This window comes from Microbacterium sp. NPDC055903, from assembly GCF_053615555.1.
On sequence record NZ_JBSHCA010000003.1, the window covers coordinates 226,348 to 282,261 of the forward strand.

The following is a 55,914-nucleotide window of genomic DNA, read 5'->3' on the forward strand; positions in this document are numbered from 1 at the left end:
GCGAAGAGGACGGCGTCGCCCACGAGGGCTCCAACGACGCGCTCTACACGACCTTCGCGGATGTCGACCAGGCCGTTCAGGCCCTCGGCCTCGGCGAGCAGGGCCGCTACATCGCCGCCCTGACGTTCGGCAACGTGCACGGCGTCTACAAGCCGGGCGGCGTGAAGCTGCGCCCCGAGCTGCTCGGCGAGATCCAGGAGCAGGTCGCCGCGAAGTACGGCACGGGCCCCAAGCCGCTGGACCTCGTCTTCCACGGCGGCTCGGGATCGAGCGACGAGGAGATCGCCATCGCGGTCGCCAACGGCGTCATCAAGATGAACATCGACACCGACACGCAGTACGCCTACACGCGTGCGATCGCCGACTACATGTTCAAGAACTACGACGGCGTCCTCAAGGTCGACGGCGAGGTCGGCAACAAGAAGCTCTACGACCCCCGCGCATGGGGCAAGGTCGCCGAGACGGCGATGGCGGCCCGCGTCATCGAGTCCACCCGTCAGCTCGGCTCCTTCGGAAAGTCCCAGAGCTGACCGTCTGACGCTCGCACGAGAAACGCCCCGCCTTCCACGCGGGGCGTTTCTCGTCCGTCCTAGCGGCTGAGCCTCAGGCGGCGGATCAGGATGGCGAGATCCAAGACGGCATCCACGACGATCAGGATGCCGAGGACGCGCCTGCCACCGCGCCGCCGCGCGAGGGCGGCGCCGACCACGAGCTCACCCGCAGACAGGGCGGCTCCCAGCATCGGACGCTCGCGCACGGCCTTGATCATCCGGGCAAACGGCCGATCCCTCCTCGTCAACGGCGTGAACCCGCCTGCACCGTCCGTGACGACGTCCTTCACGAGCGCCCACCAGCCCCCGGGAGTCATGCGCTGCGCCGGCAGACCAGTCGCCTCATCGAACGCCGCCTCGATGAGGTCAGAGGGAACGCCGAACGCGGCAAGGAACGCGCGCTGCCGCTCCTGCGCACCGATGATACCGCCCAGCGCTTCAGCGACGAGGGCCGCATGCGCGGCCTCGACGTCCAGCGGGAACATCGCCGCCAGCTCGACCAGCTCGTCGCGGCTCCCGTCGCCTTCCGCATGCAGACGCCGGACCAGCTCCGCGGTCTCCGGGACGGTGATCTCGTCAGGGGCGAGCACGAGCTCGGTGCCGCGCTCGGCGTCCGGCCAGAAGGGCATCACTCCGGCGCGGGTGGTGACGTCGAACCAGCCGCCGTCCGCGGTACGGGTCAGCTCGATGACGGGCAGCTCCGCGCCGGATGCCAGCCCTATCGTCGGCTCGTCCGTCTCGAAGCGCTGCAACGACCACGTACCGCTCTCGATGTATTCCACCTCGATGCGCTGCAGCTGAGCGGTGACCCTGGCCGCACTCGGCCCCCGATGCGAGAACGACGCGACGCGCAGAGCGACGGGCGAGAACAGATCAGCGTCGGACTCCTCGTCACCGGCAGCGTGCATCGCCTCGATGATCGGTTCCTCGCCCGGCAAGCTCTCGACCGCGTCCTCTTCCTCGCCGACGCCCAACCACAGGGTCAGTCCCGCATCCGCGAACGCCGCTCGCAGATCGGCGGCGGTGAGCGCTGCCTCGATCGCATCGGCATCGTTCAGCGCGACCACGTGGTCGTCGTCCGTCATGGGCACGGTCACGACGGCCTCTTCGCGCTCGTGCCAGGGGGCCGACGCATCCCGCAGCGCCGCCGGGATCCTCAGCCTCCTGAGGATCGCACGCGCCTCCTCACGAGGATCCGAGCCGTCACCTCGATCGACGGATGCGGAGACGAGCTGAACGGCGAAACGGGTCGGAAGCACCGTTCGACAGTACCCGGGTCAGGACGTGGTGGCGCCCAGGAAGCTCGCGAAGACCGGATCCCCCATCATCGGCACGATCAGGCACAGCGAAACGGCGAAGGAGGTCACGATCGCCCCGACGACCGGCACCCACCACGTGAGCTTCCGCGCCCGCAGGCGGCGCAGCGATAGCCAGACCGTCAGCGCGTAACCGGCCACGAGGACGGTCGCGGCGATCCCACCCCAGAGGCGCCCCTGAGCCAGGTTCGTGAACTCTCCCTCGATACCGAGAATCGCCATGTACTGATTCATGATCGTGGACAGGTCCAGATACGACCCGGCCGACATCAGGACGTTCACGAGCCCGTAGGCCAGCAGCGCGATGGTCGCGATCCGGTCCGGTCCCCACCTGCGCGCAGGGATGGTCGGCTCCTCGACCGCCGGAACGGCCGCGGGACCGTAGCCCGCCGGAGGCAGATCCGCCGTCGCAGGGTCCAGCGGCGGAAGCCCTGCGCGCCGGCGCTGCTCATCCTCGGATGCGTACTCCCCGTACTGCGGACGCTCGTCGCTCATGCCGCCATGCTAGCCACCCCGCCTCGGCCTCCTTCCCAGGAACGGGCCGGAACGAGCGACGGCCCCTGAGGTGTGGGGACACCTCGGGGGCCGCTAGCGCGAGCGCTGGGGACGCTCTTGCCGAAGGCACCGACGCGCTGGGGACGCGTATGCGGTACCTGTAGCGCCGTAACGACAGACGTCTACGGTTCTGATCATAGGAACAGCGGCAGACGATTTCCACCCGTGTTTTTCAGATGCTGAAGTCGCTCGCCGCGAAGGCGTCGCCGCCGAGCTGCAACGAGAGACGGCGCGCCGTGCGCTGCAGCTCCCTCACCAGCCTGCGATCGACCACGGCATCCTCCGCCGGGAGGGAGACCGCGAGCGACGCGGTGACGCCGGGAGCCATCACGGGGACGGCGACGCACGTGCTGCCGATCGCGTACTCCTCGTCGTCCACGGTCCAGGTCGGCGAGTGCTCCAGCTGTGTGAGCAGGGCGCGCCTGTCGCTGATCGTGTTGGGCGTGAGCTCCTCGAGCGTGTGCCGTCCGAGATAGTCGAGTCGGTCCTGCTCCGACAGGTCGGCGAGGATGCGTTTGCCGAGCGCCGTCGCATGCGCGCTCGAGTGCAGCCCCACCCACAGCTCCACCCGGGGGTTGCGCGTGGCATCGACGATGTCGACGAGGTGCACCTCCCCGTCGTCGTAGCGGGATAGGTACGCCGTGGCACCGAGCTCGTCCGTGACGTCCTTGAGCGCCTGCCTGACGCGCGCCAGGAAGATTCCCCTGCCATCGCTCTCGGCTTTCAGCGCGGGAAACCTGCCGCCCAGGACGAGGCCGTCCGGCTCGATCGCCAGATATCCCTCGTGCACCAGGGTGCGAACGAGATTGTACGTGGTGCCGAGCGTCAGACCCGTGGCCGCCGCGAGCATCTTCGCGGGGAGAGGCCGCGGTGCGTTCGCGACGATGTCGACGAGACGGAGAGCGCGTTGCACCGACCCGATGAGGGTCGGCTCCGGCGCCCTGCCGTTCACCTCGAGGATCCGGGATCGGCCGTGCGTCCGCCGAGGGCGCGGGCGTCGCGCTGCCCGGAGGCATCCTGCCTCAGCTCCTTGGGAAGGGAGAACATCAGATCCTCCTCGGCCGTGCGCACTTCCTGAACGTCGCCGTACCCGGCGCCGCCGAGGACCTCGAGCACCTCCTGCACGAGCACCTCCGGCACGGAGGCCCCGCTGGTGACCCCGACCGTGGCGACGCCGTCGAGCCATTCCTGCTTGACCTCGTCGGCGTAATCCACACGGTACGCCGCCTTCGCGCCGTACTCCAGAGCCACTTCCACGAGGCGCACGCTGTTGGAGGAGTTCGCCGAACCGACCACGATCACCAGATCCGCCTCTGCGGCGACCTTCTTGATCGCCACCTGACGATTCTGCGTGGCGTAGCAGATGTCATCGGACGGCGGGTTCTGCAACTCGGGGAAGCGCGTGCGCAGGCGGTTGACCGTCTCCATCGTCTCGTCGACGGAGAGGGTGGTCTGCGAGAGCCAGACGACCTTCGAGGGGTCGCGCACCTCGACGGTGTCCGCCTCCTCGGGGTTGTTCACGATCGTCACGTGCTCGGGCGCCTCGCCCGCCGTGCCCTCGACCTCCTCATGGCCGGTGTGACCGATGAGAAGGATCTCGTAGTCGTTCTTCGCGAAGCGCACAGCCTCGCGGTGCACCTTCGTCACCAACGGGCAGGTCGCGTCGATCGCGTGCAGGCCCCGTTCGGATGCCGCGTTCACGACCGCCGGGGAGACCCCGTGCGCGCTGAAGACGACGTGCGCGCCCTCCGGCACCTCGTCGACCTCCTCGACGAAGATCGCACCCTTCTGCTCGAGCTCGGTGACGACGTGGATGTTGTGCACGATCTGCTTGCGCACGTAGACGGGGGCGCCATAGCGCTCGAGCGCCTTCTCCACGGCGACGACCGCCCTGTCGACGCCCGCGCAGTACCCGCGCGGCGCGGCGAGAAGCACCCGCTTGTGTCCGGCGACCGGGTTATCCTGAAGCGCGACAGGCCGTGGCCTCGGCACACGAGGAGCGGCTAGATGCACGACTGTCTGACTCACCCCTCGATTCTACCGGCGGGCAGATGCGACGGACCTGGAAGCGAGAGGCAGGGCATGACCGTCTTCGAAGCATCCGAGGGTTCCGGAGCGCCCCCGGCCGATTCCGTCGCTCCCCGCGACTCGGCGGCAGAGGCACCGACCTCGGTGGCGCGACTGAACGCCACGATCCGGGACTTCGTCGCTCGCTGGAACACCGTGTGGGTCGAGGGCGAGATCACCTCGTGGAACGTGCGCGCCGGCAATGTCTTCGCGCGTCTCAAGGACACCCAGTCGGATGCCCAGATCTCACTGCGCATCTGGTCCAGCGTGCGCGCACGCATCCCCGCCGACCTCGGCATCGGCGACCACGTCGTCGCGGCGGTCAAGGCGGACTACTTCGTCAAGTCGGGCGACTTCAGCTTCGCGGTCTCCGCGATGAAGCACGTCGGCCTCGGAGACCAGCTCGAGAAGCTCGAGAAGCTCCGGGTGCAGTTGCGTCAGGAGGGCCTGTTCGATGAGGCCCGCAAGAAGAGGCTGCCGTTCCTGCCCCACGTCATCGGTCTGATCACGGGCGAGCGCTCGGATGCCGAGAAGGACGTGCACCGCAACGCCGAGCTGCGCTGGCCCGCCGTGGTCTTCCGCACCGAGTACGCCGCCGTGCAGGGCGACCGCTGCGTGCCGGAGACGCTCGCGGCGCTGCGGAAGCTGGACGCGGACCCCGAGGTCGACGTCATCATCATCGCCAGAGGCGGCGGCGATCCCCAGACCCTCCTCGGCTTCAGCGACGAGCGGCTGGTGCGCGCGGTCGCGGATGCCTCCACACCGGTCGTCTCGGCCATCGGCCACGAGAACGACCACCCGCTGCTCGACGATGTCGCCGACCTCCGCGCCTCGACGCCGACGGATGCCGCGAAGCGCGTCGTCCCTGACGTCGGTGAACAGCGCGCCGTCATCGCGCAGCTGCGCGCCCGCGCCACCGGTCGCCTGACGCAGCGCGTCTCCCACGACATCGCCCAGCTGCAGCAGCTGCGCTCGCGTCCGATCCTGCGCTCTCCCGACCCGATCATCGACGCGAGGGCGCAGGAACTCCTGCTGCTGACGGCCAGAGGTCGCGACGAGGTCGTCCGCGCGCTCGATCGCGCCACCCGCACGACGAGCGAGCTGCGCGCATCGCTCAGGGCGCTGTCCCCCGCCGCCACGCTGGCTCGCGGCTATGCGATCGCCCACCTCGATGGCGGCGTGATCCTGCGCGATGCATCCGACGCGCCGGCCGGCACGAGGCTCACGCTGACCATCGATCGCGGCTCGATCGCGGCGCGTTCGGAGGGCGAGATCGCCGAGGACGGCTGATCCAGGCGCATCCACGGAAAGACGTAGGATGGAGTACGTGACTTCGCCGACCGACGCCCCCGTGGAATCGCTGTCCTTCGAAGCCGCCCGAGACGAACTGGTGCGCGTCGTCGCCGAACTCGAGCAGGGGGCGCCGACGCTCGAGCAGTCCCTCGCCCTCTGGGAGCGCGGCGAGGCGCTCGCCGCTCGCTGCGAGGAATGGCTGCTGGGCGCCAAGCGCCGCCTCGACGCCGCCCGCATAGCGGCGGACGAGGACGCCTCATGAGCCGCAAGCCCGCACCCGCCCCGATCGTCGCCGAGCTCGGGCGTCCGGAGACGGCGGAGGAGACGGCCGCGCGCAAGGCGGAGTCGAGCCGGATCTACCGCTCCAGCCAGAGCGTGCGCAACCTCATCGCCGCTCTGGTCGTGACCCTCGCCATCGTCGCGGTGATCGTCTTCGCGGTTCCCCGCGGAGAGCCGACCGCGCGTCCGGAGATCGACGTCGCGGCGATCGCGGCCGACGTGGAGTCCACCATGCAGAGCGCTGTCCTCGTCCCAGAGGTCAGCGACTTCTGGCGGGTGAACGCCGCGGAGCTCGAGGGCGGCGCGACCGTGGTGTGGAACATCACGCTGGCCCCTGCCGATGACGACGAGCGCGGCTTCATCAAGGTCGCGCAGGCGTTCGACGCCGATGCATCCTGGGCACCGCAGGTGCTCGACGGCCACGCCGCCGACGACAGCACGACGATCGACGGCATCCGCTGGGACGTGTACGACATCGGCTCCGGCGGCGACGCGAACGTGCGCTACGCCCTCGGAACCACGATCGGCGACGACTACCTCCTGCTCTACGGATCGCGCACCGCCGCGCAGACCGCCGAGCTCGCGGAGGAGCTGAGCCCGCAGATCACCGAGTTGCAGGAGGCCTCATGACTACCCTGACCCCCACCGCCGCCTGGCAGGAGATGGTGGACGGCAACCGCCGGTTCGTGAGCGGCGAGCCCCGGCATCCGAATCAGGACGTCGAGCGCCGCCACGACCTCGCCAGCGCGCAGAACCCGATGGCGACGCTGTTCGGATGCTCGGACTCGCGCCTCGCCGCGGAGATCATCTTCGACAAGGGCCTGGGCGACCTCTTCGTCGTCCGCAATGCAGGCCAGGTCATCGGCGAGTCCATCGTCGCGAGCCTGGAGTACGCCGTCGCCGTTCTCGGCGTGCCGCTCATCGTCGTGCTCGCCCACGACTCGTGCGGCGCCGTGCGCGCGGCGATCGACGGCACCGCCATCGATGCGGCGCCGCTCCCCCCGCACATCTGGAAGCTGATCGCCCCGATCGTTCCCGCGGCGCGCAAGGTGCTCGCCGAGAACGGCGGCGGCACCGTGGCCGACATCGACGCGGAGCTGGTCGGGCAGGAGCACCTGCGCAACACCGTGCGCGACCTGCTGCAGTCCTCGGAGATCATCAGCGAGGCGGTCGCCGATGGCCGGCTCGGGATCGTCGGCGCGAACTACCGGCTCGCCGAGGGCACCGCGGTGCCCGTCATCACGGTGGGAATCGACCAGGGGGCCGACGACGTCCCCGCCAACCTGGAGGAATCGAAGTGACCGAGACTCAGCAGCAGAGCGCCGACGGCGCGGGCTACCGCATCGAGCACGACACGATGGGCGAGGTCCGCGTGCCGCTGCACGCGCTGTACGGCGCGCAGACGCAGCGCGCTGTGGAGAACTTCCCCATCTCGGGCAAGGGGCTCGAGTCGACGCAGATCGCAGCCCTCGCACGCATCAAGAAGGCGGCAGCTCTCGCGAACAAGGACCTCGGCACGCTGGACGGCGCCATCGCGGACGCCATCGCCGCCGCCGCCGACTCCGTCGCCGCGGGCGAGCACGACGATCAGTTCCCCGTCGACACGTACCAGACCGGCTCGGGCACGTCCTCGAACATGAACATGAACGAGGTCCTCGCGACCCTCGCCACCGGCATCCTCGGCGCGGCCGTGCACCCGAACGACCACGTCAACGCCTCGCAGTCGTCGAACGACGTCTTCCCGACCTCCGTGCACATCGCCGTCACGCAGGCGCTCATCGACACGCTCATCCCCTCGCTCGACCACCTTGCCGTGGCTCTGGAGGCCAAGGCCGAGCTGTGGAAGGACGCCGTGAAGTCCGGCCGCACCCACCTCATGGATGCGACGCCCGTGACCCTCGGCCAGGAGTTCGGCGGCTACGCGCGCCAGGTGCGCCTCGGGATCGAGCGCGTGCAGTCGGCGCTCCCCCGCGTCGCAGAGGTGCCCCTCGGCGGCACCGCCACCGGTACCGGCATCAACACGCCGCTCGGCTTCCCGCAGAAGGTCATCGCGCTGCTCGCGGCGGAGACCGAGCTGCCGATCACCGAAGCCAAGGACCACTTCGAGGCGCAGGCGAACCGCGACGGTCTCGTGGAGGCATCCGGGGCGCTGCGCACCATCGCCGTGTCGCTGACGAAGATCAACAACGACCTGCGCTGGATGGGCTCAGGCCCCAACACGGGTCTCGGCGAGCTGCACATCCCCGACCTGCAGCCCGGGTCGTCGATCATGCCGGGCAAGGTCAACCCGGTCATCCCCGAGGCCGTGCTCATGGTGTGCGCGCGTGTCATCGGCAACGACGCGACGGTGGCATGGGCCGGAGCATCCGGAGCCTTCGAGCTCAACGTCGCGATCCCCGTGATGGGCACGGCGCTGCTGGAGTCGATCCGCCTGCTCGCGAACGCCTCCCGCGCACTCGCCGACAAGACCATCGACGGTCTGCAGGCGAACCTGGAGCGCGCCGCGGCCTTCGCCGGCATGAGCCCGTCGATCGTGACGCCGCTGAACAAGCTCATCGGCTACGAAGCAGCCGCGAAGATCGCCAAGCACGCCGTCGCCAAGGGCATCACCGTGCGCGACGCGGTCATCGACCTCGGCTACGTCGAGCGCGGCGAGCTCACCGAGCAGCAGCTCGACGAGAAGCTCGACCTGCTCAGCATGACCCACCCGGGCTGAGCCCCGGCTTACGTTCTGGGGGGCCGACACGCCACTTGTCGGACGGATTCCACGCATCCGTCCTGCATCTGGCGCGTCGGCCCCCATTGCGTCGTCGGACGCGCCGCTGCAGAGTCGTCCTGCACCGATGCGCGGGTGTGACGAGTAGTACACGCAGCAGCGAACGACGAGGGTGGGATGCTGCGCCTTGCGAGCATCCTGGACAACATGCTCGATCCACGGCACGTCCTCGACCGACTCGGCGGCATCGCCCGCGGCGTGACGCTGCAGCAATACGGACTGCCCCGCCAGCATCTCGCGAAGGCTGTCCGCGCGGGCCTCATCCTGCGTCTGCGGCCTGGCCTATACGCATCACCGGACGCCGTGGCTGACACCTGCACCGCATCACTGCACGGTGGAGCCCTCACCTGCTCCCAGGCGCTGCGCGCCCACGGAATCTGGGTGCTCTCCACCGACGAGCGCGAGCATGTCTGGGTTGGCCGGCGAGGGCGCGTTCATGCGCACGGTGGATGCCGGTGCGTCAGCCACTTCTTCCGCGGCCGCGTTCCGATCGGGATCGTCGATGTCGAGACCGCGCTCATCCATCTGTATCGGTGCGAGGGCGACGAAGCCTTCTTCGCGTCATTCGAGTCCGCCCTGCATGAACGCCGTCTTTCGCCAGGAGCCGTCCTCCGCATCCGGGCGGCACTCCCGTCGTCGGCACGCTGGCTGGTCGATCTGGCCGGCCCGACGTCCGAAAGCGGTCTCGAGTCGATCCTGCGCTTGCGGCTGCACCTGATCGGTCTCGCTCTGACGGCCCAGGTGCTGATCACCGGGGTCGGCCGCGTCGACTTCGTGATCGACGGCCGGCTGATCCTCGAAGCCGATGGCCGACTCAATCACGATGGCCCGTCGATGCGGCACAAGGACCTCACCCGGGATGCCGCGGCATCGGCTCTCGGTTACGAGACCCTCCACTTCGACTACGCGCAGATCATCCACGACTGGCCAGTGGTCCAGGCCGCCATCCTCGCCGCTGTCGCACGCCTGCGTGACCGCGCCTGACTCCCCGCGCCCCCATGTCCGGGACCACCCACGATACGTTCCGGGGGCCGACGCGCCACCTGTCGGACGGATTCCACGTATCCGTCCTGCATCTGGCGTGTCGGCCCCCCGAATCGAGAGCAGTTGCAACAGGCTAGCTGAGCTCGCCGCCCTCCAGGAGCTCCGTCACCAGGGCGGCGATCGCGGACCGCTCGGAGCGCATCAGCGTCACGTGTCCGAACAGGTCGTGGCCCTTCAGCGTCTCGATCACGCTGGCGATGCCGTCATGGCGGCCGACGCGCAGATTGTCGCGCTGCCCGACATCATGCGTGAGAACGACGCGGGAGTTCTGCCCCATCCTGCTGAGCACCGTCAACAGGACGTTGCGCTCCAGCGACTGCGCCTCGTCCACGATCACGAAGGCGTCGTGCAGCGAACGCCCACGGATGTGCGTCAGCGGCAGCACCTCGAGGATGCCCCGCTCGACGACCTCGTCCATGACGTTCCCGGAGACGACCGAGCCGAGCGTGTCGAAGACCGCCTGCCCCCAGGGCCCCATCTTCTCGCCCTGGTCGCCGGGGAGGTATCCGAGCTCCTGACCGCCCACCGCGAACAGCGGGCGGAACACAATGATCTTCTTCTGCTGCTGCCGCTCGAGCACCGCCTCGAGACCCGCGCACAGCGCCAGCGCCGACTTGCCGGTGCCGGCCCGTCCGCCGAGGGAGACGATGCCCACCTCCTGGTCCAAGAGCAGGTCGATCGCGATGCGCTGCTCTGCCGAGCGACCGTGCATCCCGAAGACCTCGCGATCGCCGCGGACGAGCTTGTACTCGCCGTCGCCCGTCACCCTGCCGAGTGCCGATCCGCGCTCGGAGTGGATGATGAGCCCGGTGTTCACCGGGAGCCCGATCGCCTCTTCGCTCGTGCCGACCTCGCTCTCGTAGAGGTCGCTCATCTCGTCTCCGGAGAGTGCGAGGGTCGAGATCCCGGTCCAGCCCGAGTCCACGGCCTGCTCGGCGAGGTACTCCTCGGCCCGCAGGCCGAGGGATGCCGCCTTCACCCGCATCGGGAGGTCCTTCGAGACGATCGTGACGTCCTGACCGTCCTGCGCGAGGTGCATCGCCACGGCGAGGATGCGGCTGTCGTTGTCACCCAGGCGGATGCCGCTCGGGAGCACATCGCCGTTCGTGTTGTTGAGCTCGACGCGGAGAGTGCCTCCCTCGCCCACCTGCACGGGGAAGTCGAGGCGGCCGTGCTCCACGCGGAGCTCATCGAGGTGGCGCAGCGCCTGGCGCGCGAAGTATCCGATCTCCGGGTCGTGCCGCTTGCCCTCGAGCTCGCTGATCACGACGACGGGGAGGACGACGGAATGCTCCGCAAAGCGGAAGAACGCCTGCGGATCGCTGAGCAGGACCGAGGTGTCGAGCACATAGGTGCGCAGATCCGTATCCGGCTTCTGTGCGGTGCTCCTGCGGGACTGCTGCTGCGCTGTACGTGTGGTCACGACCCACTCCCGACCCGGGTGGAACCCGGCTATCTCGAGTCGACCGTTGGCCACGAGTCGTGTTCCTTGCGGCCGACTCGACCGGGCACCGTGCCCGATGCCTAGAAGGTACGACCAGGCGACGCGATTGCACCACCCCGACACGCAGGGAGCGGCGTTAACGCTGTGTGAACTCTCGCGGCTCAGCGTCCGAATCGGCGTTCGCGGCTCGCGTAGTCGCGGATGGCGCGCAGGAAATCCACCTCGCGGAGGTCGGGCCCGAGCGCCTCGACGAAGTAGAACTCGCTGTGCGCGCTCTGCCAGAGCAGGAAATCGCTCAGACGCTGCTCGCCGCTCGTGCGGATCACGAGGTCGGGGTCCGGCTGGCCTGTCGTGTACAGGTGCTCACCGATGAGCTCGGGAGTGAGCTCTTCGGCGAGTTCCTCGAGCGAGCCCCCAGAGGCGTTGTGATGGGCCAGGATGCTGCGCACCGCATCCACGATCTCGTTGCGCCCGCCGTAGCCGACCGCCAGGTTCACGTGCAGCCCCGTGTGCGCGCGGGTGCGCTCCTCCGCGTCGGCGAGGACACGAGCCAGCTCACCCGGGAGGATGTCGGAGCGGCCGACGTGCTTGACCCGCCAGTCGCCCTCGTGGGAGAGCCCGTCCGCGAGTTCGGCGATGATCTCGATGAGATCGGCGAGCTCCTGAGGATCGCGCTTGAGGAGGTTGTCGCTGGAAAGCAGATACAGCGACACGACCTTGATCCCGAGGGCGTCGCACCAGCCGAGGAACTCCCGCATCTTGGCGGCACCTGCTCTGTGCCCCTCCGCCGCGGAACCCAGGCCGAGCTGGCGGGCCCACCGACGGTTGCCATCGATCATCATGGCGACGTGATGGGGGACGGCGGCTGTCTCCAGCCTGCGGCGCAGCCGTTTGCCGTACAGCCGGTACAGCGGCCCTCGGCCTTCGCTCGCACGTGCATTCACGTCCCTACGCTACCGCGCCGGGCTGTACGGGCACCGAGGATGCACAGGATATGTGCCGCTGAGGGAATGGTGCCCGTCCTAGAGTGAGCACGTGACCAGACGCGCAGAGAGCAACAGCATCCCCGATGTCCCCCAGTTGCCTCTGCTGGACGCGGCAGCGGTCGACGCGAACGTCGAGATCAAGCCCACCTGGCGCGGCTGGATCCACGCCGGCACCTTCCCTGTCGCGATCGCCGCCGGAATCGTGCTGATCGTGCTCGCCCAGGGAGCACCGGGCAAATGGGCGGCGGCGGTGTTCATGGCGACCTCGCTCCTGCTGTTCGGCAACTCAGCCGTGTACCACCGGTTCAACTGGGGCCCGAAGACGAAAGTCGTCCTCAAGCGGATCGATCACGCGAACATCCTGCTGCTCATCGCGGGCACCTATACGCCGCTGGCCACACTCGCCCTGCCCCCGGAGAAGGGCACTCTGCTGCTGATCCTGGTGTGGAGCGGGGCGCTGCTGGGCATCCTGTTCCGCGTCTTCTGGATCAACGCGCCCCGCTGGCTCTACGTCGCGCTCTACCTCCTGCTGGGCTGGGCGGCAGTGATGTACATCGTCGATCTGCTCAACGCGAACCTCGCGATGATGGTCCTCGTCATCGTCGGAGGCCTCCTCTACACCGGCGGAGCGATCGTCTACGCGCTCAAGAAGCCCAACCCGTGGCCAGGCCACTTCGGCTTCCACGAGATCTTCCACGTGTGCACCGTGCTGGCGTTCCTGTGCCATTGGACGGCGTGCCTGCTCATCGCCCTCGCACCGCTCTCGCCGTCGCTGGGCCTGCCCGGCTGACCGGTGCGCCGCGAATCGTGCAGCAATGATTCGTAACACGATGTGATCCGGCGTCATCTGCGCGGCTAGCGTCTGAAGGATACCCTTCCCCGCCGACCCTCACCGGAGGTCTTCGTGATGCGCCGTTCCACCCGCCTGCTCGCCGCCACCGCCTCGCTCGCCGTCGCCGCCGCCTTCGCCGGCTGCTCGTCGACCCCTGCCGAGGAGGGCTCGGCTCCGGCCGGCGAGAAGACCAACATCACCATCGGCTTCAACCCCGGCCCCTACCTCGAGATGTTCCAGGATGGCATCCAGCCGATCCTCGAGGCCGAGGGCTACACGATCCAGACGCAGGACTTCACCGACGGCGTGATCGTCAACGTCGCGCTGAGCGACGGCGAGATCGACGCGAACATCATGCAGCACTCGGTGTACATGGACTCGATCAACGTCCAGGAGGGCCTCACGAACGTCGCCCTCGTCCAGGTCCCCGGCCCGCCGATGGCACTGTTCGGCGGCAAGAAGACGTCTCTGGACGATCTCGGCACCGGCTCCACGATCGCCGTGCCGAATCAGCCGTCGAACCAGTACCGCGCGCTGAAGGTCCTCGAAGGCCTGGACCTCATCACGCTGTCCGACAGCATCGACCCGGCCACCGCGTCGCTGCAGGACGTCACCGAGAACCCGAACGACATCCAGTTCGTCGAGATGGACAACGCGCAGCAGGTCCCCTCGCTGCAGGACGTCGACTACAGCGTCATTCAGGGCAACTTCGTCGTCTCCGGCGGTCTCAGGCTGACCGACGCCCTCGCCCTCGAAGACCTCACCGATGAGTTCTCCGTCATCGTGGCCGTCGATGAGGCCGCCGTCGACTCCGAGTGGGCCGAAGCACTCAGGGACGCGTACGAGTCTGACGAGTTCGCCGAGTACATCGCCTCGAACGAGCAGTACGACGGCTACAACCTGCCCGCGGCGCTGGAGGACTGATGGATGCCGTCCGCTTCGACGGCGTCAGCCGTCGATTCGGGCGCGGCGAGAGCGCGCTCACGGCGCTGGATGCCGTCGACCTGAGCATTCCTCGCGGTGAGATCTTCGGCGTCATCGGCCACAGCGGTGCGGGCAAGAGCACGCTCATCAGAATGGTCAACGCCCTCGAATCCCCCACCTCCGGCACCGTCCTGGTGGACGGCATCGATCTGACCACCCTGTCCACCGCCGAGCTGCGATCGGCGCGCAAACGGACGGCGATGATCTTCCAGCAGTTCCAGCTGCTGGAGACGGTCACCGTGCTCGACAACGTCGCGATGCCGCTGCGCCTGGACGGCGTGAACCGGCGCGAGGCGCATGCCAAGGCGATCGAATCGCTGGAGTTCGTCGGGCTGGCCGACCGCGTCGACGCCTACCCCGGTCAGCTCTCCGGCGGCCAGAAGCAGCGTGTCGGCATCGCCAGGGCGATGGTGCGCAACCCCGCCGTGCTGCTGTGCGACGAGGCGACCAGCGCGCTCGATCCGAGCACGACTAGGCAGGTCATCGAGCTCCTGCGTCGCGTCAACCGCGAGTACGGAACGACCATCCTGGTCGTCACGCACGAGATGGACGTGATCAAGGACCTCTGCCACTCGGTCGCCGTCATGGAGGGCGGCCGTGTGGTGGAGCAGGGCTCGGTGATGGACGTCTTCGTGCATCCGCAGACGCCGATCGCGCAGGCCTTCGTCGGCACAGTCATCCCGCAAGAGGTGCCGGATCGGGTGCGCCGCAGCATCGGCACGGGGCCGCTCTGGCGCCTGCGCTTCCTCGATGACGAGGTGACCACGCCGATCGTCGGTGCGCTCATCTCAGAGTTCGGCCTCGAGGTGAACATCCTGCACGCCGACATGACCGACCTCCAGGAGCGGACGGTCGGGAACATGGTGATCCAGGTCACCGGTCCGCTGGATCGCCGCGAGGCCGCTTTCGCGCACCTGGCCGCACGCATCGTGAGCATCGAGGAGGTCCCAGCATGATCGACACCCTGCTGACCTCTGAGCTCTTCTTCGAGGCCCTCGGCGAGACGCTCTACATGCTCGGCGTCGCTCTCTTCGCGGGGTCGATCCTCGGGATCCTCCTCGGCATCGCCGTCGTGGTGACGAGGCCGGGCGGCGTGCTTCCGAACGGTGTGGTCTCGTTCGTGCTGAACGCGTTCATCAACGTCGTCCGCTCGCTGCCGTTCATTATCCTGCTCGTCGCCATCCTGCCGTTCACCCGCCTGGTCGTGGGGACCTCGATCGGCGTCAACGGTGCGCTGGTGCCGCTGATCATCATGGTCGCGCCGTACATCGCCCGCCTCGTCGAGAACTCGCTCCTGGAGGTTCCGGAGGGCATCGTCGAAGCGGCGAAGTCCATGGGCGCGACCCCGGTGCAGATCTTCACCCGGTTCCTGCTGCCCGAGGCTAGAGGCTCGCTCGTGCTCGCTCTCACGACGGCCACGATCGGACTGTTGGACGCCACGGCGATGGCCGGTACGGTCGGTGCCGGCGGCATCGGCGACCTCGCGATCAGCTACGGCTACCAGCGCTTCGACGGTGTGATCATGCTGGTGACGGTGATCACCCTCGTCGTGATCGTGCAGCTCATCCAGCTGTTCGGAACGAGGCTGGCACGGAAGCTGCGGCGCCGGTGACAGCGGGCATCCGTGCGGCGGCGCGCGTGCGCGCCCTGCCGGAGAACTTCTTCGGCGCGCTGGATCGTGCGGTCGCGGCGGCGAGGGCCGCGGGGGTCGACGTCATCGACGTCTCCAAGGGCAATCCCGACCTGCCGACGCCGCCGGCCATCGTGGCGGCCATGCAGCGCGCAGTCGCGGAGCCTCGCAACCACGGCTACCCCAGCTACGGCGTCCGACCGGCGCTGGCCGAGGCGATCGTGCGGCGGTATCGCGAAGACCACGGCGTCGAGTTGGACGCGGCAACGCAGATCGCGGCGTTCCACGGTTCTCACGAGGGCCTCATGGCGGCCGTCCTCGGCCTCGTCGATCCTGGAGATCGGCTCATCGTGCCTGACCCCGGCTATCCGGCGTACGCGAGCGCCGCGCAGCTCGCTGGCGCGCGTCTGCATCGGCTCCCCCTGGATCGCGCGCACGGTTTCCAGCCCGATTTCTCCGCGCTGGATGATGTCGACGAGGGGTCCGTTCTCCTGCTGAACTACCCGCACAACCCGACGGGGGCCATCGCGACGACAGCCACGTTCGAACGCGCGGTCGCCGAGAGCGCACGGCTCGGCGCCGTGTTCGTCAACGACTTCGCCTACTCCTCGCTCGGGTTCTCCGGCCGTCCTTCCTCCGCTCTGGAGGTCGACGACAGCCGAACGGTCGAGGTGTCCACGCTGTCCAAGACGTACAACATGGCCGGCTGGCGCATCGGCTTCGCCGTGGGCGCTCCCGATGCGATCTCGGCGATGCGCGGCTACCAGGCGCATGCCTTCAGCACGATCTTCGGCGCCACTCAGGATGCTGCAGCGGCCGCCCTCGGAGGCGACCAGGCTGCCGCGGACGAGCTCGTCGGTGTGTACCGCGCCAGACGCGAGCTCGTGGCGAAGGGGCTGAGCCAGCGCGGATGGGACGTCATCGACGCCGATGGCACGTTCTTCCTGTGGATCAGCGTCGGCGGCGACGACGTCGCCCTCGCGGAGCGGCTGCTCGCCGACCGCGGAGTCGCCGTCGCACCGGGCAGCGGCTTCGGCGAACGCGGCAGGGGCCACATTCGACTCTCGCTCGTGCACTCCTTCGAACGCCTCGGCGAGCTCGTGGAGCGCATCGGATCTGCGCCGGAGGCGCGGCGATGAACGCCGTCCCTGTGCGGCCGGGGCCGTCGATCGTGCACACGGGCGAGGGCTCGCTCGAGCAGCTTCCCACCGTGCTCGCGGCAGACGGCATCCGCGACCTGCTCTTCGTGCACGGATCCCGCTCATTGCGCGCTGCGGAGCCGTTCCTTCCTGATCTCGCCCCCTTGCCGCTCGTCGAGGCCATGTTCGGCGGGGAGTGCAGCCCCTCGGAGATCGCCCGACTGCAGTCGCTGGCCACCGGCGCCGGTGTGCAGGGCGTGCTCGGGCTCGGTGGCGGCAAGGCGTTGGACACGGCGAAGGCCGTGGCTCATCCTCTCGGTCTCCCGATCTACCTGGTGCCGACGCTGGCGAGCACCTGCTCCGGATGGTCCGCCGTATCGGTCTACTACGACGACGCACACCGGCATCTCGGCCATGACACCTGGGACACACCCACCCGCGCCTTGTTCGTGGATCCGCGGGTGCTGTTCGACTCCCCCGTCGACCTCTTCGTCTCGGGTGTGGCCGACACGCTCGCCAAGCACGTCGAGACCAGGGCGGCGTTCGCCCGCCGCTCGCCCGCCGACGTGCTGACGGGGTTCGGCGCGGAGGCCGCCGCCCTCTGTGGCGATCTGGTGCGCACACGCGGAGCGGCCGCCGTGGCGGACATGCGCAACGGTGTGCGCTCGGATGCCTGGACGATGCTCGCCGAAGCGGCGATCATCACGGCAGGCCTGGTGGGATCGATGGGCGCGTCGTCCGGCAGGGCCACCGCCGCGCATCCGATCGGAGACGGTCTGAGCACGCTGGAGAACACCCGTGACCTGCTGCACGGTGTGAAGGTCGCGTACGGCATCCTCGTGCAGCTCGCCATGGAGGAGCGCTGGGACGAGATCGACGCCCTCGCGGATGTCTACGCCGTGCTCGGGCTGCCGAGGAGCCTGGCAGACCTCGGCATCGATCCCGCAGACGAGACAGCGCTCCGCGCGATCGCCGATGCCGCCTGCGAACCCTCTTCCAGCCTGCATCTCCTCGACGAGGCGCCGAGTCACGACCAGCTGGTCCGGCTCCTGCGTAGGCTCGAAGCACATCAGACTCCGCTCGCCCGCGTTCCGCTGGCAGGCGTCGCGACCCACTGACCCCGAGAAACAAGGAGAGAACCATGGCCGAAGTCGAGAGCTTCACGCTCGATCACACCGCCGTCCACGCCCCCTACGTCCGGCTCATCGCCGTCGAGAAGGGACCGAAGGGCGATGCGATCTCGAACTTCGACGTGCGTTTCGTCCAGCCGAACGAGGGCGAGATCCCCACGGCGGGGCTGCACACGATCGAGCACCTCCTCGCGAGCGTGCTGCGGGACCACCTCGACGGTGTCATCGACATCTCGCCGTTCGGCTGCCGCACGGGCTTCCACCTCATCACCTGGGGTGAACCAGCCGTCGCCGATGTGGTCGCCGCGATCAAGGCCGGCCTCGAGTTCATCGCCGGCAAGGCCGAGTGGAGCGACGTGCCCGGCGTGTCCGCCGTCGAGTGCGGAAACTACCGCGATCACAGCCTGCACAGCGCACGCGAGTGGTCGGCGCGCATCCTGGAGCAGGGCATCAGCCTCGACGCCTTCGAGCGCGTGGGCGTCTGAGTGTTCGATGAACTGAGCGGTCGCGTCGTCCTCGTCACGGGCGCCGCGAGCGGGATCGGCGCCGGCATCGCCGCCGCCTTCCTCCGAGAGGGCGCCCTCGTCGTCGGCGCCGATCTCTCGTTCCCCGACGGCCTCCAGGAGGTCGGCGATGCCGCGTGGTCCGTTCGCCTGAACGTGACGGACGAGGATGCCGTCGCCGCCGCCGTCGCGGAGATCGCCGAGCGACTGGGCCTGGTCGACGTCCTCGTGACGGCGGCGGGGACGTCGACCATCGGATTCGCGACGGAGACCACCGAGGCCGACTGGGACCGCAACCTCGACGTGAACGCGAAGGGGTCCTTCCTCGTCGCCAAGCACGTCGCGAAGGGCCTCGTGGATGCCGGACGCGCCGGGCGGATCGTCTTCATCTCCTCGCAGGCCGGCAAGAACGGCTACCGCGGCATGACGGCCTACGTCGCCTCCAAGCACGCCGTCCTCGGCGTGACGAAGACGATGGCGACCGAGCTCGCGCCGCGCGGCATCACGGTCAACGCGATCTGCCCCGGCATCATCGAGACGCCCATGAAGCACAGAGAGCGCATCGAGGGCGGCGCGATCCGCGGGATGACGGCTGAAGAGGTCGCCGCGGAGGACCGCTCACAGGTGCCGCTCGGCCGCACGGGAACGCCCGAGGACGTCGCCGGTGTCGCGCTGTTCCTGGCGAGCGATCTGGCCGGGTACATGACCGGTCAGGGCATCAACGTCACCGGCGGGATGACGATGCACTGAGGAGCTCAGGAGCGGTCGTCGGCGTCCTTCTCGTCGGCCGGCCGCTCCTTGGCAGCGGCCTCCTCCGCGTCGAGCTCCTCGCGGACCTCCTCGCGGTAGCGCACACGGCGGATGCGGCGGTTCATGTCCCAGATCAGCAGCACGACCGCGATCAGGATGACGACGATGACCGCGAAGCCCGCCGGTCCCGGCGTCACCAGGTCGGGGTCGACCGTCATCGAGGGGGTCGGCATCGGGGTCTCGGTCCCGAACAGAACCAGCATGTGGCCGCCTTTCGTGCGCAGGTCGCATAACCTGTAAGTACCAGCCTAACGATCGAGAGACCCCACCCGTGACGACAGCCCAGGAGCTCGATGCCCGCTACGGGCGTACGCGCCGTCGCAGGCTCCCCTGGATCATCGCCCTCGTCGTCGTGGTCCTGCTCGTCGGAGCCTATGGCTGGATGACCGTGGCGCAGTCGATGAACTCCGTCGACGCGGACGACCTCGGCTACGAGGTGGTCGATACGCACACCGTGCAGGTGACGTTCCAGGTCTCCGGCGTGCAGGGCAAGGACGTGGCCTGCGCCGTGGAGGCGCTCGACGAGGAGTTCGGCGTCGTGGGCTGGAAGATCGTCGAGCTCCCCGCGATCGATGCGCACACGCAGTCCTTCACGGAGTTCATCCCCACCGTCGCCGAGGCGACGACGGGATTGGTCAACTCCTGCTGGGTCGCATAGACTCGTCTCAGACATCGACGCCCCGGCACCGCCGGGGCGTCTTGGCATATCCCCACCGCCGCTGACAGAAGGAGCACGCTGTGTCTGCAGACGCTCAGGTACCTTTCCTCACCCAGGACGCTTACGACCGTCTCGTCGCCGAGCTCGAGCACCTGTCGACCACGGGTCGCGAGGAGATCGCGAAGCGCATCGAGGCCGCTCGCGAAGAGGGCGACCTCAAGGAGAACGGCGGCTACCACGCGGCGAAGGACGAGCAGGGCAAGCAGGAGGCCCGCATCCGCACCCTCGAGCAGCTCCTGAAGACCGCGAAGGTCGGCGAGGCCCCGGCCAGCCGCGGCATCGTCGAGCCGGGCACCGTGGTCACCGCGGTCGTCGCGGGCGGCGAAGAGGTCTTCCTGCTCGGCAGCCGTGAGATCGCGGTGGGCACCGACCTCGACGTCTACAGCGAGGCGAGCCCGCTCGGACAGGCCATCCTCGGGCTCAAGGTCGGAGACTCCTCCTCCTACGAGGCCCCGAACGGCCGCTCGATCTCGGTCGAGATCGTGAACGTCGAGACCTACACGGGCTGACGCCCTCCTCGGTCCTCCCGGTCAGTCCGGGACGACGATCGGGTCGTAGCCGGCCGCGCGGAGCGTATCGAGCGTCAGCTCGGTGTGCTCCGCGCCCCGCGTCTCGATGCTGAGCTGCAGGATGACATCGCTGATCTGCAGTCCCTGGCCGTGCCGCGTGTGCAGCACCTCCATGACGTTCGCTCCTGCCTGCGACACGAGCTCCGAGACCCTGGCCAGCTGGCCTGGTCGATCGGGCAGCGGGATGCGGATGGTCAGATAGCGTCCGGAGGCGGCGAGGCCGTGCGCGACGACGCGCTGCAGCAGCAGCGGATCGATGTTCCCACCGGACAGCACGGCCATCGTCACGCCTGTCGGTGAGACCTTGCCCGCCAGGAGCGCGGCGACACCCACCGCGCCGGCGGGTTCCACCACGACCTTCGCCTGCTCGAGGAGCACGAGCAGGGCGCGGGCGATGTCATCGTCCGATACGGTGACGACCTCGTCGACGAGGTCGTGGATGATGTCGAAGGGCACGGCCCCCGGCTCTGCGACGAGGATGCCGTCGGCGATGGTGGGCCTGGTCTCGATCGCGACGGGATGCCCGGCATCGAGCGATGCGACGGTGGACGCCGCGTTCTCCGCCTGGACGCCGATGACGCGGATCGTTCGTCCGGCCTGCGCCGCCTTGGCCTTGGCCGCGGAGGCGACCCCGGCGATGAGACCGCCGCCGCCGATGCCGACGAGGATCGTCTCCACGTCCGGCGCATCGTCCAGGAGCTCGAGCCCGAGGGTGCCCTGGCCGATCACGACGTCGCGGTGGTCGAAGGGGTGGATGAGCACAGCGCCGGTGCGCTCGGCGAACTCCGCCGCCAGGCGCAGGGATGTCGCGACCGTCTCGCCCTCCAGCACCACCTCGGCGCCGTAGCCGCGCGTCGCGAGCAGCTTCGGCACCGGGACCCCGAGCGGCATGAAGATCGTTGCAGAGATCCCCAGCGCCTGCGCCGCCAGCGCCACGCCCTGGGCGTGGTTGCCTGCCGAGGCGGCGACGACGCCGCGTGCCCGCTCTTCGGGGGTGAGCTTGGAGAGCCGGTGGGCGGCGCCGCGGATCTTGAACGATCCGGTGCGCTGCAGGTTCTCCATCTTCAGGAGCACGGGGACGCCGCAGGCATCCGAGAGTGCACGCGAGGGCAGCGCCGGCGTGTGGGAGATCACTCCCGCCAGCCCCCGTGCGGCCTCTTCGAACTCGGCCAGGCTCGGGGCTGCGTTCATGAAATCCTCCGTCTCCGCTCGCGCGGCACTGTACTCCAGATCAGGTCTGCGTCGGGGGGCGTGCCCGCACGCCACGACCCTGTGCTCAGCGTCACCGCCACCACGTTGACGAAGGCGGCCAGCGGGACGGCGAACAACGCGCCGGGGATGCCGGCGATCATCGTGCCGCCCGCGACGACGAGCACGACAGCCAGCGGATGCACCTTCACGGCCGATCCCATCAGGATCGGCTGCAGGACGTGACCCTCCAGCTGCTGGACGCCGAGCACGACGACGAGCATCCACAGCGCGATCCACGGACCGTTGTAGACGAGTGCGAGGAACACCGCGATGGTGCCGGTGACCACGGCTCCGACGATCGGCACGAACGCGCCGAGGAACACCAGGACGGCGACCGGGATGGCCAGCGGGACGCCGAGGAAGAAGGCACCGGCGCCGATGCCGACGGCGTCGATCGTGGCGACGAGGAGCTGGGTCTTCGCGTAGTTGACGACTGTGCTCCAGCCCGTCCGCGCCGAGCGGTCGGCCGCCGTGCGCGCCGCCTTCGGGAAGAGCTTCAGCACCCAGCGCCAGATGCCTGCGCCGTCGGCGAGCAGGCAGATGAGGATGAAGACCGCGAGGACTGCGCCCGTTGCGACATGCCCCAGCGTGGTCCCCACGGCGAGGGCGCCGTTGAACAGCACCTGGGTCTGCTCCTGGATCATCGCCCAGGCGGAGTCGAGGTACTCCTGGATCTGCGTCTCGGAGAGGTGCAGCGGACCGTCGATGAGGTACTGCCGGAACTGCTCTCCCGCGGCGACCGTGCTGTCGCGCACCTCAGGCCATTCCCTGGCCACCTGCCACGACACGAGCCAGAGCAGCCCGCCGACGATCGTGAACGTCCCGATCAGCGCGACGACGATCGCCAACCATCGAGGCACGCGGTGGCGGAGCATCCACTCGAAGGCGGGCCAGAGGAGGGCGGTGACGAGGATGCCCACCAGGAGCGGGATGACGAGGAGCTTCAGCTGGATGACCACCCAGATGATGACACCGGCCGCGGCGGCGATCAACAGCAGCCGCCATGCGTAGCCGGCCGTGACGCGCAGCGCGTACGGGACGGCGTGATCGGTCTCGCCGGCCACGATCCGCTCCGGGGCGGTGAGCCGATCCCAGAACGATTCCCGTCGGCGCGGAGGCTGCGGATCGCTCATCCGCCCAGTCTACGCATCGGCGATGTCGGATGCTGTCGATAGCCTGACGGGATGACGCAGACCCTCAGCGCCGCGCAGGCGAGGCGCATGGCGCTCGCCGCACAGGGCTTCACCCGCCGCCGTCCGCAGGCGGTGACCGCCCGCCACGTCCACCGCGCGATGGAGCGCATGGGCGTGCTGCAGATCGACTCCGTCAACGTCTTCACCCGCTCGCACCATCTCCCCCTCTTCTCACGACTAGGCGCCTACGAACACAGCCTCTTCGAGCGCACGTTCCACGCGCGCACCACTCACTACGTCGAGTACCTCGCCCACGAGGCGACGTTCGTACCGGCCTCCGACTGGGCGCTCTGGCGGTTCAGGATGGACGACTTCCGCCGACGATGGGAACGCGATCCCGATTCCTGGGTCAACGGCAATGCACGCACCCTGTCCTGGGTGCTCGACGAGCTGCGCGCACGCGGCCCTTTACGGCCGGCGGATCTGCGTGATGACGCGCCTCGCGAGCGCGGGACCTGGTGGGATTGGGACGACGTGAAGCTCGCGCTCGAGCACCTCTGGCGGGTCGGAGACGTCGCCATCAGCGGACGCCGCGGATTCGAGCGACGCTACGCGCTGGCAGAGCAGGTCATCTCCCCCGAGGTGCTCGCCCAGGAGATCTCCCGCGACGAGGCGTTCACCGAGCTCGTACGTCGGGCGGCGCAGGCATCCGGGGTCGCGACCGAGGCGGATCTCGCCGACTACTACCGACTGCGGGATCGTCCGGCCATCCGACGCGCGGTCCAGCGGCTCGTCGACGAGGGCGAGCTCGAGCCCGTCGCCGTGCGGGGCTGGGAGCGGGCCGGCGCCCCGCTTCCCGCGTGGCGGCACCGCGGCGCCGTGCTTCCGCGCACGGTCGACGCCGCGGCGCTGCTCACGCCGTTCGATCCCGTGGTGTGGTTCAGGGAAAGGGCTCTGCGGGTGTTCGAGCTCGACTACCGCATCGAGATCTACGTGCCGGCAGCGAAGCGCCGCTACGGCTACTACTCGCTCCCTGTGCTGGTCGGCGACCGCATCGTCGCACGAGTGGATCTCAAGGCGGACCGCGCAGAGTCGACCTTGCGCGTGCAGTCCGCATGGTGGGAGCCTCAGGCGCGCCCCGCCGATGCCGAGGCCGTCGCCGACGAGCTGGCACGGGCTGCGAGCTGGCAGGGGCTCGAGCGGGTCACCGTCTCGCGCTGGGGCGATGCGACGGATGCCGTCTCCTCCGTGCTGCAGGCGGAGCGGCACGATCACCCCTCGGCGACGGCCGTGGTGCCGCGCTGATCAGAACTGGACGCGAGGAGGTTCTGAGATCGTCGAGCTGTCGGCGACCTCGAAGAACTCCCGCTCGCTGAAGCCGAGGCCGCGGGCGAACAGGTTGTTCGGGAACACCTTGATCTTGGTGTTCAGTTCACGCACTCCGCCGTTGTAGAAGCGCCGCGCGGCTTGGATCTTGTCCTCGGTGTCGACGAGGGAGTGCTGCAGCTGCAGGAAGTTCTGGCTGGCCTGGAGCTGCGGGTAGGCCTCGGCGACCGCGAACAGGCTCTTCAGCGCCTGCTGCAGGTGTCCCTCCGCGATGCCCGCGGCACCGGGGCTCGACGCGGAAAGGGTCTCGGCCCGCGCCCTGGTGACGTTCTCGAACACGGCCTTCTCGTGCGCGGCGTATCCCTTGACCGACTCGATGAGGTTCGGGATCAGATCGGCCCGTCGAGCGAGCTGCACGGTGATGCCGCTCCACGCCTCATCCACGCGCACCTTGAGCTGGACGAGGGAGTTGTACGTCGCCCAGAGGTAGATTCCGATGGCGGCGGCGACGCCGACGACGATCAGAACCGGAATGAGCCATTCCATGGAAGGCAACCCCCCTCGAGCCGTGTTTGTCCCATCCTAGCCGCGCAGCCTGCACGTCGACTGGATGGCTCAGGCTCCGAGGACGCGCTCCAGGTAACGGTTCCCGAACACGCGCTCCGGGTCCAGCCGGTCGCGCAGCGCGACGAAGTCGTCGAAGCGCGGATACCTCTGCCGGAACTCGTCCGCGTCCAGGGCGTGCAGCTTTCCCCAGTGCGGGCGTCCGCCGTGTTCGAGCATGATCGCCTCGACCGCGGTGAAATACTCGCGCGGGTCGACACGCCAGTACCGATGCACGGCGATGTAGCCGGTCCGCCTGCCGTGCGCCGTCGACAGCCAGAGGTCATCCGCCGCAGCGAAGCGCACCTCGACGGGGAACTCGATCCGCCAGCCGCGCTGAGCGATGAGCGCACGCAGCGCACGAAAGGCGGGCACGACGTTCTCGGCGGGCAGCGCGTACTCCATCTCGCGGAAGCGGACGGTGCGCCGCTGAGTGAACACGCGGTGGGAGTGGTCGGTGTACGCCCGGTCGCCGGTGACGCGCACGGCGAGTCGGTTGAAGGCGGGGCTGATCGCGGGGATCACGGTGCTCGCGGCGCAGACCGCCCGGTAGACCCCGTTGGACAGCAGCGACTCATCGACCCAGCGCCCGACCGCCGGCAGCGGTTCCCGCCGGGTGGACTCCGGCAGTCTCTCCTGACGCTTGGTCAGCGCCACCTCGGTGTGCGGGAACCAGTAGAACTCGAAATGATCGCTCGCCTCGACCCGATCCGCGAGCGTCGCGAGGACATCCTCCAGCGGCGCCGGCTCATCGATCGCGCGCAGCACGAAGGCGGGCACGCACTGCAGCGTGACCTCCACGAGGACGCCCAAGGCGCCGAGCCCGAGGGCCACGGCCGGCAGGAGCTCGGCGTTCTCCTCCTCGTTCACGCGCAGGAACTCGCCGGCCGCCGTCACGAGCACCGCGCCGACCACCTGCGTCGAGATGCCTCCGAACCGGACTCCGGTGCCGTGGGTGCCGGTGGAGATCGCCCCGGAGATGGACTGCCTGTCGATGTCTCCGAGGTTCTGCATCGCCAGACCGTAGGGGGCGAGCAGACCGGGGATCCGGTGCAGCCTCGTGCCTGCGAGCAGCGTGACCCGCCCCCGGGACGGATCCGCGGAGACGAGGCCCTGCATGTCGTCGAGCTCCAGCAGGACGCCGGGGGCGACCGCGATGCCGGTGAAGCTGTGCCCCGCCCCGATCGCCTTCACCGAGAGGCCCTGCGAGACGGCCGCTGCGACCGCGCGCTGCACGCCCTCCGGGGTCTTCGGGCGCTCCACCCTGATAGGTCGCACCGACGCCGATCGTCCCCAGTTCTGCCAGGTGCCGCCGGGTCGTGTCATAGGAAGGCCTTTCCTTCGCCGCGATAGGTGGGAAGCTCGTCCACGACTCGATCACCGGAGACGAGATGGTAGGAGGCGATCCGCTCCGCCGGCTCCCCGCTCTTGGCGTGCCTGAACCAGACGCGATCGCCCAGCCGCAGCCCGGCCGCGGCCCTGCCCTGCAGCGGCGTCTGCACCTCGCCCGCGGCCTCCCGCGGCAGGGTGCGCAGGCCCCTCGGCCACACGGGCAGCGGCTGCCGGGAGGCCAGAGCAGGGCCGGAGGCGATCCAGCCGCCGCCGAGCACGGTGGCGATATCCGGCGCCGGCCGGCGCACGACGTCGAAGGCGATCGCTGCTGCGGGTGCCGGCGTGAAGGACCGGTAGCCGTCGAAGAGGTGGCCGCCGAGCAATCCGCTGCCCGCGGTCGCCTCGGTGACCGACTCGTCGCTGCCGGTGAACTCGAGCGATCCCGTCCCCCCGCCGTTGAGGAACTCGACCGGCGCGATGCTGCTCAGCGCCGTCGCGATGTCGGCCCGACGGCGAAGGAGGTCCTCCCGCGATCTGGCCTGGGCGAACCGGATGACCGGGGCATCCGGTCCGGCGTTGTCGCCTTGCCCGGCGATCTGGGCCTCGTACATCTGCAGCCCCACGAGACGGAAGCCCTCCCGCCCGACGATGTGCCGCGCGAAGCGCGCGACGTCCGCAGCGCTGAACAGGGGGGATCGACGGACGCCGATGTGGCCGAGGGCGCTCGAGCGCCACGAGGCGTCGGCATCGATGGCGACCCGGATCTCCGCGCGGGCGCCGGGGGCTGCGATGCTGTCGACGAGATCGAGCTGGCTGGGGTCGTCGACCATCAGTGTCACGCGGGTCGCCGCCCGGTCATCGTGCACCAGGCGTTCGAGCGCGATGCGGTCGGCCGTCGGGTAGCCCACCACGACGTCATCGTGGTCCTCGGCGAGCCAGAGCGCCTCGGCGAGGGTGAAGGCCAGGATGCCGCGATAACCGGGAATCCTCAGCACGGCATCCAGAACCGCGCGCACGCGCACGGACTTCGAGGCCACGCGGATCGGGATCCCCCCGGCGCGCACCAGGAGGTCCATGGCGTTGTGCCGAAGCGCGTCGAGATCGATGACGGCGACCGGGGCCGGCAGGTGCGCCGTCGCCTCGCTCAGACGCGGCCACCACCGCGCAGCATCCTCCCAGCCGCGAGCGGGGGGATTCGACGGGTCCGCGATCAGATCGAGCACTCCCCCACCCTACGACCTCGCCGACCGCATCCGTGCGGATAGGCTACGACTGCGCGCCCCCGTAGCCCAACGGCAGAGGCAGGCGACTTAAACTCGCTTCAGTGTCGGTTCGAATCCGACCGGGGGTACCAGCCATCGGGCTCCACCGCCGCAGACGACGAATGCCCCGTCGCGCAGGCGGACGGGGCATTCGCACGAAGGATTACTTGGCTGCGACCTCTGCGGTCTCGGAGGCCTTCTCGGCCGCCTTCTTCGCCGCGGGCTTGCGCACCGGAGCCTTCTTGACCGGAGCCTTCTCCTCCGCCTTCGCGGGGGCGGCCGCCGGGGCGTCCGCTGCCGGACGCGGACGCGAGGCGAACTCCTCGAAGAACGCGCGCGGCTGCTGGACCTTCTCGAGGTTCACGATGTCGCGGTCGAGCCACAGGTTGTTCCACCAGCCCCACAGCACGCGGAACTTGCGCTCCCACGAAGGCATCGCGAGACCGTGGTAGCCGCGGTGCGCGACCCAGGCGAAGAAGCCCTTGATCGCGAGGTTGCCCGACTGGAACACGCCGGTGCCGAGGCCGAGGCCGGCGACGGCTCCGAGGTTCTTGTGGATGTAGTCCACCGGCGCCTCCCCGCGGAGCGAGGCGACGAGGTTCTTGGCGAGGCGCTTGGCCTGGCGGACCGCGTGCTGCGCGTTGGGCACGCAGAAGCCGCCGACGCCGCCTCCGGTGAGGTCGGGCACGGCCGAGACGTCACCGGCGGTCCACGCGTCAGGCACGACGACGCCGTCGGCGTCCACGACCTGCAGGGTCGCCTTCGCACGGATGCGTCCGCGCTCCTCGACGGGCAGGTCACCCGCACGGACGACGCCCGGGTTCGCCATGACGCCGGCGGTCCAGACGATGATGTCGGTCGGGATGACCTCGCCGGTGGACAGCTCGACGTTGCCGTCGACGGCACCGGTCACCTGGGTGTCCAGGTGCACGCTGGCTCCGCGCTTGGCGAGGTCCTTGAGCACCCACTCGCTCGTCTTCAGCGAGACCTCGGGCATGATGCGGCCCATCGCCTCGATGAGGTGGAAGTGCGTCTCGTCGAAGGAGAGCTGCGGGTAGCGCTTGAGCAGGGCGGAGGCGAACGAGCGCAGCTCCGCGAAGGTCTCGATGCCGGCGAATCCGCCACCGACGACGACGACCGTGAGCAGGCGCTCGCGCTCGGGGCCGGCCGGAAGGGCTGCGGCCTTGTCGAAGTTCGACAGGAGCTTGTCGCGCACCCAGACGGCCTCTTCGATCGACTTCATGCCGATCGCGTTGTCCGCGATGCCGGGGATCGGGAACGTGCGCGAGACCGAACCGGCGGTGACGACGATCTGGTCGTAGGCGAACTCATAGGGCTCGCCCTGCGCGGGGGTGATCGTGGCGACCTTGTTCGCGTGGTCGATGTTCGTGACCTTCGCGGCGATGACGTTCGTGCGCTTCAGGTGGCGACGGGTCGCGACGACCGCGTGGCGCGGCTCGATGGATCCGGCGGCGACCTCGGGCAGGAACGGCAGGTAGGTCATGTAGGGAAGCGGGTCGACCATGGTGACCTCGGCTTCGCCCTTGCGGAGGTGCTTCTCGAGCTTCCACGCCGTGTAGAAACCCGCGTAGCCACCACCGACGATCAGAATCTTGGGCACAGTGCTGTTCTCAGGCACAGAGGGACAACTCCTTGTCAGGGTGCAGGCGTGCGTTGCGCGCGCGCTGAACGGATGCGCCGGGCAGCTGCGGTGACGCCTAGCACCACCAGAATACCAGGGACGGTGAGCACGATGAGCGGGAGGGTACCGTAGCGCAGTGAATCGGCGCTGGGAAGCAGGGGCGAACCCGCCTCGCTCGGCGGATCGGCCGCCGGCAGCGGAGACACTTCGACCGGGCCGACCGTGGGCACCGGCGCCGGTTCGGAATCGGCGCGGCGGTACACCCTGATCCACTCCGCGAGGTCCTTCGCGGGGTCGTCGTCGACGGCGGCGACGTCGGCGGTGACCGCCGCGTTCGCGTCGACGAGCCCGTACCCGTAGATCGCGTCTGGCACCCGCGCCGCTCCCGGAGCGGGCATGGCGGTCGCGAGGATGCGGTTGATGACGTTGCCCGCATCGAGATCCGGATGCGCCGACCGGACCAGCGCCGCGACACCGGCCACGATCGGCGCGGCGCCGCTCGTGCCGCTCCAGTCGGCGAGGGTGCCGTCCGCCGAGACGCCGCGGAGCCCCTCGCTCGGCGCCGAGACGCCGATCGTGATGCCCTGCGTGGATGCCTCGATGCTCGCCTCGCCGTGCTGGTCCACTCCCCCGACGGTGAGCACGCCGGGGATCGTCGCCGGCGCGCCGACGATGCTCGTGCCGCTGCCGCGGTTGCCCGCCGCGACGACCACGACGACGTCGTGCTCGAAGGCGTACAGGAAGGCCTCGTCCCAGCTCTGATCCCAGTCGAGGGTGTTCGTCGTGAAGGACAGGTTGATGATGTCGGCGCCGTTGTCGACCGCCCAGCGCATGGCATCCGCGATCTGCTCCGTGAACGGTACGGATGCTGCGGCGCCGAAGTTCACGGAGATGGAGAGCAGATCGGCCTCCGGAGCGACGCCGATCATGCCGGTGCCGTCGGCGGCCCCCCTGGCCGCGGCGAGGGACGCGACCCAGGTGCCGTGATCGATGTCGATCGTGCCGACCGGCGTCCGCCCGTCCGAGGCGCCCGTGCCGGAGACGTCCGTGCCGCCCACGACCGCGTCGCCGAAGGCGGCGGGGACGTTGGCGATACCCGTGTCGATGACGGCGATGGTGACGCCGTCGCCGCGGGTCTCCTGCCATGCCTGGCGGATGTTCGCGCCGTCCAGCCAGTACTCCGCCGCCCTGATCGGATCGGCCAGGTCGTCGGGGACAGGGCCGGGCGTCGGCGTCGCCCCGGTGAGCAGCACGGACGCCGCCAGCGCCGCGGAGGCGACGCTCAGGCGAAGCATCCGGCTCCCGATCATGCGACCGCCGCGCCGGGGGTCTCGCAGCTGCAGCGCTCGGGCGACCAGCTCGAGCGCGCGAGCGCCGCATCCCCGATCGGGTTGACGCCGGGTCCGGCGGCGAGCGCATGACCGGCAAGGGCGTGCAGGCACTTGACGCGGTGCGGCATGCCTCCGGCGGAGATGCCGTCGATCTCGGCGACCTCGCCGTACTGCGCGCGGTCGGCGAGGTAGGCGTGATGGGCGGAGAGGTAGGCGGCGGCGATCTCCTCGTCGTCTTCGAGGAGGGCGGCGAGCTCCGGCATCACCTGCGTCGCCTCCAGCGTCGACATGGCGGCCGTCGCCGCCGGATGCGTGAGGTAGTAGAACGTGGGGAACGGCGTCCCGTCGGGGAGCCGAGGCGCGGTCGACACCACCGTGGGGTTGCCGCACACGCAGCGGGCGGCGATGCCGACGACCCCGCGCACGGGTCGGCCGAGCTGGGCGGTCAGCACGGCGATCTCGGCGTCGGTGGGCGGGGCGAAGGGAGGCGTCGTCACCTCACCAGCGTACGGGAGCGGATGCTGGGAGAGCCGTCACTGGCCTGCGACGGCGTTCTGCGCAAGACCGGCACCGGTCACGCTGCGCAGGAGCTGAGCCATCCAATCGGCGTCGCCCTCCTCGAGCTCGGCGCTGACCGGACCCTGCTCCTGCGGGACCTGGGTCTCGTCGAGATCGTCATCGATGAGGTAGACGACCTCGCCTGGCTTGACGTAGTAGAGCCGCTCGCGGGCCTGGGTCACGATGTACGCGGGATCCTCCCAGCGCTCCTGCTCGCGCTCGAGGGCGGCGATCTCGTCCTCGGAGACCTGCACGGCCTCCTGCAGCGCCGCGATCTTCTGGCGCTGGTCGATGTACGTGCCGAGGGTGGGGACGAGCACCCACGCTCCGAGCACGACGAGCGAGAGCATGATCGCGGAGAACGCCGAGAGCCGGATGCCGGCTGCCCACTCGCGCACATCGACGGTCCGCGGGGACGAGGAAGGGGGAGCCGGACGTCTCGCCATGGCTCCCCCTTCGTCGTGTTTCAGCTCGTGCGCGCTCGCAGGTCAGGCCTGGAAGCGCGGGAAGGCCGAGCGACCGGCGAAGACTGCCGCGTCGCCGAGCTCCTCCTCGATGCGCAGAAGCTGATTGTACTTCGCGACGCGCTCGGAGCGAGCGGGCGCACCGGTCTTGATCTGACCCGCGTTGGTCGCGACAGCGAGGTCCGCGATCGTGGTGTCCTCGGTCTCGCCGGAGCGGTGCGACCACATCGAGCGGTAGCCGTTGCTCGTGGCGAGGTTCACGGCGTCGAGCGTCTCGGACAGCGAGCCGATCTGGTTGAACTTCACCAGCAGCGCGTTGGCGACGCCGCGGTCGATGCCCTGCTGCAGACGCGTCGGGTTCGTGACGAACAGGTCGTCGCCGACGAGCTGCACCTTGGATCCGATGGCGTCGGTGAGGTTCTTCCACGCCTCCCAGTCGTCCTCGGCGAGGGCGTCCTCGATCGTGACGACGGGGAACGAGTCGACGAGGTCCGCGTAGAAGGCGATGAGGTCGTCTGCGCTCTGCGCCTTGCCGTCGAGCGTGTAGACGCCGTCCTTGAAGAACTCGGTGGCGGCGACGTCGAGGCCGACGGCCACGTCGGAGCCCGGCGTGAAGCCGGCCTTCTCGATGGCCTTGATGAGGAACTCCAGGCCTTCGCGGTTGCTGGGCAGGTCGGGGGCGAAGCCGCCCTCGTCGCCGAGGCCCGTCGCGAAGCCTGCCGCCTTCAGCTCGCCGCGCAGGACGTGGTAGACCTCGGTGCCCCAGCGCAGGGACTCGGAGAAGGTCTCGGCGCCGATCGGCGCGAGGAAGAACTCCTGGAAGTCGATGCCGTTGTCGGCGTGCTCGCCGCCGTTGATGACGTTGAACAGCGGGACGGGGAGCACGTGCGCGTTCGGGCCGCCGATGTAGCGGAACAGCGGCAGGTCTGCGCTGTCGGCCGCGGCCTTGGCGACCGCGAGGCTGACGCCGAGGATCGCGTTGGCGCCGGTGCGCTGCTTGTTCTCGGTGCCGTCCGTCTCGATGAGGATCTGGTCGATGACGCGCTGCTCGCTCGCGTCCACGCCCTCGATGGCGGGGCCGAGCTCGTCGATGACCGCCTCGACGGCCTTCAGCACACCCTTGCCCCCGTACCGGCTCTTGTCGCCGTCGCGGAGCTCGTACGCCTCGAATGCGCCGGTGGATGCGCCGGAGGGGACGGCGGCGCGCTGCACGATGCCGTCATCGAGGAGCACCTCCACCTCGACGGTCGGGTTGCCGCGCGAGTCGAGAATCTCGCGTGCGCCTACAGCCTCGATCAGTGCCACGAATGTGCTCCTTGCTCAGGGAAAGGTGGTGATGGAGCGTCGTCGATCCGTCGCCAGTCTAGCCCGCGTAACGCGACCGTTACACGGTGGCGTCATCCGTCCAGAGCCGCGAGCGCCGACGGCGCGTCGGTCACGATGACATCCGCGAGTCCGGACCGGAGCACGGCTGCCACCGCGCGCCGTTTGCCTTCTCCCCCGCCGATGGCGATGCGGAGCCCGACGCGGCCCAACTGCACCGGCGTCATCCCCACGAACCGGTCCTCCAGACCTTCCACGGCGCGGCCGTCGATGTCCAGGAGCGAGGTCCCGAACTCGGCGACGGCTCCTCGCGCCATGAGGGCGTCCCGTTCACCGGTCTCCGCGAGGCGACGAGCCAGCAACGATGCGTCCGGCCAGCCGCCGATGGTGAGGAACGCGGTGCAGACGTGATCGAACCGGCCGATCGTCTGCCGGATCGATGGATGCTCCAGGACCGAACGCGCCGCCGGGTCGACGAGCAACGGCACGGCCAGCGGGAAAACGGCACCCCTGGACGCGCGCCCGATGTTCGCGACGACCTCCAGGCCGTCCTCGAGCCTCGGCCACCCCACTCCCGTCAGCTGGACGGCGTCCGCGCTCGGCAGGCCAGGGACCTCCCGCGAGGCGAGCACGAGCGTGCGGCCGGGAGCGAATCCGACGACGTCGTCCTCCCCGACCGTGTCCGCGATGAGGCGCGCGGTCACCGATGCGATCCTCTGACGCACTCCGCCCTCGCGTCCGGGGACGGCACCGACGACCAGAGCAGCACGCACACCGTACTCCCGCACCAGACGCGCCGAGAGCTCGAGGTCCAGCGCGGCGGGCAGCACCGGCCTGACCTCGATGAGGCCCATCTCTCGCGCACGACGAACCATGCGCGCCGTGGCGAACCGCGATCGGCCGATCTCCTCGGCGATATCGCCGATGGCGCGGCCGCGCGCGAGGTGCTGCACAGCGACGTAGGCGTGCATCACCTGCGCGTCCAGGGCGAGCTTCCTGTTCATCCGGGCTCCGGTTCAGATGGGTCTTGCGTTGATCATTCAACACGTGTCACACTCTGGTCAACACGAATTGAACGAAGGAGTTCGAATGCGGGTCATCCTCGACACCGACATGGCCATGGGCGTCCCCGGCTCTGAGATCGACGACGGGTTCGCCCTCGCCCTGATCCTCGCCGACGACGTCTTCGACCTGGAACTGGTCACCACGGTGAACGGCAATATCGACGTGGAATCGGGCACCTACCTGGCGGCCGAGCTGCTGGAGCGGCTCGGCCGCCAGGACATCCCCGTCGTCCGAGGCGCCGGCGCTCCCCTCGCCGAACCGGACCGCCTGCGCTCCGCGTCGGACGCCACGCGCAGCGCCTTCGGGCACCACATCGCCACTCCCGGCTACGCCGCCGCCGAGATCGCTCGGAGGGTGGTCGACGCGCCGGGCGAGATCACGGTGATCGCCATCGGCCCGCTGACGAACGTCGCCGCCGCCATCGATCTCGATCCGCGGGTCGCGACACACGTCAAGGAGATCGTGATCATGGGAGGCGTCTTCCTCCAGCAGACGAACAAGATCGGGATGCCTGGCGAGTTCAACTTCTGGGTCGACGCGCTGGCTGCGCGAGCCGTGCTGCGCTCCGGCGCTCCGCTGCGCCTGGTCGGGCTCGACGTCACCAACCGGGTGCGACTCACGCGCGAGCACGCCGCGCAGATGGCCGCGAGCGGACGCAGCTTCGGCGCCTTCGCCGGCGAATCCACCGTCGCGTGGATCGACGCGAACGCCCGCCGTCATCCAGGGGACACCGCCTCATCGGGTTCGTGCGCGATGCACGATCCGCTCGCCGTCGCCGCGATAAGCCGCCCCGAGCTGCTCACCTGGCGAGAGGCGCGCGTGGACGTCGTCGCCGACGACCCGGTCGGCCGCGGCATCTCCGTCGCGGACTTCCTGCTCTCTGAGGACTCCCCGTCCGCCAACGCGAGCGTCGCCGTGGATGTCGACGTCGACGCGTTCACGAGCTACTTCGTGGGCCGCATCGGCGCCCTCTGACCAACCCGCACCACCCGAGAAAGGCAAGAACATGCAACGACGCAGTATCGCCGCCGCCGCTCTCCTCGGCACGGCATCCCTCGTGCTCGCCGGATGCTCGGCGGACACCTCGTCTCAGGGAGCCGACAGCTGGTCGCTCCCCGATGAGGACCCGACCGCCACCATCCAGGTCCTCGGGCACCAGGCGGAGGACACCGGCATCCTCGAAGTGATCGACGCGTTCGAAGCCGCGCATCCGAGCATCACCGTCGAGTACGAGCCGGTGCCCTTCGACCAGCTCAACTCGATCCTCGATGCGCGCATCGGCAACAAGGACGGCAACCCCGACGTGTACTGGGCCGACCAGCCGCGCATCGCCACCCTCGCATCGCGAGGATTCACGGAACCCCTCACCGAGCAGTTCGCGGACGAGATCGGCGTGCTCGACGAGGCACCCGTCGAATCCAGCTCCTACGACGGCGACCTCTGGGCGCTGCCGATCGCGAACTCGACCCAGCTGCTCTACTACAACAAGGCGCTTCTCGATCAGGCCGGCCTGCCCTACCCCTCCGCCGCGCCGGAGGACCGCATGACCTGGGAGCAGCTCAGCGAGGTGGCCGCGCAAGCCGTCGACGGCGGCGCGAAGTACGGCATCCTGTTCGGTCAGCCGGACCGGTACTACCAGCTCGAGCCCCTGGCCGTCTCGCTCGGCGGCTCGGCGGGCGGAACGGGCGAGGGCAACCTCACCCCCGACATCACCTCGGACGCCTGGGTCGACGCGCTCGCCTGGTACGGCAGCATCTTCGCCGACGGACTCTCCCCGCAGGCGGTGAACTCCGAGCAGAGCTCTGAGGAGTTCCTCGCCGGGAACGTCGCGTACTTCGTGCAGGGCCCGTGGCTGGTGCCCAACCTCACCGGGGCGTCCGTCGAATGGGGCGTCGCGGCGCACCCCTACTTCGAGGGCGGAGAACCGGTGACCCCGACCGGGTCCTGGTCGCTCGCGATGAGCCCGTTCTCCGATGAGAAGGAGGCCGCGGCGATCTTCATGAAGTGGATGTCCATCGATGACGGCGGCGGGTACGCGGCGAATCTGCCCTCACCGGAGCTCCCCGTGAGCGCCGAGGGCAAGCAGGCGTACTACGACCGCGACATCTTCTCCTCGCCGGCGGGACAGGACGCCGCAGCGCTGATCGACTACGAGACCCAGAACACCGCGGTCCCCCGCCTGTCGAGCATCGGATACGTCGAGTTCGAGGAGATCCTCGGACGCGCCTACTCGGACGTCAAGAACGGCACCGACCCCGCGAAGGCGCTCGATGCCGCCAGCACCGAGCTCGAGACGGCGTGGGCGAAGTACCAGTGAGCACCACCGAACTCACCCAGGCCCGGGAGGCGGCGATACGTCGTCCGGCTCCCGGGCCCCGGCGCCGCACGGGTCTGCGCCGCGAGGCCCTATGGGCCGTCGCGTTCATCGCCCCCGCCCTGCTGGCCATCCTCAGCATGCGGGTGGCGCCTTCGCTCGGAGCTTTCTGGGCATCGCTGCACACGGCGTTCCCTGGCGGGCTGAAGGAGCCAGAATTCACCGGCTTCGACAACTACGCCGAGCTGTTCACCAGTGCGGCCTTCGGCGAGACCGTGCTGCGCACGCTCGTGTTCAACCTGATCATCAATCCGGCGCAGGTGCTCATCGCTCTCATGATCGCCGTGCTGCTCACGCGTCGGATCAGGGCGCGGATGCTCTGGCGGACGCTGATCTTCATCCCCGCGACCATCCCGATCGTCGGCTCGTCGATCGTCTGGGGGATCGCGATGCGCCCTGACGGGCCGCTCAACGCGATCCTGGAGGCCGTGGGCATCGGTCGCCAGCCGTTCCTGACCTCGCCGAGCCAGGCTCTCGCCTCGATCATGATCGTCGCCACGTGGGTCGGCGTCGGGTACTGGATGCTGTTTCTCATCTCAGGAATCGAGACCATCCCGGACGAGTACTACGAGGCCGCCAAGCTCGACAGGGCCGGCCCCATCCGGACGTTCTTCTCCGTCACGCTGCCGCTGCTCAAGCGTCCGCTGCTCTTCGTGCTCGTCGCGGACACCGTCGCCAACTTCGTCCTCTTCGTGCCGGTCCAGATGCTGACCGGCGGCGGACCGGAGAACTCGACGACGATGCTCATGTTCGACGCCTACCGCACCACGTACACATACAGCGACAAGAACCTCGGCTCGGCCGAGGTCGTGATCCTCACGCTGATCATGCTCGTCTTCGTCGCCGCCCAGTTCGCGCTCCTGCGCGAAGAACGACAGGGGAGCTCCGAATGAGCGGCATCCGCTATCGCCGGGCGCGCTGGACGCGCCCTTCCTGGCCGCTCACGGCCGTGACCGTGCTCGTCAGCGCGATCTTCGTCATCCCCGTGCTCTGGCTGGTCGCGGGATCCCTCCGGCCGGGATCCGAGATCTTCGAATCGCTGTCACCCCTGAGCTGGCACATCCTCATCCCGTCGTCCGTGACGCTGGACAACTACGCGGCGATGATCTTCGGCCCCTTCGGACGCTCGTTGGTGAACTCCCTCGTGGTCTGCCTGATCTCCGTGGCCGTCGGCACCGTGGTGTGCGCGCTGGCGGCATACGCCGTCGCCGTCCTGCGCTTCCCCGGGCGCGGCATCGTGTTCGCGATCGTCGTGGTCGGCTTCATGATCCCGTTCGAGGCGGTCGCGATCCCGCTCTCCCAGCAGTTCACGAGCTGGGGCCTCGCCAACACCATCACCGGTCTCGTGCTCCCCGGCATCGGCAACGGCCTCGCGATCTTCAACCTGCGCCAGCACTTCCTGTCGATCCCCTCCTCGTATCGCGAGGCCGCGAAGATCGACGGCGCATCGGAGCCTCGGATCTTCGCCTCGATCTACTGGCGCCTGGGCGGCGGTTCGCTGGTCAACTCGGCGCTGCTGATCTTCCTCGGCCAGTGGGGCGCCTACCTGTGGCCCCTTCTGGTGGTCTCCGATCGCAACCTCCAGGTGGCACCTGTCGCCCTGGCGCAGACGTTCGGCGAGCACAGTTCGGACTTCGGGCAGCACTTCGCCGGAGCGGTCATCCTGTCGCTCATCCCCGCGCTGCTCATGTTCGCCCTGCAGAAATCCTTCGGCGGCCTGTCCGTCGCGAGCGGAGAGAAATGACTCACACCCAGCCCGCCCATCCCGTCCTCGTCGTCGGCAGCGCGAATCGCGACTATCTCGTCCGCGTGCCGACGCTGCCCGCCCCCGGCGAGACCGTGCTCGCGCAGAGCATGAGCAACACCTGCGGCGGCAAGGGCGCCAACCAGGCGGTCGCGGCCTCGCGTCTGGGCGCGATGGTGAGCTTCGTCGGATGCGTCGGCGACGATCCGGACGGCGCCCTCCTGCTGCGCGAGCTGCGCGCGGAGGGGGTCGAGGTCTCCGACGTCACGGTGCTGCACGACGCGGACACCGGTCGTGCCTTCGTCTGGGTGGACGATCGAGGAGAGAACTCGATCGCCGTCGTGTCCGGCGCGAACTACCGGCTCTCCGCAGCGAAGGTGCAGCGGGTCGTGCGACGCACCGCGGCGGACGCCATCGTCGTGATCCAGGCCGAGATCCCCGCAGACGCGGTCACTGCGGCCGTGCGCGCGGCCGACACCACACGGATCGTGCTGAATCTCGCCCCGGTCATCACGCTTCCCGATGATGTCCTCTCCCGTGCCGACCCGCTCGTGCTCAACGAGGCGGAAGCATCGGCGCTGACCGGGATCGAGGTACGATCACCCGACGACGCGATGCGCGCCGCGCGGGCGATCCGTCCTCTTCCGCGCAGCGTCGTCGTCACGATCGGCGCAGGAGGTGCAGTGTGGACAGAGGGTCCGAGGTCAGGGATCGTTCCCCTCACCGAACATGTGCCCGTGGTCGACACGACCGGTGCGGGGGACGCCTTCGTCGGCGCACTCTCGGCCGCACTCGCGACGGGAAGCCCGCTCGATGCGGCCGTGCAGCACGGCGTGCGTTCGGGGAGCTACTCGGTGACGCGCCCTGGCGCCCAGGCCTCCTACGCGCGGGAGGCAGACCTCGTCCGCGTGCACGCGTCCTGAGCACGCCGGAGCCGGGGAGGCCATCGTGGCCGTGACCCGCGCCCAGGTCGCCGCCCAGGCCGGCGTGTCACCCGCCGTGGTGTCCTATGTCATCAACGGAGGACCTCGCCCTGTCTCCGCCGATGCCAGGCGACGGGTGGAGCAGGCGATCGCCGATCTCGACTATCGCCCGAACGCCGTCGCCTCCGCGCTGCGTCGCGGCAGTACGAGGATGATCGGGCTGCTCACGGACAGCCCGATCAATCCGTTCTTCGCCGAGCTCGCCGAGGCCATCGCGAAAGAGGCCACCCATCACGGCCTGGCCCTGACCCTCGGAATCGTCGACGTCGTGGGTGAGAAGCACGTCCCCTTCCTGAAGTCGGTCGTCGATCACCGGGTCGACGGCGTGATCGCGGCGACCGACCACTACTCCCTGCTCGCCAACGAGGTGCTCGGCACCGTCCCCGTCGTAGCGATCCAGAGCACGAGGAGCCACGTCGTCGGCACATCCGGTGAGGTGGGATTCGACAACGAGCACGCCGCACGCCTCGCCGTGGAGCACCTCCTCTCGCACGGCTATCCGGAGGTCGCCTGCGTCGCCGGACCCTGGCATTCCGCGAGCGCGGACGGTCGCCTGATCGGATGGCGTGAGACGCTCGTCGACGCCGGGCATCCGGCGGGTGACGACCTCGTCGAGCATGCGGAGTTCTCCGCGGCAGGAGGGCGGGCGGCGACCTACGCGCTGCTGGGCCCGAGCGCACGTCATCTCAGCCGGGCACGCCGGCCGAGAGCGATCTTCGTCTCCTCGGACGTGCAGGCGATCGGGGTGCTCCAGGCCTGCGCCGAGCTGGGGCTGAGCGTCCCGGACGACGTCGCGCTGGCATCCATCGACGGAACCGACCTGGCTCTCCGGTTGAGCCCACCGCTGACCAGCGTCCGCCAGCCCTTGGATCAGATGGCCGCCGCCGCGATCGAAGCGCTGCTGGAGAGCACAGACGATTCGCCGGCGTCGACGAAGGTCGTGCGGGGCAACCTCGTCGTGGGACTCAGCTGCGGGTGCACGCACGACATCCACCTCTGAGAGCCGGTTGCGCTCACTGCTGGATCGTCCACCGCCATCGCAGCGCTGACGAAGGATCATCGGCCGTGACGCCGTCGACGCCGAGGGCGGACGCCCTCCGCATGTCGTCGAGCGAACGCACCGGCCAGACGTGCACCTCGATCCCCTCGGCATGGAGCTCGCCCACCCGCTCCCTGGTGAGGCCGGCGAATCCGCAGGCGAGCCTCGACGCATCGGCGCGACGCAGCATCGCCTCGATGGAGTGCTCCACATCGGAGAGGAGCTCGGACACGATCAGCTGACGGCGAAGGCGCGGCATGGCATCGGCCGCGTCGCGCAGCGCTTCGACAGAGAACCCGCTGAGGATGGTGCGCCGCGCATCCGCCGGACGCGCACGGAAGAACTCCGCCAGGTGCGGGACCGCGGCGGGGTCCTTGATCTCCAGCTGGATCCTGGATCGCGTCGCATCGTACATCTCGGCGAGCGTCACCACGCTGCGTCCCGAATCGAGCACGGCGGAGCGAAGCTCTCCCAGAGTGAGGTCGGCGACGGGGCCGAGCCCGCGCGCCGAGTCGTCGCCCGCAGTGCGGTCGAGCGTGGCGTCGTGCAGGATGATCAGCCCCGCGTCCGAGCTGAGTCGCACGTCCAGTTCGATCTCATCGACGCCGACGTCCTCGGCGAGGGCGAAGGAGGCGAGGCTGTTCTCCGGCCGTTGCGCCATCGCGCCGCGGTGACCGACGACGAGCATCCCGCCTCACTCCCCCGTCGGTATGCCGTGGGGATGGACGATCGCCTTCATCGAATCGGCGACGTCCGCGGCGAGCGTGAGCGCCGACTCGGTGTCCTCGAGCGCGAAGCGGTGGGTGACGAGCGGCTCCACGTCGACGCGACCGCTGGAGACCAGCGCGATGGCCGTCGGCCAGGTGTGCGCGTAGCGATTCACGAGGGAGATCGAGATCTCCTTGACGTTCAGCCTCGACAGGGGCAGGGTCACATCCTGCTTGGGCATGCCGACCATGGCCGCCCGCCCGCCATTGCGCAGCCGCCAGAGTCCCGCGGCGAGCGCGCCCGGCGCGCCTGAGCACTCCAGGAGGACGTCCGCATCCTCGTGTCCTGGTCCCTCCGGCACCGCGCCGACGAGCTCGGTGCGAAAGCCCATGGACGCGGCGAACGCGAGACGGAACGCGGAGATGTCGGAGACGACGACGTCGGCCGCGCCTTCCGCACGGGCCACCTGCGCGGCGAGGATGCCGACCGGCCCCGCGCCCGTCACCCGCACGCGGTCGCCGGGGAGCAGTCCGGCACGCCGGCACGCCCAGAGACCGACGGACAGCGGCTCGCACAGCGCCGCCGCCTCGAACGACATCGTGTCGGGAATCGGGAAGAGGTTGCGCGCATCGATCACGAGGTGCTGGACGAGTGCGCCGTCGTACGGCGGCGTCGCCAGGAAGATGAAGTCCGGGCAGAGATGGTATCTCCCGGCGAGGCACTCGCCGCAGTTGCGGCACGGTGTGCCCGGCTCGATCGCGACGCGATCGCCCGCCGCCACCGCGGTGACGCCGTCGCCCGTCGCGATGACGGTCCCTGCCGCTTCGTGCCCGAGGATGATCGGACCGTCGACCTTCCAGTCGCCGATGTACCCGACGCGGTAGTACGCCGTGTCCGAGCCGCAGATGCCCACCGCCTCGATGCGCACGAGCGCCTGCCCCGGCGCGGGCATCGGCATCGGCACCTCCTGCACCTCGATCGAGCCCAGCGCGGGCATGACCGCCGCGAGATTCGCCATCGGAACTCCTTCCTGCCACGACGGAGCCTGCGACTCCGTCATCCCCGGCTCACGCTATCCGGGATGACAGGAACACGGGAAGAACCGCTCAAACGAGCACGGCCAGCGCGAAGCCGTCCCATCCCTTGAGCCCGACGGTCTGCATCGCCGTCGCGTCGAAGCGGTCGTCCTCGCCCAGCATCCGCAGCCCCTGTCGTGTGCCGATGACACGCGGATCGCTCGTCTCGTCGTCGACGATGTCCCCCTCGCGCCCGATATTGTCGACCACCACGACGGTTCCCGGGCGTCCGAGGCGCGCGGCCCAGTCGAGATAGATCGTGTTGGACTCCTTGTCCGCATCGATGAACACCAGATCGAACGGCTCCGCGCCGTCGAGCGACGGGAGCACCTCGGCGCCCCGCCCGATGCGGATGTCGACCCGGTCGCCGACGCCCGCGGCATCCAGATTCTGGCGGGCGACCGCCGCATTCGCCGGCTCCGCCTCGATGGTCACGACGCGACCCTCCTCGCCGACGGCCCTGGCCAGCCAGATCGTCGAGTATCCCCCCAGCGTGCCGATCTCGAGCACCCGGCGCGCACCGGAGATGCGGGCGAGCAGGTTCAGCAGCTTGCCGCCCACCGGTGCGACCTCGATCGACGGCAGGCCGGCGGCGTGCTGCGCGTCCAGCGCCGCCTCGAGCGCTCGATCGTGCCCGACGAGGGTGTCGGAGAGGAAGACGTCGGCTGCGCGCCAGTTCTCGGGAGTGGATTCCGCCATGTGCTCAGCCAACCCTCGGCCGGGCGGCGCGTCAAGCCCGCCTCAGCGCTCCGGCGACAGGAGGCGCATCGGCCCGCCGTCGAGCTCCGGCTGCCTCCGGAACTGACCGCACAGCGCGAGGACGACCGCGGTCACGGCGCAGACGATCCACCCCGCGACGCCGAGCGGACCGGCCAGCGCCATGTCGACGCTCGTCCCCGCGGCGACGAACCACGCGATCATCCCGGCCGAGGCGTTCAGAGATCCGTGCGCGAACACCGCGGGCCACACGGATGCCGAACGCAGGCGCAGCCATCCGAGGAGCACGCCCCATGCGATGCATCCGGCCGTCATGAACAGCACGCCGGAGACGTCGAGGCGACCGAAGTTGTAGCCCAGCAGGATGACGGGGCTGTGCCAGAGTCCCCAGATCACTCCGCTCACGAGAAGCGCGGGCCAGGTGCCGAGCGGCCGGAGCGCAGGCATCAGGAAGCCGCGCCAGCCGAGCTCCTCCCCGAAGGCCATCACGGCGTTGATGGTCGCTGCGGCGATCGGGATCGAGATCAGCTGCGAGGCGATGACCAGCCAGGTCGGCGGCAGCGGAACGCCTTCGGGTACAGCCTTCTCCAGCGTCTGCGTGAAGCCGGAGAGCCCGACGAGGTCGAGCTGCACCCAGCCCAGCAGGGCAGCCACGCACACCGAGAGCGCGACGAGCGCCACGGGCGCGAACAGGGCGATGACGCTCATCCACACGACCCTGCGGGCGGGGCGCAGTGGCCAGATCCCCAGGAATCGCAACCGCTCGCCGCGAGGCACGGGCCGGAGCACCAGCATCACGATCAGCACGGCGATCGCGGGCGTGAACATCATCACCGGCAGCACGAACGGCGCGAGCGGATCGGCGAGGCCATCGCCCAACCACAGCGGAAGGGCGACCAGCCAGGCCAGACCGCACGCGATGAGGACGAAGGAGACGGTGACGGTCGCCCGAACGCGGGCGGTCATGCGCCCGCCTCCGTCGCACGCCGCGCGGCCACGGCGAGCACGGACGCCGCCGTCTCGGCGTCGTCGACCGTCACGACGAACGGCTTCCCCCGGCGCTGCTCGATCTGCAGCGCCTCTCCTCGGCGCAGGACGAGGCCTCGGCGCCCGTCCGTGCCGATGCGATACCCCCATCCGCCGAACTCGGCGAACGGATCGATCTGCACGACGCGCACCGACTCGATCTTCGCCGCGGGGATGAAGAAACGCGGCCACCCCGCGACCGATCGCACGCGCAGTCCCGCACCGCTGACGTGCACGCGGAACACGAGCATGGTGACCACGAGTACCGCGAGCAGGACGCCGATGATCCCGGTGAGCCACCACCCCTCGACGCCGGTCGCGCCCATGAGGACGGAGATCGCCAGGACGGAGAAGACCGAGATGCCGAGGACCACCTGGCCGCTCTTCGCCGTGGCGGCCGTGCCCATCCAGACAGCCCGCTCGGACCCTGCCAGCGCGAGCGGCTCGGCCGAGGCACCGGCATCGGGGTCGACCTGCGCACGCGGCTGCACGAGCCATCCGAGAACGGCCACCGCCGCCATGACGCCGAGGCCGAGCAGCACCGATGGGGTGATGTCCGGGGCATCCGCGGCATCGTCGAGACCGCGCTGCACCCCGACCGCGATCAGCGAGGTCAGCGCCATCATCACCGCGAGGGCGAGGCTGGCGGCCCCGAGCAGCCGCGCCGTTCCCGACCAGGTCGGTGACGAGTCTGCGGTGGATGCCCGCGGACGATGCGCGAAGAAGGCCATGACAGCGAAGAGGGCGACGAAGAGCCCGCCGAGCCCGAGCGGCAGTGCGAGATACGTCCAGCCGGGCCCAAAGCCGTCGACCCCGCCCGGGCCCCAGTGGATGGCGGCGGGTTCGGGGATGTCAGGGAGCCACGCCGCGACGAGGATCGCCGCCAGGACGAGGATCGCGGCGGGCGCGATCACCCCGACCCAGACGAAGGCGGATCTGGCACGGCGGACGTCGGCGTTCATGCGGGGGTCTCCTTCACGAGAGCGGCGAGGGTGGCGGGTGAGAGCCCGAGGGAGGCTGCACGGGCGACGAGGGCGGCGATGTCCTGGGCGAGCTCGGCGAGCGGTGCGGCGGATGCGGAGACCACCGCGCCCCTCCCCCTCCGCAGGTCGACGAGCCCCTCGTCGCGCAGCTGCTGGTAGGCGTGCAGGACGGTGTGCTGATTGACCTCGAGCGCTTCGGCCACCTCGCGCGCAGGAGGCAGGCGGTCTCCGGGGGCGAGCGCTCCGGAGAGCACATCCGCCCGCACGGACGCCGCCACCTGCTCGAACAGCGGGCGCGGGCTGTCGGCGTCGATCCTGATCAGCATGTCACCTCCAATGTTCTAGTAATTCTAGTCGAACTATAACTACTGTGTGAACCCTCCATCGCACTTCGCCGCTGAGACGGGCTCCGGCACACTGGCCGCATGAAGATCACTCCTCGTCGGCTCGCCATCGGCATGAGCCTGTGGATCCCCAACCTGTTCAGCGGCATCCGCGTCCGCCGCTTCAGCGCGGACTGGACGAAGGCGAGCGTCGAACTGCACGTCAACGTCTTCACCCGCAACTACGTGAAGACCGCCTTCGGCGGGTCGATGAGCGCCATGACCGACCCCTACTTCTTCATGCTCGTGATGCATCAGCTCGGCCGCGACTACGTCGTCTGGGACACCAGGGGCGAGATCGAGTTCCTCACGCCGGGGCGCGGCGTCCTCACCGCCGAGTTCGAGGTCCCCCGGGAGCGGGTCGACGAGATCCGCGAACGCGCCAAGGGCGGCGCCAAGGTCCTCGAGTGGTTCGAGACCGTCATCACCGACCGTGACGGCGCCGTCGTCGCCCGCGTGCGCCGGGAGGTCTACATCCGGGAGAAGAAGCGGGTCACCGCCGCGCGGGCCACCTGACGTTCACCTGCCCGTGCCAGCATGGGCGCATGCCCCTCGCCCGCCGCCTGACGCTCGGTGATGCCGTCGCCATCGGCCTCGGCTCCATGATCGGCGCCGGCGTCTTCGCGGTCTGGGGACCAGCGATCGGCGCCGCCGGTTCCGGCGTCCTCATCGCCCTCGCCATCGCGGCCGTCGTCGCCCTCTGCAACGCGATCAGCTCCGCCCAGCTCGCCGCACAGCACCCGGTCGCCGGTGGCACGTACGCCTACGCACGGGCGGAGATCGGCCCATGGTGGGGATTCGTCGCCGGCTGGTCGTTCGTGATCGGGAAGATCGCCAGCTGCGCCGCGATGGCCATGACCTTCGCCGCATACGCCGCCCCCGAGGGCTGGCAGATCCCGGTCGCGGTCGCCGCCGTCGCCGCCCTCACCGCGGTGAACTGCTTCGGCGTCACCAGGACAGCGCTCGCCACGCGCATCCTCGTCGTCGCCTCGCTTCTCGGGCTGGCGGTCGTCGTGGCCGCCGGCGCATCCGGCGGCGGCCACGCGGCTCCTGCTCCCCTGCCTGAGGCGACGGCGTACGGGGTCCTGCAGGGTGCGGGGCTGCTCTTCTTCGCGTTCGCCGGCTACGCACGCATCGCGACGATGGGCGAGGAGGTCGTCGACCCCGCACGCACGATCCCCCGCGCGATCGTCCTCGCCCTCTCCGGCGCCGTCGTCGTCTACCTCGCGATCGGGATCACCGTGATCCATGTGCTCGGGGCGGATGCCGTCGGAGCATCCGCCCCGCTCGTCGAAGTCATCACCGTCGCGGGGTGGGATCTCGCCGCCCCCGTGGTCCGCGTTGCCGCCGCGGCGGCGTCGCTGGGAGCGCTGCTCGCCCTGCTCACCGGCATCGGGCGCACGACCCTCGCCATGGCGCGCGAGTCCGACCTGCCGCACGCGTTGTCGGCGATCGACCCCCGCTGGCAGGTCCCCCGCCGCGCCGAGATCGCGATCGGCATCATCGTGATCGGCATCGTGATCGTGGCGGACCTGCGCGAGGCGATCGGCTTCTCCTCCTTCGGCGTGCTGCTGTACTACCTCATCGCGAACGCCGCCGCCTTCCGTCAGGACGCGGCGCACCGCCGCTCTCCGCGCGTCCTGCAGATCGTCGGCGCGCTCGGCTGCCTCGTCCTCATGAACACGCTGCCCGTGCTCGCCTCCCTGGTGGGGGCAGGGGTCGTGCTCGTCGGGGTGGTGTACCGGATGCTCCGACTCCGTAGGCAGGCGCGGCTCAGCGACGGACCTGCAGCACGCTGAGGACGGCGGGCAGCAGCGCCTCGGCGGTCTGCCGGTAGCCGGCCGCACTGGGATGGAACCTGTCGAGGCTGAACATCGCGTCCGGCTCCTCGTAGAACGCGGGCCCGACGAGCTGCCGCAGGTCGACCGGCACGGCCCCGGTGCGCCATGCCACTCTGGTCTGCTCCAGCGCCAGTCGGCGCGACATCCGCGACAGCAGGGCGCGCAGCGGCTGAGGCACGGGACGAAGCGTCCCGAGATCGGGACAGGTGCCGACGACGACGGGCGTTCCGGCATCCTGCAGCCGCCGGATCGCCTCCTCTAACTGATCGGCGGCCTCGGATGCCGGGACGAGATGGGTGACGTCGTTGCCGCCGACGACGATGACGGCGACATCCGCGCGGTAGTCGTCCTCCAACGCATCCAACTGCCCTGCCAGCGCGGAGGATTCCGACCCGACCACCGCGGCCGTGCGCAGCCGCACCGGTTGCTCGATCCTCCTGGCCAGCCCCTTCGCAAGGCGTCCGCCGAGTGTCTGCTTGCGGTGGGCGGCGCCGAGGCCTGCCGCGAGCGAATCCCCCAGCAGGAGCAGCTCGACCGGCCGCCCATCCAGAGCACGCTGCCAGACCCGGTCCGCGTCGATCGAGACCTCGCCGAGCGGCTTCCCGATCCGACGTCGCGCGATCGCCGCCTGGCGATCGAGCAGTCGGCGCACGGCGAGAACGATCACGCCGACGGCGACCAGGCATCCGGCGATCAGGGCGAGCGCTCTCCTCGTGCGGGACACACCGGCAGTGAACACCCCTCACATGAACCGGTGGTGAATCAGTCGAGCTGCTTGATCTCCAGAGAACCGGCCGCGGCGTCCGCCGACACCGTTGCGAACGCGGTGTAGCCGTCGGCGGATGCGCGCTCCAGGAGCGCCTTGAGGTTCTTCGTCCTGCGCTCCAGCCGCACCCTGGCGCCGCCTTCGATCAGGCCCGCCTTGTGTGCGACGAGCTCGGCGACCGGGACGTCGGCGTCGTGGACGAGCACGATCGCGTCTGCCGCGCTGTCGTCCGCCTCGGCGACCAGGTCGACGAGGCGTTCGAAGCCGAGCGAGAAGCCGACCGCCGGGACCTGCTGCCCGAGGAAGCGCCCGATCATGCCGTCGTACCGACCGCCGCCGCCGAGCGAGTACGACACCGAGGGGTGTGCCAGCTCGGCGATCGTCCCGGTGTAGTAGCCCATGCCGCGCACGAGGAACGGATCGAACACGAGCGGGATCTCCCCCTCGATCCCCCGGCCGGCCGCCACGGCGTCGCCGATGCCGACGAGGTGCGCGACGATCTCGTCCGGCGCATCGTCCGGCAGCGCCTTGCGGATCTGCCGCTCGCCGTAGGAGTTGTACTCCATGGTCTGCGGACGGCGCAGGAACGCCTCGAAGGCATCGACGGCAGAGGCCTCAGCCCCGCGTTCGCGCAGCTCGGCGACGATGCCCTCCGGGCCGATCTTGTCGAGCTTGTCGATCGTGATCAGCACGCCGGGCCGCTCGTCCTCGGCGAAGCCGAAGGAGTCGAGCATCCAGTCCAGCACGCGCCTGTCGTTGATCCTGATCGTCGCTCCCTCGAGCCCCAGCGCGTCGACAGCGTCCAGCGAGGCGACCATGAGCTCCGCCTCCGCACGCGCCGAGTCGTCGCCGATGATGTCGATGTCGCACTGCACGAACTGCCGGTAGCGCCCCTTCTGCGGGCGCTCCGCACGCCAGACCGGACCGATCTGGATGGAGCGGAAGACCCCTGGAAGCTGCGCACGATTGCTGGCGTAGAAGCGTGCGAGCGGGACGGTCAGGTCGTAGCGCAGCCCGAGGTCGCTCAGGGCAGCAGGATCGTCCGCCGCCTGCCGGATTCCGTCCGCGTCGAGACCGCGGCGCAGGATGTTGTAGGAGAGCTTCTCGTTGTCGCCGCCGATGCCGGCGTGCAGCCGGTCGTACTCCTCGACGACGGGCGTCTCGATCTCGTCGAACCCGTGCGCCAGATAGCGCTCGCGGATGACGGAGAGCACGCGCTCACGGCGCGCCTTGTCGGCGGGGAGGATGTCGCGCATGCCGCGCGGCGGGTTCACAGTGGCCACTCCCCCATCTTTCCAGGTCGTCGGGGCGCCGGTGCCCTCAGCCAGCTTCGGCCGCGCGGACCTCGTCTTCGAGCGCCCGCACGCGCTCGCGGAGCGCACGCTCTGCGTCCCAGCCGTTGGCGCGCGCCTGGCCGACGAGGGCCAGCAGCGCGTCGCCCAGCTCGGCCTCGGATGCGGGGGAAGCCGGGCGCGCTTCGGCGGGCTCGGCGAGCGGGAGGGACGCCGCGCGACCGAGCACCTTCTGGGCCAGCGCGAGCGCGGGCATCCCGCGTGGGATGCCGTCCAGAGCGCTCGTCCTCGCGCGCTTCTCCGCCGCCTTGGCGGCGTTCCAGTGCACGAGAACCTCCTCGGGCGTCGTGGCGACGGCATCCGCGAAGACATGAGGATGACGCCTGACCATCTTCTCGGTCAGCGTGCGGGCGACGTCATCGATGTCGAAGGGATCCTCTGCGTCCTCCGCGGCGATCGCGGCGTGGAACAGCACCTGCCAGAGGAGATCCCCCAGCTCCTCCCTCAGTTCCGCCCTGTCCTCGCGCTCGACGGCGTCGATGAGCTCGTGCGATTCCTCGATGAGATACGGCACGAGCTCGCGGTGCGTCATCGCCCTCGTCCACACGCAGCGCTCGCGCACCGCCCGCATCGTCTCCGCGGCGTCCCGCAGCGCATCGTCCGTCATGACCTCCACCGTATCCAGCGCGTTAACGCCATGTCACGCGGTCAGGAGCACTCCGCGCACCGGGATACGCTCGAATCATGACCCCCGAGCCCACACCCACGGAAGCCATTCGCGTCATCGGCCGCTTCGAAGCGGGCCAGGGCATCCCCGAGGCGATGCGCGCCGATGTCCGCATGCTCGGCGCCCTGCTCGGCCAGGTGCTGCGCGAGTCCGGCACGCCAGGCCTGTTCGAGGATGTCGAGCGCCTGCGCCTGGCGACGATCCAGGCCTACGACGAGGACAGCCTCGAGGCCTTCGAGCGCGCCGCCGCCATCGCCGACTCCTTCACCATCGCCCGCGCTGACGAGGTGGCCCGCGCCTTCACCGCGTACTTCCACCTGGTGAACCTCGCCGAGGAGCATCAGCGCGTGCGCGTGCTCCGCGAGCGTGCAGGCCAGCCGGGCAGGGAGGACGCCACCGACACCGTCGCCACGGCCTTCGCGCAGCTGCGCCGAGAGGTCGGCGATGACGAGGCGCAGCGACGCCTGGCGGGGCTCCGCTTCCACCCGGTCTTCACCGCGCACCCCACCGAGGCCCGCCGCCGCGCCGTGTCCACGAGCATCCGGCGCCTCTCCGACCTGCTGACCCAGCACGACGCCGCGAGCGAGGGCGGCGCGGAGGAGCGCCGCGCACGCCGCCGGATGCTCGAAGAGATCGACACCCTCTGGCGCACCGCGCCGCTTCGCGCAGAGAAGCCGACCCCCGTCGACGAGGTGCGAACCGTCATGAGCGTCTTCGACGAGACGCTGTTCACCACCGTCCCGCACGTCTACCGGCGCATCGACGACGCCCTGCGCGGCGACGACTCCGGTGCCAGCGCCCCCGTGTTGCCGCCCTTCGTGCGGGTCGGCTCCTGGGTCGGCGGCGACCGCGACGGAAACCCCTTCGTCACGGCATCCGTCACCCGCGAGGCGGCGCAGATCGCCTCCGACCACGTCCTGCAGGGGCTCGAGCGCGCGCTCACCCGCATCGGCCGCACCCTGACGCTCGACGCGGAGGGCACTCCTGCCTCCCCGGCGGCCGCCGCACTCTGGGAGTCGTTCGCCGCCACAGACGCCGAAGGGGCGACCGCGATCTCCGCCCGCTCCCCCGGCGAGCCGCACCGCCGCCTGCTCCTGCTGTTCGCACGCCGCGTCGCGGCGAAGCGCACCGGCGCCGCAGGCGGATACGGCCACCCCGACGAGCTGCTCTCCGATCTGCGCACCGTGCAGGACTCCCTCATCGCCGCAGGCGCGCGACGGCACGCCTTCGGCGGCGTGCAGCACCTCATCTGGCAGGTGCAGACCTACGGCTTCCACCTCACCGAGCTCGAGGTGCGCCAGCACTCGCAGGTGCACCGGCAGGCGCTCGCCGAGCTAGACGCAGGAGCGGAGCCGAGCGAGAAGACCACCGAGGTCCTCGAGGTGTTCCGCGCCGTCGCCGAGATCCAGCGCTCGTACGGTCCGAATGCGGCAGGCCGTTACGTGGTCTCCTTCACGCAGTCCGCCGAGGACCTCGCGAACGTGCACCGGCTCGCCCGCTACGCACTCGGCGACGATGCACCCGTGCTGGATGTCGTGCCGCTGTTCGAGACGTTCGCAGACCTCCAGGCGGCGCCGGCGATCCTCGCCGAGGTCGTGACCTTCCCCGAGTTCCGCGCGCGGATGGCCGCGACCGGCAACCGCCTCGAGGTCATGCTCGGGTACTCGGACTCCTCGAAGGACGTCGGCCCGGTCGCCGCGAACCTCGCGCTCTACGAGGCGCAGCAGAAGATCGCCCAGTGGGCGGTGGATGCCGGCATCGAGCTGACGCTGTTCCACGGTCGCGGCGGCGCGCTCGGCCGCGGCGGCGGCCCCGCGAACTCGGCGATCCTCGCCCAGCCGCCGCACTCCGTGGACGGCCGGTTCAAGCTCACTGAGCAGGGCGAGGTCATCTTCGCCCGCTATGGCGAGCCCGCGATCGCGATGCGGCACATCGACCAGGTCGCCGCGGCGACGCTGCTGGCGTCCTCGCCGACGGTCGAGGAGCGCACCAGCGGCGCGGCCGCCCGGTTCGCCGATGTCGCCAGGATCATGGACGCCGCCTCCCGTGAGCGCTTCTTCTCGCTGGTGAAGTCCGAGGGATTCGCGCCCTGGTTCGCCACCGTGACCCCGCTCGAGGAGATCGGCCTGCTGGCGCTGGGCTCCCGCCCGGCTCGCCGCGGACTCTCCGTGGAGTCGCTGGAGGATCTCCGCGCGATCCCGTGGGTGTTCGCGTGGACGCAGGCCCGCATCAACCTGGCCGGCTGGTTCGGCCTCGGCACCGCACTGGAGGCCGTCGGCGACGAGGCCCTTCTGGCGGAGGCGTACCGCGAGTGGCCGCTGCTTCGCACCATGATCGACAACGTCGCGATGAGCCTGGCGAAGACGGATGAGCGCATCGCGCGCCGCTACCTGGCTCTCGGCGACCGCGACGACCTGGCCCAGCTCGTGCTCGACGAACTGACGCTGACCCGCGAGTGGGTGATCCGCCTGACCGGCGGCAACGGCCTGCTGGAGAACAAGCCCGTACTGCAGCGGGCTGTGCAGCTGCGCAGCCCCTACGTCGACGCCCTGTCGCTGCTCCAGCTGCGCGCACTCCGGGCGCTGCGCTCGGAGGAGCCGACGGGTTCTGGAGCGGATGCCGAACAGCAGCGACTCCTGCTGCTCAGCGTCTCGGGCGTCGCGGCCGGCCTGCAGAACACCGGGTGATCCCCGGCGTGTAACCTGCCGGAAACATTCGCGTAGAGTGGGGAATCGCGCCGATCCGGCGCGCCCCCTCTCCCGCGACACGATCGCCTCCCCCGCATCCTGCTTCAGAAAGCCGTTCTCGCGTGTCCGAAACCCTCTCGCTCCACCCGCTCCCCGCTGCCGTCCAGCCCGTCTTCGAAGCCGTGCAGGGCCGCAGCCCGCACGAGCAGGAGTTCCAGCAGGCCGTGCACGAGGTGCTCGGATCCATCGCGCCCGTGCTCGAGGCGCGTCCGGAGTACGTGGACGCCGGGATCCTCGAGCGCGTGGTGGAGCCGGAGCGCCAGATCATGTTCCGCGTGCCGTGGGTCGACGACGCAGGACGCCTGCAGGTGAACCGCGGCTACCGCATCCAGTTCTCCTCCGTGCTCGGGCCGTACAAGGGCGGCCTGCGCTTCCACCCCTCGGTGAACCTGTCGATCATCAAGTTCCTCGGCTTCGAGCAGATCTTCAAGAACGCTCTCACCGGTCAGGGCATCGGCGGCGCGAAGGGCGGCAGCGACTTCGACCCGCACGGGCGCTCCGACGCCGAGATCATGCGCTTCTGCCAGTCGTTCATGAGCGAGCTGTGGCGTCACCTCGGTGAGCACACCGACGTCCCCGCCGGAGACATCGGCGTCGGCGGCCGCGAGATCGGCTACCTGTTCGGCACCTACCGCAAGATCACCAACCGCCACGAGTCCGGCATGTTCACCGGCAAGGGAACGGCCTGGGGCGGCGCCGAGGTGCGCACCGAGGCGACCGGCTACGGTGCGGTCTTCTTCGCCGAGGAGATGCTCGCCGTCAAGAACGAGTCCCTCGACGGCAAGCGCGTCGCGGTCTCCGGTTCCGGAAACGTCGCGATCTATGCGATCCAGAAGGCGACCCAGCTCGGCGCGACCGCGGTCACGGCATCCGATTCCTCCGGCTACGTCGTCGACGACGCCGGCATCGATCTCGATCTGCTGCGTCAGATCAAGGAGGTCGAGCGCGGCCGCATCGTCGAGTACGCGAACCGTCGTCCGAGCGCGCGTTTCGCCGAGGGCGGCAGCGTCTGGGAGGTCCCCGTCGACATCGCGGTCCCGTCCGCGACGCAGAACGAGCTGGGCCTCGCCGATGCGCAGGCGCTCATCGCGAACGGCGTCCGCGCCGTCTCAGAGGGCGCGAACATGCCCTGCACCCCCGAGGCCGTCGAGGCCTTCCAGTCGGCCGGTGTGCTCTTCGCGCCGGGCAAGGCCGCGAACGCCGGCGGCGTTGCGACCTCTGCCCTGGAGATGAGCCAGAACGCCTCACGTCAGCGCTGGGCCTTCGAGGACAGCGAGCGCAAGCTGCGCCAGATCATGTCCGACATCCACAGCGCCGCCTTCGACGCCGCCGAGCGCTACGGCCGCCCCGGCGACTACGTCGCGGGCGCCAACATCGCCGGCTTCGAGCGCGTCGCCGACGCGATGATCGCCCAGGGCGTCATCTGAGCTGCGCCGATGCGCGGATGCGCTGATGCACTGAGCCGAATCCCGGACCCGCAACGTCGTGTACAGCGTGTCGAGCATCCGACACACCGGCACTCGGCTCGTTCGTCCGGGATCCGGCTCGCACGCTGACGACCCCAGGATGCGTCAGCACGCTCTGACCCCGTCCTTCCACACGCCTGCGACCAGCGGAACACCCGGCCGGTAGGCCAGGTGCACCAGGGTGGGCGCGTCGAGCAGCACGAGGTCGGCGCGCGCACCCTCCACGATCCGACCGATGTCGTCCCTGCGCAGCGCCATGGCGCCGCCGAGCGTCGCCGCGCGAACCGCCTCGGCCGGCGTCATCCCCATGTCGCGCACCGCGACGGCGATGCAGAACGGCATGGAGCTGGTGAAGCTGGAGCCGGGGTTCGTGTCGCACGCGATCGCGACGCTCACGCCGGCGTCGATGAGGCGACGGGCGTCGGGGTAGGGCTGACGCGTGGAGAACTCCACGCCGGGGAGCAGGGTGAGCACGGTCTCCGATGCCGCGAGCAGCGCGATGTCGTCGTCGGTGAGGTACGTGCCGTGGTCCACGGATGCCGCGCCGAGCTCGACGGCGAGGGAGATGCCCTCCCCCAGGCCGAGCTGGCTCGCGTGCACGCGCGGGGCGAGGCCGCGTGCGATGCCCGCCTCGAGCACCCTACGGCTCTGCGCCGGCGTGAAGGCGCCGGTCTCGCAGAACACGTCGATCCAGCGGGCGTGCGGGGCGCAGGCCTCGAGCATCGGCCCGGTGACGAGATCGACGTAGGCGTCAGGGTCGTCGGCGTACTCCGCGGGGACGACGTGCGCCCCGAGGAACGTCACCTCGGGGGTGATCTCGGCGGCGAGGCGCACCAGGCGGTGCTCGTCGACGACGGTGAGCCCGTACCCGCTCTTCACCTCGATCGTCGTGGTGCCCTGGGCCAGCATCTCGTCCCTCAACCGGCGCATCCTCATGCGCAGCTCGTCGTCCGTCGCAGCGCGGGTCGCGGCGACCGTGGAGCGGATGCCTCCGGCGGCATAGGGCTGCCCCGCCATCCGCGCCTCGAACTCGGCCGCACGGTCACCGGCGAAGACGAGGTGGCTGTGGCTGTCGACGAAGCCGGGGATGACGGCGCGCCCCTCGGCGTCGATGACCTCTGCGGCATCCGGCGCATCGACCGCCTGACCGGCCCAGACGATGCGGCCGTCGTCGATGAGCACGGCGGCGTCGGAGAGCGTCCCGGCATCCGTGTTGGTGGTCAGCTCGCCGATGTTCGTGAGGAGGATGCTCATGGCATCGGCACCTTCAGACCGCGCTCGCGGGCGATCTCGCGGGCGTGCTCGTAACCGGCATCCACGTGACGCATGACGCCGGTGCCCGGATCGTTCGTGAGCACCCTGGCGAGCTTCTCCGCGGCGAGCGGCGTGCCATCGGCGACCGTGACCTGACCGGCATGGATCGAACGGCCGATGCCGACGCCGCCGCCGTGGTGCAGCGAGACCCAGCTCGCGCCCGACGCCGTGTTCAGGAGCGCGTTCAGCAGCGGCCAGTCCGCGATCGCGTCCGAGCCGTCCTTCATGGCCTCGGTCTCGCGGTAGGGGCTCGCCACGGATCCGGCGTCGAGGTGGTCGCGCCCGATCACGATCGGCGCCTTCAGCTCCCCGGACGCCACCATCTCGTTGAACTTCAGACCGGCGAGGTGGCGCTCCTGATACCCGAGCCAGCAGATACGGGCCGGCAGCCCCTCGAAGTGCACCTTCTCCCCCGCCTGCGCCAGCCAACGGTGCAGTGCGGTGTCCTCTGGGAAGAGCTCGGCGATGGCACGGTCCGTCTTGGCGATGTCCTCCGGGTCTCCGGAGAGGGCAGCCCACCGGAATGGCCCTCTGCCCTCCTCGAACTGCGGGCGGATGTACGCGGGGACGAATCCGGGGAAGGCGAAAGCGTTCTCGAAGCCGCCCAACTGCGCCTCGGCCCTGAGGGAATTGCCGTAGTCGAACACCGCGGCGCCTGCCTCCTGGAAGCCGACCATCGCCTCGACGTGCCTGGCCATCGAGGCGCGTGCTCGCTCGGTGAACCCCGCAGGGTCGCCCGCGGCCTCGTCCTTCCACGACTCGAACGGCACCTCGGAGGGCAGGTACGCGAGCGGATCGTGCGCGCTGGTCTG

The 55,914-nt window shown here is 69.7% G+C and carries 57 protein-coding genes and 1 tRNA gene (2 of these 58 cut by a window edge); 29 read left to right on the forward strand and 29 right to left on the reverse strand.

Annotated features, from left to right (window positions below; translation table 11 throughout):
- A protein-coding gene (fbaA, locus tag ACWGJP_RS14900) for a class II fructose-bisphosphate aldolase (protein ID WP_452330583.1) crosses the window boundary here: on the forward strand, positions 1-530 show its 3' portion. 499 nt of this gene lie to the left of the window's left edge; the window shows 530 of its 1,029 coding nt (coding positions 500-1,029); the start codon falls outside the window, past its left edge; its stop codon occupies positions 528-530.
- A 59-nt stretch (positions 531-589) separates the two neighbouring features.
- Here fbaA and ACWGJP_RS14905 read toward each other — a convergent pair whose 3' ends face one another.
- From ACWGJP_RS14905 to ACWGJP_RS14920, 4 genes are all read right to left on the reverse strand, one after another.
- On the reverse strand, positions 590-1,810 hold the full coding sequence (locus tag ACWGJP_RS14905) for a hypothetical protein (RefSeq protein WP_452330584.1): 1,221 nt from the start codon (positions 1,808-1,810) through the stop codon (positions 590-592).
- Between the two features lie 18 nt (positions 1,811-1,828).
- Entirely contained in the window at positions 1,829-2,362 is a 534-nt protein-coding gene (locus ACWGJP_RS14910) for a DUF6264 family protein (protein ID WP_452330585.1), read from the reverse strand.
- A gap of 232 nt (positions 2,363-2,594) precedes the next feature.
- Complete coding sequence (locus ACWGJP_RS14915) at positions 2,595-3,374, reverse strand: IclR family transcriptional regulator (protein ID WP_452330586.1); 780 nt, start codon at positions 3,372-3,374, stop codon at positions 2,595-2,597.
- Positions 3,371-4,450 (reverse strand): 4-hydroxy-3-methylbut-2-enyl diphosphate reductase, encoded by a 1,080-nt coding sequence (locus ACWGJP_RS14920; protein WP_452330587.1) that lies wholly within the window; start codon positions 4,448-4,450, stop codon positions 3,371-3,373. Before ACWGJP_RS14920 ends, ACWGJP_RS14915 begins: the two co-directional genes overlap by 4 nt.
- A gap of 54 nt (positions 4,451-4,504) precedes the next feature.
- Here ACWGJP_RS14920 and xseA point away from each other — a divergent pair, with 54 nt between their 5' ends.
- From xseA to ACWGJP_RS14950, 6 genes are all read left to right on the forward strand, one after another.
- A complete protein-coding gene (gene xseA, locus ACWGJP_RS14925; RefSeq protein WP_452330588.1) occupies positions 4,505-5,779 on the forward strand; it encodes an exodeoxyribonuclease VII large subunit in 1,275 nt (424 codons plus the stop codon).
- Positions 5,780-5,807: 28 nt separating this feature from the next.
- Positions 5,808-6,044 carry an exodeoxyribonuclease VII small subunit gene (locus tag ACWGJP_RS14930; protein WP_452330589.1) on the forward strand — a complete coding sequence of 79 codons (237 nt, stop codon included), beginning with the start codon at positions 5,808-5,810 and terminating at the stop codon, positions 6,042-6,044.
- A complete protein-coding gene (locus ACWGJP_RS14935) occupies positions 6,041-6,691 on the forward strand; it encodes a DUF4245 family protein (RefSeq protein ID WP_452330590.1) in 651 nt (216 codons plus the stop codon). The genes ACWGJP_RS14930 and ACWGJP_RS14935 overlap by 4 nt, the downstream gene beginning before the upstream one ends.
- Entirely contained in the window at positions 6,688-7,362 is a 675-nt protein-coding gene (locus tag ACWGJP_RS14940) for a carbonic anhydrase (RefSeq protein WP_452330591.1), read from the forward strand. The genes ACWGJP_RS14935 and ACWGJP_RS14940 overlap by 4 nt, the downstream gene beginning before the upstream one ends.
- Positions 7,359-8,777, forward strand: a complete 1,419-nt coding sequence (locus ACWGJP_RS14945) for a class II fumarate hydratase (RefSeq protein WP_452330592.1) — start codon at positions 7,359-7,361, stop codon at positions 8,775-8,777. The genes ACWGJP_RS14940 and ACWGJP_RS14945 overlap by 4 nt, the downstream gene beginning before the upstream one ends.
- Positions 8,778-8,954: 177 nt before the next feature.
- Positions 8,955-9,821, forward strand: a complete 867-nt coding sequence (locus tag ACWGJP_RS14950) for a type IV toxin-antitoxin system AbiEi family antitoxin domain-containing protein (RefSeq protein ID WP_452330593.1) — start codon at positions 8,955-8,957, stop codon at positions 9,819-9,821.
- Positions 9,822-9,954: 133 nt separating this feature from the next.
- Here ACWGJP_RS14950 and ACWGJP_RS14955 read toward each other — a convergent pair whose 3' ends face one another.
- Both ACWGJP_RS14955 and ACWGJP_RS14960 read right to left on the reverse strand, forming a co-directional pair.
- On the reverse strand, positions 9,955-11,304 hold the full coding sequence (locus ACWGJP_RS14955; protein WP_452330594.1) for a PhoH family protein: 1,350 nt from the start codon (positions 11,302-11,304) through the stop codon (positions 9,955-9,957).
- 182 nt (positions 11,305-11,486) lie between these two features.
- Entirely contained in the window at positions 11,487-12,269 is a 783-nt protein-coding gene (locus ACWGJP_RS14960) for an isoprenyl transferase (protein WP_452330595.1), read from the reverse strand.
- Positions 12,270-12,360: 91 nt separating this feature from the next.
- Between ACWGJP_RS14960 and trhA the strand changes: the two genes are divergently transcribed.
- From trhA to ACWGJP_RS15000, 8 genes are all read left to right on the forward strand, one after another.
- Positions 12,361-13,101 (forward strand): PAQR family membrane homeostasis protein TrhA, encoded by a 741-nt coding sequence (trhA, locus tag ACWGJP_RS14965; RefSeq protein ID WP_452330596.1) that lies wholly within the window; start codon positions 12,361-12,363, stop codon positions 13,099-13,101.
- A 117-nt stretch (positions 13,102-13,218) separates the two neighbouring features.
- Positions 13,219-14,067: a MetQ/NlpA family ABC transporter substrate-binding protein gene (locus tag ACWGJP_RS14970; RefSeq protein ID WP_452330597.1), complete on the forward strand. Its 849-nt coding sequence runs from the start codon at positions 13,219-13,221 to the stop codon at positions 14,065-14,067.
- A complete protein-coding gene (locus ACWGJP_RS14975; RefSeq protein WP_452330598.1) occupies positions 14,067-15,083 on the forward strand; it encodes a methionine ABC transporter ATP-binding protein in 1,017 nt (338 codons plus the stop codon). Before ACWGJP_RS14970 ends, ACWGJP_RS14975 begins: the two co-directional genes overlap by 1 nt.
- Positions 15,080-15,739 carry a methionine ABC transporter permease gene (locus ACWGJP_RS14980; protein ID WP_452330599.1) on the forward strand — a complete coding sequence of 220 codons (660 nt, stop codon included), beginning with the start codon at positions 15,080-15,082 and terminating at the stop codon, positions 15,737-15,739. The genes ACWGJP_RS14975 and ACWGJP_RS14980 overlap by 4 nt, the downstream gene beginning before the upstream one ends.
- Positions 15,736-16,896, forward strand: a complete 1,161-nt coding sequence (locus ACWGJP_RS14985) for an aminotransferase class I/II-fold pyridoxal phosphate-dependent enzyme (protein ID WP_452330600.1) — start codon at positions 15,736-15,738, stop codon at positions 16,894-16,896. The genes ACWGJP_RS14980 and ACWGJP_RS14985 overlap by 4 nt, the downstream gene beginning before the upstream one ends.
- Positions 16,893-18,014 carry an iron-containing alcohol dehydrogenase family protein gene (locus ACWGJP_RS14990; RefSeq protein ID WP_452330601.1) on the forward strand — a complete coding sequence of 374 codons (1,122 nt, stop codon included), beginning with the start codon at positions 16,893-16,895 and terminating at the stop codon, positions 18,012-18,014. The genes ACWGJP_RS14985 and ACWGJP_RS14990 overlap by 4 nt, the downstream gene beginning before the upstream one ends.
- Positions 18,015-18,037: 23 nt before the next feature.
- A complete protein-coding gene (locus ACWGJP_RS14995) occupies positions 18,038-18,511 on the forward strand; it encodes an S-ribosylhomocysteine lyase (protein ID WP_452330602.1) in 474 nt (157 codons plus the stop codon).
- Positions 18,512-19,279, forward strand: a complete 768-nt coding sequence (locus ACWGJP_RS15000) for an SDR family NAD(P)-dependent oxidoreductase (protein ID WP_452330603.1) — start codon at positions 18,512-18,514, stop codon at positions 19,277-19,279.
- Between the two features lie 5 nt (positions 19,280-19,284).
- On the opposite strand, the gene ACWGJP_RS15005 is transcribed toward ACWGJP_RS15000, so the two are convergent.
- Complete coding sequence (locus ACWGJP_RS15005) at positions 19,285-19,542, reverse strand: hypothetical protein (protein WP_452330604.1); 258 nt, start codon at positions 19,540-19,542, stop codon at positions 19,285-19,287.
- 68 nt (positions 19,543-19,610) lie between these two features.
- Between ACWGJP_RS15005 and ACWGJP_RS15010 the strand changes: the two genes are divergently transcribed.
- On the forward strand, positions 19,611-19,997 hold the full coding sequence (locus ACWGJP_RS15010) for a DUF4307 domain-containing protein (RefSeq protein ID WP_452330605.1): 387 nt from the start codon (positions 19,611-19,613) through the stop codon (positions 19,995-19,997).
- Between the two features lie 80 nt (positions 19,998-20,077).
- Positions 20,078-20,566, forward strand: coding sequence for a transcription elongation factor GreA (gene greA / locus ACWGJP_RS15015; RefSeq protein ID WP_452330606.1), 489 nt, complete (start codon positions 20,078-20,080; stop codon positions 20,564-20,566).
- Between the two features lie 21 nt (positions 20,567-20,587).
- Here the strand turns inward: greA and ilvA are convergent, their stop codons facing one another.
- Both ilvA and ACWGJP_RS15025 read right to left on the reverse strand, forming a co-directional pair.
- On the reverse strand, positions 20,588-21,817 hold the full coding sequence (gene ilvA / locus ACWGJP_RS15020; RefSeq protein WP_452330607.1) for a threonine ammonia-lyase: 1,230 nt from the start codon (positions 21,815-21,817) through the stop codon (positions 20,588-20,590).
- Positions 21,814-23,010 (reverse strand): AI-2E family transporter, encoded by a 1,197-nt coding sequence (locus tag ACWGJP_RS15025; protein WP_452330608.1) that lies wholly within the window; start codon positions 23,008-23,010, stop codon positions 21,814-21,816. The genes ilvA and ACWGJP_RS15025 overlap by 4 nt, the downstream gene beginning before the upstream one ends.
- Before the next feature lie 51 nt (positions 23,011-23,061).
- On the opposite strand from ACWGJP_RS15025, the gene ACWGJP_RS15030 reads away from it, so the two are divergent.
- Positions 23,062-24,315 carry a winged helix-turn-helix domain-containing protein gene (locus ACWGJP_RS15030; protein ID WP_452330609.1) on the forward strand — a complete coding sequence of 418 codons (1,254 nt, stop codon included), beginning with the start codon at positions 23,062-23,064 and terminating at the stop codon, positions 24,313-24,315.
- Here the strand turns inward: ACWGJP_RS15030 and ACWGJP_RS15035 are convergent, their stop codons facing one another.
- The 3 genes from ACWGJP_RS15035 to ACWGJP_RS15045 form a co-directional block, all read right to left on the reverse strand.
- On the reverse strand, positions 24,316-24,882 hold the full coding sequence (locus tag ACWGJP_RS15035) for a LemA family protein (protein WP_452330610.1): 567 nt from the start codon (positions 24,880-24,882) through the stop codon (positions 24,316-24,318).
- Positions 24,883-24,951: 69 nt separating this feature from the next.
- Positions 24,952-26,265 carry a D-arabinono-1,4-lactone oxidase gene (locus tag ACWGJP_RS15040; RefSeq protein WP_452330611.1) on the reverse strand — a complete coding sequence of 438 codons (1,314 nt, stop codon included), beginning with the start codon at positions 26,263-26,265 and terminating at the stop codon, positions 24,952-24,954.
- Positions 26,262-27,494, reverse strand: a complete 1,233-nt coding sequence (locus tag ACWGJP_RS15045; protein WP_452330612.1) for an alanine racemase — start codon at positions 27,492-27,494, stop codon at positions 26,262-26,264. Before ACWGJP_RS15045 ends, ACWGJP_RS15040 begins: the two co-directional genes overlap by 4 nt.
- 55 nt (positions 27,495-27,549) lie before the next feature.
- On the opposite strand from ACWGJP_RS15045, the gene ACWGJP_RS15050 reads away from it, so the two are divergent.
- Positions 27,550-27,625 (forward strand) — tRNA-Leu (locus tag ACWGJP_RS15050).
- A 71-nt stretch (positions 27,626-27,696) separates the two neighbouring features.
- Here ACWGJP_RS15050 and ACWGJP_RS15055 read toward each other — a convergent pair.
- From ACWGJP_RS15055 to ACWGJP_RS15080, 6 genes are all read right to left on the reverse strand, one after another.
- Positions 27,697-29,154, reverse strand: a complete 1,458-nt coding sequence (locus tag ACWGJP_RS15055) for an NAD(P)/FAD-dependent oxidoreductase (RefSeq protein WP_452330613.1) — start codon at positions 29,152-29,154, stop codon at positions 27,697-27,699.
- Positions 29,155-29,189: 35 nt separating this feature from the next.
- The gene (locus ACWGJP_RS15060) at positions 29,190-30,470 is read right to left on the reverse strand and encodes a S8 family serine peptidase (RefSeq protein ID WP_452330614.1); all 1,281 of its coding nucleotides are present in this window, start codon (positions 30,468-30,470) and stop codon (positions 29,190-29,192) included.
- A gap of 11 nt (positions 30,471-30,481) precedes the next feature.
- The gene (locus tag ACWGJP_RS15065) at positions 30,482-31,003 is read right to left on the reverse strand and encodes a DUF501 domain-containing protein (RefSeq protein ID WP_452330615.1); all 522 of its coding nucleotides are present in this window, start codon (positions 31,001-31,003) and stop codon (positions 30,482-30,484) included.
- A 36-nt stretch (positions 31,004-31,039) separates the two neighbouring features.
- On the reverse strand, positions 31,040-31,510 hold the full coding sequence (locus ACWGJP_RS15070) for an FtsB family cell division protein (RefSeq protein ID WP_452330616.1): 471 nt from the start codon (positions 31,508-31,510) through the stop codon (positions 31,040-31,042).
- 42 nt (positions 31,511-31,552) lie between these two features.
- Positions 31,553-32,833, reverse strand: coding sequence for a phosphopyruvate hydratase (gene eno, locus ACWGJP_RS15075; RefSeq protein WP_452330617.1), 1,281 nt, complete (start codon positions 32,831-32,833; stop codon positions 31,553-31,555).
- A gap of 92 nt (positions 32,834-32,925) precedes the next feature.
- A complete protein-coding gene (locus ACWGJP_RS15080; RefSeq protein WP_452330618.1) occupies positions 32,926-33,855 on the reverse strand; it encodes a sugar-binding transcriptional regulator in 930 nt (309 codons plus the stop codon).
- Positions 33,856-33,940: 85 nt separating this feature from the next.
- Here ACWGJP_RS15080 and ACWGJP_RS15085 point away from each other — a divergent pair, with 85 nt between their 5' ends.
- From ACWGJP_RS15085 to ACWGJP_RS15110, 6 genes are read left to right on the forward strand one after another with little or no spacing between them, the layout of a single operon-like run.
- Entirely contained in the window at positions 33,941-34,891 is a 951-nt protein-coding gene (locus ACWGJP_RS15085; RefSeq protein WP_452330619.1) for a nucleoside hydrolase, read from the forward strand.
- Positions 34,892-34,922: 31 nt separating this feature from the next.
- Positions 34,923-36,233 carry an ABC transporter substrate-binding protein gene (locus ACWGJP_RS15090; RefSeq protein WP_452330620.1) on the forward strand — a complete coding sequence of 437 codons (1,311 nt, stop codon included), beginning with the start codon at positions 34,923-34,925 and terminating at the stop codon, positions 36,231-36,233.
- A complete protein-coding gene (locus ACWGJP_RS15095; protein WP_452330621.1) occupies positions 36,230-37,183 on the forward strand; it encodes a carbohydrate ABC transporter permease in 954 nt (317 codons plus the stop codon). Before ACWGJP_RS15090 ends, ACWGJP_RS15095 begins: the two co-directional genes overlap by 4 nt.
- A complete protein-coding gene (locus tag ACWGJP_RS15100; RefSeq protein WP_452330622.1) occupies positions 37,180-38,034 on the forward strand; it encodes a carbohydrate ABC transporter permease in 855 nt (284 codons plus the stop codon). The genes ACWGJP_RS15095 and ACWGJP_RS15100 overlap by 4 nt, the downstream gene beginning before the upstream one ends.
- Complete coding sequence (locus tag ACWGJP_RS15105; RefSeq protein ID WP_452330623.1) at positions 38,031-38,957, forward strand: ribokinase; 927 nt, start codon at positions 38,031-38,033, stop codon at positions 38,955-38,957. Before ACWGJP_RS15100 ends, ACWGJP_RS15105 begins: the two co-directional genes overlap by 4 nt.
- Before the next feature lie 25 nt (positions 38,958-38,982).
- A complete protein-coding gene (locus tag ACWGJP_RS15110; RefSeq protein ID WP_452330624.1) occupies positions 38,983-40,017 on the forward strand; it encodes a LacI family DNA-binding transcriptional regulator in 1,035 nt (344 codons plus the stop codon).
- A gap of 13 nt (positions 40,018-40,030) precedes the next feature.
- Here ACWGJP_RS15110 and ACWGJP_RS15115 read toward each other — a convergent pair whose 3' ends face one another.
- The 6 genes from ACWGJP_RS15115 to ACWGJP_RS15140 form a co-directional block, all read right to left on the reverse strand.
- Entirely contained in the window at positions 40,031-40,744 is a 714-nt protein-coding gene (locus ACWGJP_RS15115) for a glycerophosphodiester phosphodiesterase (RefSeq protein ID WP_452330625.1), read from the reverse strand.
- A 6-nt stretch (positions 40,745-40,750) separates the two neighbouring features.
- Positions 40,751-41,782 (reverse strand): NAD(P)-dependent alcohol dehydrogenase, encoded by a 1,032-nt coding sequence (locus ACWGJP_RS15120; protein ID WP_452330626.1) that lies wholly within the window; start codon positions 41,780-41,782, stop codon positions 40,751-40,753.
- Positions 41,783-41,870: 88 nt separating this feature from the next.
- Entirely contained in the window at positions 41,871-42,539 is a 669-nt protein-coding gene (locus ACWGJP_RS15125; RefSeq protein WP_452330627.1) for an O-methyltransferase, read from the reverse strand.
- 42 nt (positions 42,540-42,581) lie between these two features.
- Positions 42,582-43,523, reverse strand: coding sequence for a CPBP family intramembrane glutamic endopeptidase (locus ACWGJP_RS15130; RefSeq protein ID WP_452330628.1), 942 nt, complete (start codon positions 43,521-43,523; stop codon positions 42,582-42,584).
- The gene (locus ACWGJP_RS15135) at positions 43,520-44,545 is read right to left on the reverse strand and encodes a DUF1648 domain-containing protein (protein WP_452330629.1); all 1,026 of its coding nucleotides are present in this window, start codon (positions 44,543-44,545) and stop codon (positions 43,520-43,522) included. The genes ACWGJP_RS15130 and ACWGJP_RS15135 overlap by 4 nt, the downstream gene beginning before the upstream one ends.
- Positions 44,542-44,892, reverse strand: coding sequence for a GntR family transcriptional regulator (locus ACWGJP_RS15140; protein ID WP_452330630.1), 351 nt, complete (start codon positions 44,890-44,892; stop codon positions 44,542-44,544). The genes ACWGJP_RS15135 and ACWGJP_RS15140 overlap by 4 nt, the downstream gene beginning before the upstream one ends.
- A gap of 99 nt (positions 44,893-44,991) precedes the next feature.
- Here ACWGJP_RS15140 and ACWGJP_RS15145 point away from each other — a divergent pair, with 99 nt between their 5' ends.
- On the forward strand, positions 44,992-45,465 hold the full coding sequence (locus ACWGJP_RS15145) for a DUF4442 domain-containing protein (RefSeq protein WP_452330631.1): 474 nt from the start codon (positions 44,992-44,994) through the stop codon (positions 45,463-45,465).
- A gap of 29 nt (positions 45,466-45,494) precedes the next feature.
- Positions 45,495-46,748 (forward strand): APC family permease, encoded by a 1,254-nt coding sequence (locus tag ACWGJP_RS15150; protein WP_452330632.1) that lies wholly within the window; start codon positions 45,495-45,497, stop codon positions 46,746-46,748.
- Here ACWGJP_RS15150 and ACWGJP_RS15155 read toward each other — a convergent pair.
- The 3 genes from ACWGJP_RS15155 to ACWGJP_RS15165 form a co-directional block, all read right to left on the reverse strand.
- On the reverse strand, positions 46,723-47,514 hold the full coding sequence (locus tag ACWGJP_RS15155) for an SGNH/GDSL hydrolase family protein (protein WP_452330633.1): 792 nt from the start codon (positions 47,512-47,514) through the stop codon (positions 46,723-46,725). The genes ACWGJP_RS15150 and ACWGJP_RS15155 overlap by 26 nt on opposite strands.
- A 38-nt stretch (positions 47,515-47,552) precedes the next feature.
- Positions 47,553-48,812 carry a histidine--tRNA ligase gene (gene hisS, locus ACWGJP_RS15160; RefSeq protein ID WP_452330848.1) on the reverse strand — a complete coding sequence of 420 codons (1,260 nt, stop codon included), beginning with the start codon at positions 48,810-48,812 and terminating at the stop codon, positions 47,553-47,555.
- A 64-nt stretch (positions 48,813-48,876) separates the two neighbouring features.
- A complete protein-coding gene (locus ACWGJP_RS15165; RefSeq protein WP_452330634.1) occupies positions 48,877-49,515 on the reverse strand; it encodes a MazG family protein in 639 nt (212 codons plus the stop codon).
- Positions 49,516-49,592: 77 nt separating this feature from the next.
- On the opposite strand from ACWGJP_RS15165, the gene ACWGJP_RS15170 reads away from it, so the two are divergent.
- Positions 49,593-52,262: a phosphoenolpyruvate carboxylase gene (locus ACWGJP_RS15170; RefSeq protein WP_452330635.1), complete on the forward strand. Its 2,670-nt coding sequence runs from the start codon at positions 49,593-49,595 to the stop codon at positions 52,260-52,262.
- 182 nt (positions 52,263-52,444) lie between these two features.
- On the forward strand, positions 52,445-53,749 hold the full coding sequence (gene gdhA, locus ACWGJP_RS15175; protein ID WP_452330849.1) for an NADP-specific glutamate dehydrogenase: 1,305 nt from the start codon (positions 52,445-52,447) through the stop codon (positions 53,747-53,749).
- A 144-nt stretch (positions 53,750-53,893) separates the two neighbouring features.
- On the opposite strand, the gene hutI is transcribed toward gdhA, so the two are convergent.
- On the reverse strand, positions 53,894-55,042 hold the full coding sequence (gene hutI, locus ACWGJP_RS15180) for an imidazolonepropionase (protein WP_452330636.1): 1,149 nt from the start codon (positions 55,040-55,042) through the stop codon (positions 53,894-53,896).
- A protein-coding gene (gene hutU, locus ACWGJP_RS15185; protein ID WP_452330637.1) for a urocanate hydratase crosses the window boundary here: on the reverse strand, positions 55,039-55,914 show its 3' portion. The gene runs 768 nt beyond the window's last position; 876 of the gene's 1,644 nt are visible here — the last part of the coding sequence; its start codon lies off the right edge, out of view — the gene reads right to left on this strand; its stop codon occupies positions 55,039-55,041. The genes hutI and hutU overlap by 4 nt, the downstream gene beginning before the upstream one ends.

Coding starts and splice junctions, on each gene's coding strand:
- ACWGJP_RS15115 (WP_452330625.1), bottom strand. CDS start 40,744: ATGCTCGTCGTCGGTCACCGCGGCGCGATGGCGCAACGGCCGGAGAAC.
- ACWGJP_RS15035 (WP_452330610.1), bottom strand. CDS start 24,882: ATGGAATGGCTCATTCCGGTTCTGATCGTCGTCGGCGTCGCCGCCGCC.
- ACWGJP_RS15145 (WP_452330631.1), top strand. CDS start 44,992: ATGAAGATCACTCCTCGTCGGCTCGCCATCGGCATGAGCCTGTGGATC.
- ACWGJP_RS15025 (WP_452330608.1), bottom strand. CDS start 23,010: ATGAGCGATCCGCAGCCTCCGCGCCGACGGGAATCGTTCTGGGATCGG.
- ACWGJP_RS15130 (WP_452330628.1), bottom strand. CDS start 43,523: ATGACCGCCCGCGTTCGGGCGACCGTCACCGTCTCCTTCGTCCTCATC.
- ACWGJP_RS14940 (WP_452330591.1), top strand. CDS start 6,688: ATGACTACCCTGACCCCCACCGCCGCCTGGCAGGAGATGGTGGACGGC.
- ACWGJP_RS15005 (WP_452330604.1), bottom strand. CDS start 19,542: ATGCTGGTTCTGTTCGGGACCGAGACCCCGATGCCGACCCCCTCGATG.
- ACWGJP_RS15105 (WP_452330623.1), top strand. CDS start 38,031: ATGACTCACACCCAGCCCGCCCATCCCGTCCTCGTCGTCGGCAGCGCG.
- ACWGJP_RS15080 (WP_452330618.1), bottom strand. CDS start 33,855: ATGAACAGGAAGCTCGCCCTGGACGCGCAGGTGATGCACGCCTACGTC.
- ACWGJP_RS15040 (WP_452330611.1), bottom strand. CDS start 26,265: ATGACACGACCCGGCGGCACCTGGCAGAACTGGGGACGATCGGCGTCG.
- ACWGJP_RS14950 (WP_452330593.1), top strand. CDS start 8,955: ATGCTGCGCCTTGCGAGCATCCTGGACAACATGCTCGATCCACGGCAC.
- ACWGJP_RS15150 (WP_452330632.1), top strand. CDS start 45,495: ATGCCCCTCGCCCGCCGCCTGACGCTCGGTGATGCCGTCGCCATCGGC.
- ACWGJP_RS15070 (WP_452330616.1), bottom strand. CDS start 31,510: ATGGCGAGACGTCCGGCTCCCCCTTCCTCGTCCCCGCGGACCGTCGAT.
- ACWGJP_RS14935 (WP_452330590.1), top strand. CDS start 6,041: ATGAGCCGCAAGCCCGCACCCGCCCCGATCGTCGCCGAGCTCGGGCGT.
- ACWGJP_RS15165 (WP_452330634.1), bottom strand. CDS start 49,515: ATGACGGACGATGCGCTGCGGGACGCCGCGGAGACGATGCGGGCGGTG.
- hisS (WP_452330848.1), bottom strand. CDS start 48,812: ATGCGCGACATCCTCCCCGCCGACAAGGCGCGCCGTGAGCGCGTGCTC.
- ACWGJP_RS14990 (WP_452330601.1), top strand. CDS start 16,893: ATGAACGCCGTCCCTGTGCGGCCGGGGCCGTCGATCGTGCACACGGGC.
- ACWGJP_RS15090 (WP_452330620.1), top strand. CDS start 34,923: ATGCAACGACGCAGTATCGCCGCCGCCGCTCTCCTCGGCACGGCATCC.
- ilvA (WP_452330607.1), bottom strand. CDS start 21,817: ATGAACGCAGCCCCGAGCCTGGCCGAGTTCGAAGAGGCCGCACGGGGG.
- ACWGJP_RS15085 (WP_452330619.1), top strand. CDS start 33,941: ATGCGGGTCATCCTCGACACCGACATGGCCATGGGCGTCCCCGGCTCT.
- ACWGJP_RS14995 (WP_452330602.1), top strand. CDS start 18,038: ATGGCCGAAGTCGAGAGCTTCACGCTCGATCACACCGCCGTCCACGCC.
- ACWGJP_RS15120 (WP_452330626.1), bottom strand. CDS start 41,782: ATGGCGAATCTCGCGGCGGTCATGCCCGCGCTGGGCTCGATCGAGGTG.
- hutI (WP_452330636.1), bottom strand. CDS start 55,042: ATGAGCATCCTCCTCACGAACATCGGCGAGCTGACCACCAACACGGAT.
- ACWGJP_RS14970 (WP_452330597.1), top strand. CDS start 13,219: ATGCGCCGTTCCACCCGCCTGCTCGCCGCCACCGCCTCGCTCGCCGTC.
- ACWGJP_RS15125 (WP_452330627.1), bottom strand. CDS start 42,539: ATGGCGGAATCCACTCCCGAGAACTGGCGCGCAGCCGACGTCTTCCTC.
- ACWGJP_RS15030 (WP_452330609.1), top strand. CDS start 23,062: ATGACGCAGACCCTCAGCGCCGCGCAGGCGAGGCGCATGGCGCTCGCC.
- ACWGJP_RS15135 (WP_452330629.1), bottom strand. CDS start 44,545: ATGAACGCCGACGTCCGCCGTGCCAGATCCGCCTTCGTCTGGGTCGGG.
- ACWGJP_RS15100 (WP_452330622.1), top strand. CDS start 37,180: ATGAGCGGCATCCGCTATCGCCGGGCGCGCTGGACGCGCCCTTCCTGG.
- ACWGJP_RS14975 (WP_452330598.1), top strand. CDS start 14,067: ATGGATGCCGTCCGCTTCGACGGCGTCAGCCGTCGATTCGGGCGCGGC.
- ACWGJP_RS14930 (WP_452330589.1), top strand. CDS start 5,808: ATGGAGTACGTGACTTCGCCGACCGACGCCCCCGTGGAATCGCTGTCC.
- ACWGJP_RS14980 (WP_452330599.1), top strand. CDS start 15,080: ATGATCGACACCCTGCTGACCTCTGAGCTCTTCTTCGAGGCCCTCGGC.
- ACWGJP_RS15060 (WP_452330614.1), bottom strand. CDS start 30,470: ATGCTTCGCCTGAGCGTCGCCTCCGCGGCGCTGGCGGCGTCCGTGCTG.
- ACWGJP_RS14910 (WP_452330585.1), bottom strand. CDS start 2,362: ATGAGCGACGAGCGTCCGCAGTACGGGGAGTACGCATCCGAGGATGAG.
- ACWGJP_RS15140 (WP_452330630.1), bottom strand. CDS start 44,892: ATGCTGATCAGGATCGACGCCGACAGCCCGCGCCCGCTGTTCGAGCAG.
- xseA (WP_452330588.1), top strand. CDS start 4,505: ATGACCGTCTTCGAAGCATCCGAGGGTTCCGGAGCGCCCCCGGCCGAT.
- ACWGJP_RS15170 (WP_452330635.1), top strand. CDS start 49,593: ATGACCCCCGAGCCCACACCCACGGAAGCCATTCGCGTCATCGGCCGC.